A 54,877-nucleotide genomic window follows, 5' to 3' on the forward strand; every position below is an offset into this window, starting at 1 on the left:
ATCGCTACCAGCTCCTTTACGCAGCCGGGCAAGGCGTCGAGCTCACGTACCAGCATGCTGCGCTCCCGGATCGCCCAGGGTTCCTTCAGGTGCACCGTGACCAGTTCCATCGTGCGGCGATGACGCTCCGCGGCCGATTCGGGAATGATGCCAATGCCCACACCAGCCTCGATCATCCTGCAGATCGCCTCGTAGCTGGACACTTGAATACGTAACGGTAGCGTGCCGCCGAGCCGTTCAACCTGTGCGCTGACAAAGCTGAAAAGCGTGCTGCCTTCGTGAAGGCCGATATGTTGGTACGCGAGAGTCTGACTCAGCGTGACCTCGGATTCCTTGGCCAGCGGGTGGTTTTTGGGCAGCGCCAGCAGCAGCCGGTCCGTGCTGTAGTGCAGAACCTCCAATCCGCTGGCTTCCACCGGGCCGGCAATGAACCCCAGATCCGCCGAACCATCGAGTACCCCACGGACGATATCTCGCGATAACCGCTCCTGAAGATCAACGGTAACGCCTGGATGTTGGGTGAGAAACCCGACGAGCACTTCCGGAAGAAACTCCGTCACAGCCGTTGTGTTGGCAAAGATGCGTATGTGCCCGAAGGAGCCCGTCCCGTACTCGGCGAACTCAGCCTTGACGTAATCCACCTGCCGCATGATCAGCCTGGCGTGCTGCAAGAGCTTCGTACCCGCCGGCGTCAATGTGACCCCGCGGGTATCGCGATAGAGCAACCGTGTGCCGAGCTGATTTTCAAGCGCCTTTATCCTCGCACTGGTCGCGGCGGGCGACAGGTGGGCGCGACGCGCACCCTGCGTCAGGCTGGGTGATTCGGCTACGTGAATAAAGAGGCGCATATCGGCGATTTCAAAATGCATGTCGCTGTTTCTCCTGGCCGAGCGTTGATGGGTTTTTGCTCCCCGTTGATGGCAGGCGCACTTGAGCGCGTTCTGCGCGGCCGAACACCGGTCTCCGTAATTACAAATTCCCAGAATGCGATTGGGATTGCAAGGTACACCCCACAACAACGCGGTAGGCCAAGGCTTCCCTAGCCATTCCGCTATTCCCAAGCCTGACTTGAGCAAGAAGTTATGGACGTGAATGACAACGAAGAACTCAACGCCATCCGCGAAGGCGTGCGCGCCCTCTGCGCCGAGTTTCCCGCCGAATGCAGCGCCAATCTCGAACAACCTGATCCTGTCGTACGTGGCTGAGCATTCATTGGAGCCGCGCAGCTTCTGAGCGGGTCCGCCCGCAGTTTTCGGAACGAAAACGCGGCCAAGGCAATAGGGAAAGCTGCGTAGGTGTAACAACAAGAATTCATTGACGTGAAGACGACTCGCTCCGGGACATCGTGTCCTTGTTCGATGCGAGTAAGAACTGTGAGAGAGGTGAGGAATGAGCAATCCCCGCATGAAAATCATCGATTCGGATGTGCACCCCTGGGTGAATGGCGATATCGAAGGGCTTAAGCCTTACATGAGCCAGAGCTGGCAAAAGCGCTTTGAAGGCAAACGCGCGATCCTGCCGGACCATCCGCTGCGTCCGCCGTTGGCTGGTGCTACGTCGATTCGCCGAGACGCCACGCCGCCGAGCGGTGGTGCTGGCGGTTCCGATCCGTATTTCATGCGGGAGGACCACTTGGATCCGCACGGAATCGAGTACGCGATCCTTTCGTCGATCCAGGCGGGCAAGCTGGTCTCGCTGCCCAATACCGGCGAGGCCGTTACCTTGGCTCGTGCCTTTAACGATTATTTCCGGGACAAGTGGCTCGACGTCGATTCGCGCTATCGCCTGGCGATGTGCGTTGCTGTGCATGATCCGATCGAGGCGGCCAAGGAGATACGGCGTATCGGCGGCGAAGAGGGCATCGTCGCGGTATACATGCCGCTGATCAATGTGCTCATGGGGAACCGTCACTATTACCCCATTTACGAGGCCGCCGAAGAGCTCGGCCTGCCTATCCTGATTCACCCGACCGGTACCGAAGGGGCGTTTCAGACAAGCGTAGCTTTCGCTGGCGGGGTGCCGAGCACTTACATCGAGCGCCATTCCTGCTTCCCCCAGATCGCCATGGGCAACATTGCCAGCCTGCTGTTCGAGGGCGTGTTCGTGCGTTTCCCTAAGCTCAAGTTCCTGGCGGCAGAATTCGGCTTCAGCTGGGTCCCGCACATGCTCTGGCGCGTCGACCAGAACTGGAGACAGTTCCGCTGTGAAGTGCCGTGGCTTGAATACGAGCCGAGCCGCTACGTACTCGATCACGTTCGTTTCACCAGTCAACCGCTTGAAGAGCCGGAGAAGGATGAGTACCTGATCCAGATTCTGGAAATGGTGCATGCCGAGCGCACCATTCTTTTCAGCACCGACTATCCGCATTGGGACACCGATTATCCCCAGACCACTTTCCAGCGTCTGCCTCAAGCAATGAAGCAGCGCATCTTCTATGACAACGCAGCCGAACTGTTTGGATTGAACGCCGCGGTATAAGCCGGCTAAAGGAGAAAACCCGTGGAGCACAATGTAGGTCACCTGGACGATATACCAGATACCGATGCACTGATCGTCGACATTGAAGGAAGGCCAATCGGTGTGTTCAAGCGAGGCGATAAAGTTTACGCCGTCAAGAATCTCTGCCCCCACAAACGAGCGCCTCTAGCGAGGGGTACGGTCGAAGGCACGATGTTGCCTACTGCGTGCGCAGGCGAATTCAACTACGGAATGGAGAACCAGGTAGTTAGGTGCCCGTGGCACGGCTGGGAATTCGATCTGGAGACCGGAAAGTGCCTGTTTGGCGTGAGTGACAGCAAAATCAAAATCTATCCGGTTTCGGTCAGGGAGGGGCAGGTCTACGTTGACGTGTAACAGACCGAATGCCTCCGACGGCCTGCGCCATATGCCCATGGCGCATCAAACATGACCGATCGTGCCCACCAGCAAGCGGGCCTGTCCCAAGTAGGGTTTAACGCCAAATCTGCCTTTATATAAAGATCGAGGTGAACGATGAACGAAGAGAAATTTTCCGAGAAGTTTAAAAAAGGGCTGCAAACTCGCCGTGATGTATTAGGCGACGAGTACGTCGATGCGGCAGTCAACAAGGCGACTGATTACAACTGGCCGATGCAGGAGTTCGTTACAGAGTACTGCTGGGATGAAATCTGGAACCGCCCTGGGCTCAGCCGCAAGGATCGCTCGATGCTCAACCTGGGCATGATCTCTGCGCTTGGCAGGACGCAAGAACTGAAGATGCATGTTCGCGGCGCCATCAACAACGGCTGGACTAAAGAAGAACTGCGCGAAGTTTTCCTGCAAGTCGCGGTGTACTGCGGTGTGCCGGCCGCCATCGACAGCTTCCGTACGGCGCAGGAAGTGTTCAACGAAATGGGCATCTGATCACCCCCTCTTCATTGAGAACTCACCGTTCATGCGACCGGCACAGGCAGCGTGGGATGGACGATGCGTCCTGCGCACGCCGTGAGTGAAACCCTTCGGGGCGACCTAGCTATCGCAGGCTGCACGTGGGACAGCAAGCGGTGGTTCGAATGGGCCTCGCGTGCAATTCGACCAGTCGAAACGGGCGCGAGTAGCTGTCCTGATCTTGCATTGCGCACGTTTCGCTTTCTGTACTACAAGCTCAAGGGGTGCCATGAAAACAATATTAATTAACGGGCAATGGCTTGCCGCTCATGACGAACGCCTGATTGACGTCGACGAGCCGTCAACAGGAAAAGTCTTCACCCAGGTAAGTCGCGGCGGCGAGTGGGAAGTCAACGCGGCAGTCCAATCGGCGCGCCAGGCACTGAATTCCAATTGGGGGCGGTTCACCGCAGCAGAGCGGGGGAGACTGCTGCTCAGAATTGGCAACCGGATACTCCAACAAGCCAAGGAAATCGCGCAAATCGAATCACGCGACACCGGCAAGCCGCTGCATCTGGCGGAGCGAGACATTGTCGTGCTGGCACGTTACTTCGAATATTACGGCGCGGCGGCTGACAAGCATCATGGCGAAGTCATTCCGTACCTGAACGGTTACACCGTCAATGTCGTGCATGAACCGCTTGGGGTCACCGGGCACATCATTCCTTGGAATTACCCTTCCCAGATGTTTGGTCGCACGGCCTGTCCAGCGTTGGCGGCCGGCAATGCGATCGTGCTGAAACCGTCCGAAGAGGCGTGCCAGTCGGTGCTTTACATCGCGACGTTGATGATGGAAGAAGGCCTGCCCGACGGTGCGCTCAATATTGTCACTGGATTTGGCCATGAGGCTGGCGCGGCCCTGACCGGACACCCGGACATCAACCTGGTCACCTTTACCGGCTCGCCTGGCGTAGGCGCACTCGTGCAGCAGGCGACCGCAGCCAACCATGTCCCCTGTGTGCTTGAACTGGGCGGCAAGTCCCCGCAAATCGTTTTCGCCGACGCCGATCTCGACAAGGCGGTGCCCGCTATTGTCAGCGCCCTGGTACAAAACACCGGCCAAACCTGTTCGGCAGGCACCCGTTTGCTAATTCAGCGCGAAATCTACGATGAGGTGGTGTCGCGTGTTGCGGCGCGGTTCGAGAGTATTCGCGCCGGCATGCCGGACTCCGGTGCCGATTGCGGCCCGATCATCACCCGTGCGCAGTTCGAGCGTGTGCAGGCATTTATCCACCGCCTCCACGAATCCGGTTTGCCGTTGCTTGCAGCCGGCAAACTCGACGGCATCGAGCCGGGCGGATTCTTCGTTCCCCCGATGCTGTTCGGACCTGTCCCTCGTGACCACGAGCTGGCTACTGCCGAAGTGTTCGGTCCGGTGCTTGCAGCCATGCCTTTCGAAGACGAGGCGGACGCCATCGAGCTTGCCAACGCGACGGAATACGGTCTGGTAGCCGCAGTATGGACCGAGAACGGTGCGCGTCAGCAGCGGATGGCGCGCTCGGTGGTCGCGGGCCAGGTGTATATCAACTGCTATGGCGCCGGCGGTGGGGTCGAGCTGCCCTTCGGCGGCCGAAAGAAAAGTGGCTACGGGCGCGAGAAAGGCTTTATCGCCCTGGATGAGTTCACCACCACCAAAACCATAGTGAATTGTTTCGAGTGATGCTCGGGCCGTACGCCCATGCGTCGCTGTAGAGCCTTGGCGTCTTGCACACGTTGCGAAGTCGGGCCTCGCATTCGGTCAGCGCGAATGCGGGTGTCGGGAAAACTAGCTTCAAAACGACTTCGCTGCGGAGCAACCTGTAAGAAAGAGCGCTAGAGAAGATCCGCCGCTCGGGAGGCGAGCATGAGCGGTCACGATGGTTCGCCAGCGTGGCGCCAATGGCGGAATGACTTGGAGGGCAGCCAGTGAATCGCGGCTAGTCGTACTCCATAAAGCTGAGTCGAAACGGATCCCGAAGCATGACCAAGAGAATAATAATCGTCGGCACCGGACAATCAGGCGTTTCGCTGGCGTTCAAGCTGCGGATGCTGGGGTGCCAGGACGAAATCACCCTCATCGGTGAAGAGCCTGACCTTCCGTATCACCGCCCACCGTTGTCGAAGAAATACGTGACCAACCTGGCGGAAGCCGACGGGCTTTATCTGAAGCCCAAGCAACTCTATGAGAGTGAGCGTATCGAGCTGCGGCTGGGCTGTCGGATCACGACGCTAGATCGCACGGCAAAAAGCGTCACCTTGGATGACGGGACGACGCTGCGCTATGACTGGCTTGCGCTGGCTACTGGTGCGAATGCACGGCGCCTGCCGGCTTCGATAGGCGGCGATGCTCGTAATGTCTACACCCTCAGGACACTGGCCGACGCCAGGGCGCTGCGCGACGAGTTCGGCAAAGGACGCCAGCTGTTGGTGGTCGGTGGGGGCTACATCGGACTCGAGACCGCGGCGGTGGCGCGAAGCCTCGGCATGCACGTCACCCTGATTGAACAGGCCGACCGGATTCTCAATCGTGTGGCCTCGGCCGAGACCGCGTCCTACTTCAATGCACTGCATCTGCAAAACGGTGTGGTGATCCGAGAGGGCGTCGGCCTCGATGGTCTTGAACAGCACGAAGGTCAGGCGGTGCGTGCGCGTCTCAGCGACGGTTCAGAAATGGACGTCGATGTGGTCGTCGCCGGCATCGGCGTGAACCCCGCCACGGAACTGGCAGAACGCGCCGGGCTGGTTGTAGTGAACGGCATCGTCGTCGATAGCTGTGGGCGTACCTCCGATCCGTCTATCTATGCTTCGGGCGACTGCGCCTCCTTCCCGTATCGGGGGGTGCACATGCGGCTCGAATCTATCCAGAACGCCGTGGATATGGCGGATGTGGTGGCGCGCTCGATGCTTGGCGAAGAGCCCCACTATCTGCCGATTCCGTGGTTCTGGTCCGATCAGTACGCCACCAAACTGCAGATCGCCGGCCTGCACCTTGGCTACAACCGCGTCGCGGTGAGAGAGGCGCCCCGCTCAGGCCTTTCGGTTTGGTATTTCGATGACGACCGCTTCCTCGCAGTCGACGCGATTAACGATCCGAAAGCCTTTATGACCGCGAAGCGCTGGTTAACGGCTGGCTTCAACCCAAGTTTTGACGCTCTGGCGGACCCGTCGGTCGAGCTGAGCGCCATACCGGAGTTCGTCCTAACACGTACGAATACAACGCAGGAGATCTGATGTGCCTACGATCATTTTCATTGAGCCAGACGGTACCGAGAAGCAGGTGGGTGCCCGGATTGGCCAAACCGTGATGGAAGCTGCTGTACAGAACGGCGTGAAAGGCATTGATGCCGATTGCGGAGGTTCCTGTTCATGCGCGACGTGCCATGGATATGTCGACGAGGCATGGCAAGAAAAACTTGAACCAGCCGACTCGATGGAGTTGGACATGCTCGACTTTGCATATCAACGGTCAGATGGATCTCGCCTGACTTGCCAGCTCGTCGTGGGTGAAGAGATGGATGGGTTAATGATCAAACTTCCCGTCTCTCAAGCCTGACGATGTGAAAAGAGTTTGCCCGGCACGTGTTTATATGCCGAGCAGCAACCGGTGATAGAGCCAATAAGTTCGATGTTTGAACAGTTCGTGTAAATAAAACAAATATAAAAAATAGAGGAACAGCAAATGCTCCGTAAAAAAATAGCTTGCCTTGGTGTTGCATTGTCGTTGTCCACGGGTCTCGCATATGCAGAGTCCATGACGCTGAAGTTGGCGCATCAGTGGCCTCAAAATGAAAAAGACTATGTTGTTGCAGCGGGGGTGCAGTTCGCTGAAGAAGTTGAAAAGCGCAGCGGCGGAGATATTAAAATACGCTTCTTCCCCGCTCAGTCCATCGTCAAGGCGGCTGATACACATACAGCCTTGAAATCCGGGGCCATCGACCTGGCAATCTATCCGTATATATATTCCGCTGGGGCCATTCCCGAGATGAACCTTGTGTTGCTACCGGGTCTTTGGAAAAGCCACAACGAAGTCTTCGATTTCAAAAGTACCGAGGCCTGGAAAGAGCTGGAAGCGAAGGCCAATGACTACGGCTTCAAGACACTTGCTTGGATTCAGATCGCAGGGGGGTTTGCCTCGACCGATGGCCCTATTCGTGTCCCGGCGGATCTGCAGAACAAGAAAGTCCGTGCTGCGGGTAAGTACATGGAGGGTGCGCTCGTAAAAGCTGGCGCGAGCACATCGACAATGCCGTCCTCGGAAACTTATGGAGCCATGCAGAGCGGATTGCTCGACGGTTTATTGACCTCCTCGAGTTCGCTGGGTGCGTATCGGGTGTACGAAGTATCCGAGCATTACGTGTCGCCTGAAGATTATTCGGTCTATTTCACGATCGAGCCGATCGCCATCAGCATGAAAACCTGGAAGGAGCTCAGTCCAGAACAGCAGAAGATACTCGCCGAGGCGGGTAAGAGTGTTGAAGCGAAAGCGCTCGAAGGTGCTATGGCAGAGGACAAGCGCGTCGCGCACGAATTTGCTGCCAACGGCGTAGCTGTGGAAAAGCTGACCGAAGGCGACTGGGATAAATGGCACGATCTTTTTGCCACCCATGCTTTCGCTGCTTTTAAAGAAGGAGTTCCTGGCGGAGCGGCGCTTCTGGAAAAGGCAATTTCAGGACAGCACTGAAACGACCCGTCTACGGACCGGCACGGCTCGCCGCACCGGTCCGTTGAAGTTAGGAGCGAAAGAATGTCCAGTAAAGTTAGATGCTTCGATGGCCTAATCATGTTGAGCGGCATAGTTGCCGGGATTGCGGCTTTTTTTATCGGTATCTCGGTTACTTACGATGTGGTTGCTCGCAGTGTTTTCGGTGCGACAACTAATTGGGTTACCGACGTAAATACCTATATTGTCGCCTTTATCACCTTCGTCGGTGCTGCGTACGCGCAGCGGGAAGGCGCGCATGTGGGAGTAGATATTGTAACGACCCGCTTGCCCCCGAAACTTCGCGGCTTGGCACTGTCGGTGTCGAATGTCATTGTCGTGTTGGTGGTCGGGCTGCTCTTATGGCTCGGCTGCGAACAGTGGCTCGAGATGTGGGTTTCGGGCGAACAATCTGCCGGTATGTTTACCGTGCCTCTCTGGATTCCCTTCAGTTCGCTTCCCATAGGGATGCTGCTGCTATTGGCTGTTCAGTTGCGCAGTACTTTTCGCTGCTGGCTCGCGCCGAGCGGACAGAACTAATCTTAATTTCATGAGATAACTACAATGCCCGTAGAAATTTGGATTGGCGCAGCAATGTTCGGTGCATTGTTGTTGCTTTTAGCGATCGGTATTCCGGTTGCGTTTTCTCTGTTAACGGTCGCCCTTGGCTCCTTGTTCATATTAGAAGGCGGAATTTCGGCTTTCAGTCTGGTGGCCCCAACCCTCAATAGCAGCGTGATGGAGTTTGCGCTGACGGCCGTGCCCCTGTTTATTCTGATGGGCGCAATTATTTCCGCTTCAGGGATGGGCGGACGCCTATATAACGCTCTGGCAATCCTGATGCACGGCGTGCCAGGTGCGCTATTGGTCGCGACGACTCTCGCCTCAACCATCATGGCGGCCGTGTCGGGCTCAAGCGTTGCTACCGCTGGTGCCATCGGGGGGCTGTCAATCAAGGAGATGCGGCGCCTGGGATATAGCGACAACGACTCCTGTGGCGCCGTTGCCGCCGGCGGAACCTTGGGCATTCTGATCCCGCCGAGCATTCCGCTAATCATCTACGGAATCATTTCCGAACAATCGATCAACAAGTTGTTCATCGCATGCATCGTGCCGGGCCTGATCATGGCCGCGTCCTTCATCGGCTATCAGGTGTGGCTCGACTGGCGCCGTGGGAATCTGAAAGTGGTCGACCCTACCGCCAATGTTCGGAAGGTCACGCTGACAATGCGGTTGCGCGCCTTGCTGGATTTATTACCGATGGCGTTGCTCATCTGGATCATCCTGGGCTCCATTTACCAGGGAATCGCCACGCCCACCGAGGCGGCGGCACTGGGGGCGATCACCAGCCTGCTGTTAGCTGGCCTGCTTTACCGCGAGATCGATGGCAAGACGCTGGTCAAGATTCTGCTCGAGTCGGCACGTAGCAGCGCGATGGTGCTGATGATCGTCGCAGCCGCAATGCTGTTCGGCTATGTGATGACCACCACGGCCGTCGCGCCGATCCTCGCCAATGCCGTCGCCAGCATGGACGTGGCCCCATGGGTCGTCCTGGCTGCAATCATGTTGTTCCTGCTGTTTCTCGGCTGCTTCATGGAGACGATTTCCATCATCGTCATCACCACGCCCATCCTGGTTCCGATCATCGATTCGTTCGGTTGGGACCTGATCTGGTTTGGCGTACTGCTGGTCATCAACATGGAAATGGCGCTGATTACGCCGCCGGTGGGTTTGAACCTCTTTGTAGTTCAGGGGGTTGTCCGGGACGTATCCATCGAAAGAATCATTGCTGGCGCTGTGCCTTACGTCGGAATCATGCTGCTGGTGTTGTGCCTGGTAGCGATGGTGCCCTCGATCACGACGCTCTTGTTGAACTAGCGAATGGTCTTCTAGTTGCCGGCTTGGGTGCGAGACCCAGGTTCGAGCGACAACCTCGGTGCGGGCTTTTTGATGTGGGGGTTTTACTTTGAAAATCGCAGTAGTGGGTCTGGGAAACATGGGTGGGCGGGTCGCCAAGCGGCTCATGGAACAGGGGCATGAGGTTGGTATTTATGACACTGATGCCGCGGCCGTCGCACGGTTCGTCGAGCTCGGCGCCACGGGCTACCAAAACCTGAAGGCTCTCGGCGCGGAGCACCCGTTCGTTATTACCGTGCTCCCGAACGGCGATATAGTCAAAAAAGTTGTGTTTGGCGAGCAGGGACTGGCGGCTGGCATGCGGGAGGGCAGCACGCTCATCGACATGACTAGTTCGGTTCCGGCGATCACCACTGAAGTTGGCCAGGCTTTGTCGAAGCAAGGTATTCATTTGCTTGATGCTCCCGTCAGCGGCGGGGTAAAAAAGGCTGAAACTGGCCAATTGACCATCATGGTGGGTGGTGATGCCGCTGTGCTGGCCGATGCCGATGCCATTCTCCGGGACGTGGGCGAGCACGTGATTCACGTTGGCGACCTAGGGGCCGGCCATACCGTCAAGGCTCTGAACAACCTCATCACGGCAACCACGCTGGCCATCACTTCAGAAGCCATGGCGCTGGGCGTCAAGATGGGCGTCGATGCGCAAAAAATGCTCGACGTGATCAACGTCGGTAGCGGCAAGAGCGTGTCGAGCGAGATGAAGTTCCCGCAACAGGTCATGTCGCGCAAGTTCGACGTTGGGTTCACCGTCGGGCTGATGTGCAAGGACGTTGGTATTGCCTTGGATATGGCCCATCAGGCTGGGGTACCGACATTCGTCTCCTCAGCCGCGTACGAATTATGGAAATTCGGCGTAGCTAAAGGCTGCGGTGCCATGGACCACACGGCCATCGCGTTGGTAGTCGAGGAAATGGCAGGTGTCGAAATCAAGGGTTGATTGACGTAGGCCGGGGCGCGGCTGCATACGCAGCAGTGCCCTTGGCAGAGGTGTGCCGCCCGGCCTAAGAATCCCGCTCAGTCGCGCTCCGGCACGAGCCCGTTGTTCAGGTCCGTGCCGGCGCTCTGTTCACCAGTAAAAACAACGAACATTTTTATCAACGTGCATTGGCGCGCTGCTTTTTTGAGCCGCCTACACGAAGCAAAGTAGCTAAGGCCGAGTCATGTTTCAAAAGAATCCATGTGGTGCGCTGCTGGCTACCGTTACCAACAAAGCGAGTCTTAACAGACTGGTTTTCCTCTGCCTGCTGGCGGCGCTTATTAGCATCGCTGGGTTAGTGATGGTCATGGCTGGATTCGTAGCGAATGGACACGAACCCGATGCGGCGCGCTACGCATTCATTGGCGGTGGCGCCGGGTTCGTCGCCACGGCGCTGGGCGCTACGTTTGCAATAACATTGCGGAGGTTGAGCGACGAAATCCAATCAAACATGCTCAGCTTCGCATCCGGAATGATGCTGGCGGCCAGTTTTCTGTCTCTTATATTGCCCGGATTCGATGCGGCCAATTCGATTCTCGAGAACAAATTCATGGCGGCAGGCACGGTAGTGCTCGGCTTGGCGCTGGGTGCCACGCTGATCAGTTGCTTGGACCGATTCCTCCCTCACGATCAGGTGTTCGCATTGTCTTATGGAACGGGCACCGGGCCAGCAGGTGCTAGCCGGGTATGGCTGTTCGTCATGGCGATAGCGATTCACAACTTTCCTGAGGGCATGGCGGTAGGTGTGGGATTTGGCGGTGATCCGGAGCTCGGTGTGTCGCTCGCTACGGCGATCGCTATTCAGGATGTACCCGAAGGCTTGGCTGTCGCCATGGCACTTCGTGCGATTGGTCTTTCCATTCCTGTCTCCTGCCTGGTCGCTGCTGCCACCGGGGTGATGGAGCCCGTCGGGGCGATGTTCGGCCTTGCCGTTACGTCCGGTTTCGCGATTTCTTTTCCCCTTAGCCTGGGGTTCGCCGCCGGCGCCATGTTGTTCGTGGTGTGCAATAACATCATCCCAGAGACCTGTGGGCGCGGCGGCAAGGGCCGCCCCGGACTCTCCCTGATGTCTGGCCTGTGCGTGATGGTTTTTCTCGATGCAGCGTTAGGGTAAGCACGCAGATGACGCCAGATCTGGTGTTAGGAGTCCAAATGATATGAGACAGGGTCTGCCTTCCGTGCTGTCCGGTGGACAATCGCGCTACCTCGTTCTCGCCCAGGGAGAGGCCTGATGGGCGGAGGCTTTCTCCCGCTGGTGGTGACGCTGGCGATCCAGGCGCTCGCCTCGATGGCCTCGTTCACCGTGCCGGTCCTGGCACCGGCCGCTGCTCGCGACCTGGCCGGGCCGGTCGCGCTGGTCGGTGTCTACGTCGCGCTGATCTACCTCAGTGCGATGGTGACCAGTCTGCTCAGTGGGGGTTGGGTGGTCCGTTATGGCGCCATCCGTATCAGTCAGGTCTGCCTGCTGCTGTGCACTGCCGGCCTGCTTTGCGCCGCCAGCGGCACGCTGACGGGGATGGCCTTGAGTGCCTTGCTCATCGGCGCCGGCTACGGGCCGGTGACGCCGGCCAGCTCGCATATCCTGGCGCGCACCACGCCGCCGCATCTGATGGGTTTCATGTTTTCGCTGAAGCAGACCGGTGTGCCGCTGGGCGGCGTGCTCGCCGGGGCGCTGGTGCCGAGTCTGGTCGCCACGGTGAGCTGGCAGGGCGCTGCGGTCGCGGTGGCGCTGGCATGTGCCACGATGGTGCTGGTCGCACAACCGTTCCGCGCCGCTCTGGACAACGATCGCCAGCCGGGCCACGCCGGCCCGCGCGATCCGTTTCGGCCGCTGGTGCGGGTGTTTCAGCACCGGCCGATCCGTGACCTGGCCCTGTGCTCGTTCTGCTTCAGTGCCATGCAGCTGTGCCTGACTACTTATCTGGTTACCTATCTGACCCATGAATACGGCTTGCCGCTGACCACCGCCGGGCTGGTGCTGGCCATCACCCAGGGTGCCGGGATGGTGGGGCGGCTGTTCTGGGGCTGGATCGCCGATCGCTGGCTGCCGCCTCGTCGGCTGTTGCCGCTGCTGGCGCTGGCAATGGCGCTGGCGGCCGGCCTGACCGCCGCGTTCGACCCGGATTGGCCGCTGCTTGCGATGATGCTGGTCAGCGCACTGTTCGGCGCCACGGCGATCGGCTGGAACGGCGTTTACCTGTCCGAAGTCGCCCGTCTGGCGCCGCCGGGTACGGCCGGCCTGTACACCGGCGGCACGCTGTTCTTCACCTATTTCGGGGTGGTCGCCGGCCCGCCTTTGTTCGCCCTGATCGCCGAGGCGAGTGGTTCGATGGCCAGCGGCTACGCCACCTTCGGTGCGTTGCTGCTGGCCATCGGCCTGCTGCTCGGGCACTTCGCCCGGCGCCCGGCACCTGCTACCGGCTCGGTCTGAGACCGACTCGTCCCACGGAGGAAACATGTCCGCACAGTCCTATCTTGATCTCGCGGGGCTCGAGGCCGATGTGCTCGATGCGCGACGCACGAGCTTTGGCGGCAAGCTCTGCGTACACCCGCGTCAGGTCCAGCCGATCAACAAATCGACCGCGGCTGAGCCGCGCGACCAGCTCAAGCAGGCGGCCGAGCGGTTATTCGCCGAACGCGGCTTTCACCGTCTCAGTCTGCGTCAGCTGGCGGCCGCGGTTGGCTTGCAGCCAGGCTCGCTGTACGCCCACTTCGAGAGCAAGGACAGCCTGCTTCAAGAACTCATCGAGGATGGCTACGACGCCTTGCTTGAGAGCGCCCGTGCCAGCCTGCAACGAGCGCCGCGCGATGGTGCGCTCGAAGCCCTGGTTCGCAATCACTTGGAATTCCGGAGCGCCCATCCGTGCTGGTTCTTCCTTGCGGCGGTGGAGCGACGCCATCTTCCGGCGCCGCGGCAGGCCGAGATCCTTTGCTCTGAGCGTGATTATGAGGGGCTGTTCGCAGGTGTTCTGAGCACCTATACAGATTCCGATGGTCACCGCACCCACGCCGCGGTACGCCAGTTGCTACGCCTGCTCGATGCTTTATTACCCCACGACGAAGCGTCTGGGGCTCCTTCGCAACCCAACGACTGGGCGAGCGATCTGGCCTGGCTGGCTGTGCAGCGATTGTCGTCCGGAGCGCTTGCCGGGCCGGGATCGGCGTGCGCTCGCTAGGCGGTCACGCGTCGCCCAGCGCCGCACCCACAAACTCCAGCCGATCCTGACCAAAGAACAATTCACCGTCGACAAAGAAGCTCGGCGCGCCAAACACGCCGCGTTGCACGGCTTCGTCCGTGTTTGCCTTGAGCGTCGTCTTGATCTCCTCGTTCTGCAGCATCGCTTCGAACTGCTTGGGATTCAGGCCGGCCTGCTGTAGCACTTCGGCGATGACGGCCGGGTCCGCCAGGTTGCGGTTTTCAATCCATAGCGCGCGGAACATGGCGTCGAGGTAGCGAGGGAAAGCGTCTGGCTGTATCGCCAGGTAGCCCATGGCTCCGCGCATCAGACTCAACGTATTGATCGGGAAGTGCTGGTTGAAGACGAAGGGCACGCCGTAGCGACGGGCGTGGCGCTGCAGGTCGGTGAGCATGTAGCGGCCTTTCGCCGGGACGGTCGCTGGCGAGGCATTGCCGGTGGCCTGGAACACACCGCCGAGCAGCATCGGGCGATAGTGCAATTGGGCCCCGGTGCGCTCGCATAACGCTGGCAACTGGGTCCAGGCGAGATAGGTCGCCGGGCTGCCGAGATCGAAGAAGAACTCCACGGTCTTGTTCATTGTTCATTTCTCCATTGATGGGTGGCTTACCAGCGCTCGATCCAGGGGCGCAGGTCGAGTTCGAAAGTCCAGGCATCGCGTGGCTGGCTGTGCAGATGCCAATAGTTGTCGGCGATGTGCTCGGGGTTGAGGATGCCGTCCTGATCCTTTAGCGCGTAGCGTTCGGGGAAGCTGTCGCGGATGAAGTCGGTATCGATGGCGCCATCGACCACCACGTGGGCGACGTGAATGTTCATCGGGCCCAATTCGCGCGCCATGCTCTGCGCCAACGCGCGAATGCCGTGCTTGGCGCCCGCGAACGCGGCGAAACCGGCGGAACCGCGAAGCCCGGCCGTGGCGCCGGTAAAAAGGATGGTGCCGCGCCCGTGCGCGACCATTCGCTTGGCCACCGCCTGGCTAGTGAGAAAGCCGGCGAAGCAGGCCATTTCCCAAATCTTGAAATACTTGCGGGCAGTCTCTTCGAGAATGCTGCAGGGCACGTTCGCACCGATGTTGAACACCATCACCTCGATCGCGCCGATATCGCGCTCGATGGTCTCGATCAACTGGGCGACATCGTCCTCCTTGCGTGCATCGGAGGCGAAGCCGTGAGCGCGACCGCCTTCGGTGATTATCTGATCGACCAGCGGTTGCAGCTTGTCGGCGCTGCGTCGGGTGACGCAGGCGATGTATCCCTCACGGGCAAAACGCCGCGCAATGGCACCGCCGGTGGAATCTCCGGCACCGATAACCAGGGCGACGCGATTGTTGTTATCCATGGGCTCGCTCTCTTGCTAAACGATCGTTAGGTAAACGAACGTTATGTTACGCTCGGCTCATCGTCAAGCGACACTCACGAGGTTGTGCTGCATGCGTTATTCCTCCAGCCACAAGCAAGAGACCCGACAGCGTTTGGTCGAAAGCAGCGGCGCCATCGCCAAGCGCGGCGGCTTCGCTACCACCGGTGTGGATGGCCTGATGAAAGCCATCGGCCTGACCGGGGGCGCTTTCTACAGCCACTTCCCCTCCAAGAACGATCTGTTTACCGAAGTGGTGCGCCGTGAGCTGTCGCAAAGCCCAATCCTTGCCCGCGAAGGCGGCTTGACCCGGCAGACGCTAGAGCGCTGTCTGGACAGCTACCTGAGCCTGGCCCATCTGCATAACCCGGAGGCTGGCTGCGCGATCCCGGCGCTCGGCGCGGAGATTGCCCGTGCCGATATTCAAGTGCGGGAGGAGGCCGAGCACTGGCTGTCTACGTTGCAACAGGCCTGGGCAAGCGCCCTGGGGGATGGCCAATTGGCCTGGGCGCTGATTGCGCAATGCGTTGGCGCATTGGTCGTGGCGCGCATGCTGGCCAGCGAAGAGACCCAGCGTGAGGTGCTCGACGCGAGTCGCAGCGTGCTGCATACGGCGCTGGAGCGTGCGGAATAGACGCGCTAGGGCGGGAGGCAATTTACTGCACCGCGTACGAGATCTCTGAGCCTATAAGGCATTGTCATGATGCTCAGCCTCAGATGCGATCCTTCCCATCAAACCGCGGAATGGCCCGGCTCTCGGCCCTCTCGGCTCTGGCTTCGATTAAACGGAATGGCACCTTCGGATAATACGAACACCGATTGGCCGATTATTTGTAATGGATAGGCGCTCGATGCCGATAGCGTTACTCCCAAGTCGGCAGGTGCCGTTGGGCTGATCCAGACAAATAGAGGGTTTCCCCATGTTGATAAGACGCCTGAAGGTCGGCCCTCGCGCTGTGCTCGGCTTTTCTGCAGTGGCATTGCTCGTAATCATTCTTGGGCTATTCGCCCAGAGCCAGATGAAAAGCATCCGCGCGACTACGGTCGAGGTCATGGACAACACGCTGCCCAGCTTCGTGTCGCTAGGTTCGATCAGCGAAGCCATGCTACGTCTGCGGATCATTTCCTTCCGCATTCTGGTCGATCGCGAGGCCGAGCAGTTGCGCAGCACCATCGCCCGCGGCGATGAGCTGGTAGCGGAGCTCGACACGTTGGTAAAGGCGTATTCCAAGCTCGTTGTCACCGATGCCGAGAAGTCTCAGTTCAATCTCTTCGAGCAGGCCCTGCAAGACTACATCGGCATCCACAAGCGGCTGGTCGAAGTCTCCGGCTCTGGCGATGTCGAAAGCGTGCGGTCACTGTTAGGCGGTGAATACACAGAGCTCTCTATCAAACTGGGCGCGCAGCTCAAGACGTTGGTGAAGATCAACAATGCCAATGCCGAAGCGTTCGCTGCGCTGTCCCAATCCCAATACGAACACTCCAACATTGGTGTGTTTGCGTCGATGGGCGTAGCCGTTGCACTGACCATTCTGCTGGCGTACCTGTTCACGCGCAGCATCGTTGCGCCGCTGAGCGAGGCTGTGAAGGCGGCTGAGGCGGTTGCCCAAGGTGACCTCACTTATCCAATCCAGGTCAACGGTGATGATGAGCCGGCCCGTCTGCTCGGTGCACTGCATGGCATGCAGCAAAGCCTCAAAGGCACTATCCAGCGCATCGTCGATTCGTCGATGCAGCTCGCCTCGGCCGCTGAAGAGCTCAACGCAGTGACCGAGAATTCAACCAAAGTGCTTTTGCAGCAGAATCAGGAAATCGAGCAGGCCGCGACGGCCGTGAACGAGATGACCGCGGCGGTGGACGAAGTGGCTGGAAATGCCACCGCGACATCTGAGGCTTCACGCGACGCCGACCGCACGGCAGGGCACGGGCGTCAGCAAGTCGACCAGACCATCACCTCTATCAATGACGTGGCAAACAGCGCCGGCGAAACCGTTGAGCAGGTTACTCAGTTGGCCGAGCGGGTGCGTGGCATCAGCTCGGTGCTCGACGTGATCCGCGCCATTGCCGATCAAACGAATCTGCTGGCGCTCAATGCCGCCATTGAAGCGGCGCGGGCGGGTGAAGCCGGTCGCGGATTCGCCGTAGTGGCCGATGAAGTTCGGGCGCTGGCGCACCGGACCCAGCAATCTACCCAAGAGATCGAGCAGATGATCGTCGGCACCCAACAGGGCACCGACCAAGCCATGTCGTCCATGCAGATCAGCAACCGGCGTGCTCAGGAAACCCTGACTATCGCGCGCGCCGCTGGCGAAGCGCTGCAGCAGATTACAGAAGCCTTCAGCCAGATCACCGAGCGCAACCTGGTCATTGCAAGTGCGTCGGAGGAACAAGCTCAGGTTGCCCGCGAAGTCGACCGAAACTTGGTGAACATCCGCGACTTGGCCATGCAGACGTCGGCCGGTGCCCACCAGACCAGTACTGCCAGCCAAGAACTTGCGCGACTGGCGGTCGACCTGAACGGGCTGGTCACACGCTTCAAACTGGCATGACGCCGCGCTGCATGCCTAGGCAGTGACGCTTAGTTGGCGTCAGCTTGCGGCTTGAGGCTAGACCGGTAAGCAGAGCGCCGGCGATCAGCGCCGCAGTGGAACCCACAATGACAACGCGATCGCCGGTGGTCGCGTTGCGCACGATAGGCGTGAGTCAGGAACCAAGCTTTACCTCGCCATCTCTCCCCACGCTCAACCGGAGGAAGTCCTCCGCCAAAAACAGCGTTCCTTCATAGAACCTCGCCGCCTCCGTCCGGATATCCTCGATCGACAAACCTCGATCTGGATCGCTCTGATACCGCGCGCTGAAGTGTGTGAGCACCAGATTGGGAACCCCGACTGCCTGCGCGAAGGTCGCTACCTGCGCAGCGGTGCTATGGCCGAAATCGGTTTTGCCGGCTTCGGCGATGGTCTGGGTGTAGGTCGCTTCGTGAACCAGGAGCTGGGCGTTCTGGCAGGCTTCACGGAGCAGCTCGGGGCGGTCATTGTCGCCGCCGATGACGATGCGCCGCGGTGCACGCGAGAACAGCAGGTAGTCCTCGCTGCGTAGCGTGCAATCATCATGTTCGACATCGAAACCGCGAGCCAATCGGCCCCAGAGCGGGCCGCGGGGAATCCCGTCGCGGTCGAGTTTGTCGATGTCCAGGCGTGGATCAGGGCGGGCTTCGGTGAAGCTATAACCCCAGCTCGGCACGCGATGGGAGAGGGCGGTGGCCTCGACGCGTACCTGTGGATTGCGCCACTCCTTAAGGGTTTCGGTGGCATGGAAGCGCAATTCGTAGGGAAGCCAGGTCTGGCTCATCTCAAGGGTGGCGCGCACCCAGCCTTCAATAGCGGTCGGGGCGATGATGTCGAGTGGTTCCTGCCGGCGTGCCATGCCGGCGCTGGCGAGCAGGCCAGGCAGCCCGAAGCAATGGTCGCCGTGCACATGAGTGATGAATATCGCACGCAGCCCGTGCAGCGTCAGTGGTGTGCGCAGCAGTTGATGCTGTGTGCCTTCGCCGCAATCGATCAGGTACCAGCCCTTGCCGCTGTCTTCGAGCAGTGCCAGCCCGCTGACATTGCGGGCCTTGGTGGGCGTGCCGGATGAGGTGCCGAGAAATAGCAGATCCACGTGCAGGCTCCATCGTTTTTCGTGCCGTCGAGTATGGCGAATCGGATCGTTGTAGATAAGCGCTTCATTCTTCACGTATCGCCGCAGTACGTCGACATATGCTTTTTAGCTACTAAGAAAGCACGAACTTATATTAAGGATTGCTAACGGACCCCGTTATGCTGGCCGCTATCGACACGGCCCCGCTGGGCCCACTTTGGGATTGGATGATGGAATTCGGTGTTCTCGGTTTCGTAGTAGCCGGCCTGTTAGTTGGATTTATCGTTGGCATGACAGGTGTCGGCGGCGGCTCGTTGATGACGCCCATTCTATTGTGGTTCGGCGTTAACCCGGCGGCGGCAGTGGGCACCGACCTGCTCTACGCGGCTATCACCAAAGCGGGTGGTGTCTGGGTCCATCAGAAAAACCGCAACATCGACTGGGGCATCACTGGCTGGCTCGCGCTGGGCAGCGTACCTGCGGCGGCGCTCATGCTCTGGATATTGAAAGGGCTACATGCCGATCAGGACGCGCTCAACGCGGTGATCAAGCAATCCTTGGGCATCGTATTGGTGCTCACCGCGTTGGCGGTACTGTTCAAGAAGCGATTACTTGCGTTCGCGTCCCGCCTCTCCGGTCCGACACCGCGATTATCGTCACGCGGCCTCAATGTGCTGACCGTGGTGGTGGGGGTTGTGCTCGGCGCAATGGTCACGTTGACCTCGATCGGCGCAGGTGCATTGGGCACCGTGGCGTTATTTTTTCTCTACCCGTTGCTGGCCACACGCCGCTTGGTGGGAACGGAGATCGCCCACGCCGTACCGCTGACGCTGGTCGCCGGCCTAGGGCACGCCAGCATGGGCAATATGGATTGGACGATCCTGGCTTACCTCCTGGTGGGTTCGTTACCGGGCATCTATCTGGGCAGCAACCTGTCTGGCCGAGTACCCGAAACCGTTTTGCGCCCGTGCCTGGCGGTGATGCTGGCGGCCATCGGCTATAAGTTGATCTGACCGCAGCCACTTTCGAGGGCGCGACGCACGCGCTTCGTACGGAGACAATCGCGGCTGGCGTTGCCAAACAAGCATGACCACCGCCACCTTTCGCTTCTATGCCAGGCTCAACGAATTTCTGCCCGCCGAGCGCCGCGGGCAGGCGTTCAGCTGTTCATGCGCGCGTGCCGCGACCACCAAGCACATGATCGAGGCCCTCGGCGTGCCGCACACCGAGGTGGCGTTGGTGCTGATCAACGGTCAGCCGGCCGGGTTCCAGCGGTCGATCGAGAACGGTGATCGGATCGTCGTGTATCCCAAGTTCGAGCGCCTGGACATCAGCACTCTGGCGCCTTTGCAGCCGCTGCCGAACGGCCGTCCACGCTTCGTCGCCGATGCTCACCTGGGTGGTTTGGCACGGCTGCTGCGCCTGGCCGGGTTCGACACACTCTATGACAACGGCTATGAAGACGCGGCGATGGCCGAACTGGCAAACCGCGAAGGTCGCGTGCTGCTGACCCGTGATCGTGCACTGCTCATGCACCGAGTGGTGACGCACGGCTGCTACGTGTATGCCCTCAAGCCGGCGATACAGCTGAAAGAATTGTACGACCGGCTGGACCTCGCAGCCCACGCGCGGCCCTTCAGTCTGTGCATGAGCTGCAACGCGCCCCTGCGTGCAGTCGACAAACAGACCGTATTTGAGCGCTTGCCGCCACGCGTGCAAGAACGCCATGAGCGCTTTCTGACCTGCGACTGCTGCGCTCGGATCTACTGGGAGGGCTCGCATTGGCAGGATATGCGCGCCTTGCTCGATTCCATGAATGTCAGCGATTGACAGCGCATCCGCTGCTGCCAATCGCCTATCTGTATTCCGCCATTGCCATGCTGACCACTGGCGTCGCCTGCATGGCGATCGGCCTTCTCCGAGGCGAAGACCGGATGACGCCCGGCTTTATCGCGCCGGGGCTGGTCCTGGCTCTGCTCGCCATGCGTCGACGGGTCTGCTGATCACCCGCTCTACCTCGACGACATAACTTGCCCAAGTGGCTAAGGCTGTTCGCAATTGACCATCCAGGACACCCCGAAGCGGTCTGTCAGCATGCCGAAGCGCTCGGCCCAGAAGGTTTTCTCCAGCGGCATCACGACCTGTCCGCCTTCGGCCAGCCCTTCGAACACGCGTTCACCCTCGGCCACACTGGCAGGATGCAGCGAGATGGAACAACCCTTGATGCCTTCGTATGAGCCGCCGCCACAAGCCTGGTCGCCGGGCATGGTGTCAGACGCCATCAACTGGTAATCGCCCAGATTCAGGCAAACATGCATGATTCGCTCTCGGTGTTCGGCTGGGAAATGCTCAGCCTCCGGTGCCTGGGCGAAGGTGATCATTTCCAGCGTGCCGCCCAGCACTTTCTGGTAAAGCGTGAAGGCATCGCGTGCTTGGCCGTCGAAGGTGAGGTACGGGGTAATTTTCATGTGTTATCTCCTGTTCCGATTACTGGGCTATCTGTGTGCGAAGGCGTTCTTCCTGCTCGCGCAATTCGGGCGTGAATTCGGCGCCGAAGTCCTCGGCTTCGAATACCTGACGGATCTCGATTTCCGATTCGCCAATAGCTGATGCCGGGCAGCGCTTTACCCAATCGATGGCTTCTTGCAGCGACGCGGTCTGGAACAGCCAATAGCCGGCGATGAGCTCCCGCGTTTCAGCGAACGGGCCATCGACGACCGAGCATTGGCCTTCGTTGAAGCGCACCCGCGCACCCCGGCGACTCGGATGCAAGCCTTCTCCGCCCAGCAGTACACCGGCATTTGCCAATTCTTCGTTGTATTGGCCCATGGCTGCGAGAATCTCCTCGGTAGGCATCACGCCTGCTTCGGTATCGCTGTTGGCCTTGATCATCACCATGAATCGCATCGTCTGACTCCTTTATCGGATGGGAGAAAACAGCCTAGACGGATCTGCACGAATTTCCGCCGGCTCTGATCATTGGTCGAGTGGAAAAGACCAAAATCGACACGACGACGAAGTTTTCTTTGCCATCGCAATAAACGGGTGCCAAACCCTTCGGTTAATTAGGGCGGTTGGAGACTCCGAAAATATTTCTGCAAGGCCTGCATCCGATTCGATTTCTCGCGGGTAGTACAGGTAGCGGCCAGATTTGCCGCCCACCTGATCACTACCGGAGATTCAAAAATGGACGCGAAAAAGATCCTTTGCCTGACCGGACTTTCCCTGGCGCTCGGCTGCTCGGCCAATGCCTTCGCCAAAATGGACGTACCCGACGCCGTCAAGGTCCCGGATGGCCACACCGTCAGCATGGAAACCCGCGGCGTCGGCAAGATCACCTACGAATGCCAAGCCAAAGCCGATATGCCCGAAAAAATGGAGTGGGTGTTCATCGGCCCCAAAGCCGCGCTCAATGATCGCAGCGGCAAGCAGGTCGGCAGCTATTACGGCCCGCCTGCTACCTGGGAAGCGGCGGATGGGTCCGCGATAACCGGCACCCAGGTTGCGGTGGCTCCGGCTGGCGAAGGCAACATCCCGTATCAGTTGGTCAAGGCCAACCCTGCCAAAGGCAACGGCGCGATGAAGGGCGTCAGCTATATTCAGCGCGTAGCGACCAAGGGCGGCGTAGCGCCGGCGGCAACCTGCGATGCAGCCAGCAAGGGCGAGCGTCAGGTCGTGGATTATCAGGCCGACTACCTGTTTTGGACCAGCAAGTGAGTCCAGAACAGCGGGCAAGTCGCTCGATATGAGCGTTAAACGCCTCTATGCTCCACAGACGCCCCGGCCTGCGCGCCGGGGCAACCACAATCAGCCAGTGGCGGGTCAATTGTCAGCAGCGTCCTCATCCCCGTTCGACTACGAAGCAGCCCTGCGCGCTTGCGCTCGCGGCGAGCGCTCGGCATTACAGAAGCTGTATGAACAGGAAAGTCCGCGCCTGCTCGGCGTGGTTCAGCGCATCGTGCGGGACGCTGCGCTGGCGGAGGACATCGTGCATGACGCCTTCATCCGCATCTGGAACAAAGCGGCAACGTATGACCAGACGCGCGGCTCGGCCCGTGGTTGGATCTTCAGCGTGACCCGCCACCTCGCCCTCAACGCGGTGCGCAACGATGCCCGGCAGACGCAGTTGGACCCAGACGAGGACGGCGAAACCAGCCACGCAGCCATCGACGGTTGGCAGGAACAGACCGACGCCTTCGATTGGCGAGTCAATCCCGGCCGGATCGAAGCCTGTCTCGAACAACTGGAACCGGTGCGCCGCAACTGTGTGTTTCACGCTTATGTCGACGGCTATTCCCATCAGGAGATTGCCCAGCGCCTGGGCGCTCCGCTGGGCACGGTAAAGGCCTGGATTCGCCGCAGCCTGACCGCCCTTCGCGAGTGCATCGGATGAATACCGAACTCAACGACAGCGGCGAAAGCCTGCATGAATTGGCCGGCGAATACGTTCTCGGCACCTTGTCTGCGTCGCAGCGAGAGGACGTCGAGCGGCGTTTGCCGGTCGAGCCCGAACTGCAAGCCGCCGTGGATTATTGGGAAGCACGCCTGTTGCATCTGACCGATCTGGTGGAGCCGCAAACGCCGTCGCCGCGCCTGTGGAATCGCATACAACGGAGCGTGGATGAGTCCGCTCGACAGACCGCACCGATGCCGCGCCAGTCGAAGTGGTGGGGCAGTCTGTCGCTTTGGCGAGGTTTCGCCGCCGCTGGCATGGCCGCGACACTGGTGTTGGGCACGTTGCTGCTTACGCGCACCATGCCGGATTCATCGCCGACCTGGCTGGTGGTGCTCGCCACGCCACAGAACCTCGCCCCCGGTTGGGTAATGCAGGCCAGCAACCAATCGCGAGAAATCGAACTGATCCCCCTCGGCGTTACCGAGCTGCCGCCGGACAAGGCGTTGCAGCTCTGGACCAAGGCCGAAGGCTGGCAGGCGCCGGTCTCGCTCGGATTGGTCAAGCCCGGCGAGCCGGTGAAGATTCGCCTCGACGAACTGCCGCCGCTGCAGCCCAATCAGCTGTTCGAACTCACGCTCGAACAACCAACTGGCTCGCCAACCGGCAAGCCGACTGGGCCGATCCAGTTCATCGGGCGCGCGGCGAAGGTGATCTGACAGCTCTCACCCGCGCGGCGGAATATTCAGCCCTTTGGCGACAGCAGGTCGCTCGACAAAAGCATCCAGCACGCGCTGCACATTGCTGAAACGCTCGAACTCCACCAGCTCGCGCGCCTCGTAAAAGCCCACCAGATTGCGCACCCAGGGAAAGGTAGCGATATCGGCGATGCTGTAGCGGCCGCCCATGAGCCATTCCCGGCCTTCGAGGCGCTTGTCGAGCACGCCCAGCAACCGCTGGGTTTCCGCGAGGTAACGGTCGCGCGGACGCTTGTCCTCGTAGTCCTTGCCAGCGAATTTGTGGAAGAAGCCGAGCTGGCCGAACATTGGCCCGATGCCGCCCATTTGGAACATCAGCCATTGAATCGTCTCGTAGCGGGCCGCCGTGTCCTCCGGCATGAGCTGACCAGTCTTGTCTGCTAGGTACAGCAGAATCGCCCCGGATTCGAACAGTGTCAGCGGCTTACCGTCCGGTCCGTTCGGGTCGAGGATCGCCGGGATCTTGTTGTTCGGGTTCAGTGAAAGAAATTCCTGCGACAGCTGATCGTTAGTCTCGAAGCTGACCAGATGTGCCTCGTAGGGCAGGCCGGTCTCCTCCAGCATGATCGACGCCTTTACCCCGTTGGGCGTGGGCAGTGAATAGAGCTGCAGGCGCTCCGGGTAGCTGGCAGGCCATTTCTGGGTGATGGGGAAGGCGGATAAATCGGACATAGCGAGCATGCTCTCCATACGATGGGGAATTGAGAATAGCTCACCCTTTGGCGCAGTTGGTCGAGTGGGGAACGAGGGGCGCGGCTCTCAGTTGGTCGGGCCAGCCATTGCGCAGGCGCCTCGATGGCTTCGGGCGTCTCCGACAAGCTGCACTATGCTCAACGCAGCGCAGGCGTCGGCGCCTGTCGCGTTCCGGACCATTACACGAGGCGTTCGACCATGGTGCTGATCCTCATTCTGTTGTTGCTGATTGCCTTCATCGTGTATTCCACGGTGAGCTGGAAGCTGCATCCCTTTCTGGCACTGCTGGCAGCGGCAATTCTTGCCGGCTTCGCCTATCAAGTCCCGACTGCGGAGATCCTCAAAACGGTCGCGACCGGCTTCGGTGGCATCCTCGGCTACATCGGTATCGTCATTGCTTTAGGCACCATCATTGGCATCATCCTCGAACGCTCCGGCGCGGCGATCACCATGGCCGAAAGCGTGATCCGCCTGCTCGGCGAGCGCTTTCCTACGCTGACGCTATCGATCATCGGCTATCTGGTGTCGATCCCGGTGTTTTGCGACTCCGGCTACGTCATCCTTAACTCGCTGAAGAATGCACTGGCGGCGCGAATGAAGGTCTCGGTGGTGGCGATGAGTGTGGCGCTGGCCACCGGCTTGTACGCCACCCACACCTTCGTGCCGCCGACGCCGGGCCCGATTGCCGCAGCAGGCAACCTGGGGTTGGAAGATTCGCTGGGGCTGGTGATTGCCGTCGGCCTTCTGGTCTCGGCAATCGCTGCGCTGGCCGGGCTGTTCTGGGCCAACCGCTTTCTCAAGCAGGACGATCGCGAGCTGCTGGACGAAGCGCCCAGCGAGCTGCTCGCCGAAGACGTGGACTTCGACAGCCTGCGCGCCCGCTACGGCACCTTGCCTACCGCCTGGCAGGCCTTCGCGCCCATCTTCATACCTATCGCGCTGATCTGTATTGGCTCGGTCGTTGCGCTGCCGGGCAGACCGCTGGGCGAAGGCTTGGTGTTTTCGGTGCTGAGCTTTCTCGGCCAGCCGGTCGCTGCTTTGCTGATCGGCCTGGGCTTCGCCTGCACGCTGCTCAAGGGCGAGAACAAGCGTCAGCAGTTCCATGATCAGGTCGCTGCGGGCATCGTCGCCGCGGCGCCGATTCTACTCATTACCGGTGCCGGCGGTGCCTTTGGCGCAATGCTGAAGATCACCCCACTGGGCGACTACCTGGGCCAGAGCCTGTCGGCGCTGGGGATCGGCCTGTTCATGCCCTTCATCGTTTCCGCCGCGCTGAAGACCGCGCAGGGCTCTACCACCGTTGCGCTGGTCACCACATCGGCCATGGTCGCGCCGCTGCTCGGCAGCCTCGGTCTGGATAGTGAAATGGGCCGAGTGCTCACGGTCATGGCCATCGGCGCGGGCGGCATGACCGTGTCCCATGCCAACGACAGCTTCTTCTGGGTGGTCTCGCAGTTCAGCCGGATGAAGGTGTCCACAGCCTACCGCGCGCAAACGATGGCGACGCTGGTTCAAGGCGTGGTGGGTATGGCGGTAGTCTGGCTGTTGGGGTTGGTGCTGCTCTGATGCCTCTTTGATCGGTCAGGACGAACCACACCGGAGGCGGGCAGCGACCCCGGTGTGGCACGTATCGACTATTGACTCTCGCCAGACAATGTTTTGATCATCGCCACCGTCAGATACAGGCGAGGCGCGATGCTGGCGAGTTCCAGGTATTCCTCATCCGAATGCAGGCCGGCACCGACCACACCCATGGTTTCCAGTACGGCAGGCTTGTCGCTGTCCGGCACATAGGCGTAGCCGGCATCGGTGCCGAAACGCATGGCGATGGGTTCGATGTTCTTACCGATTTCTCCGTAGAGCTCTTTCGCAGTCTCGGCCAGATGCGCCGAACCTGCATTCTTCGCCAGCGGCGGCCGGCCTTTATCGATGCGCAGTTCAACCGTCGTGGCCTCAATCAGCTGGTCTTTGACAATTCGCTGAGCATCGGCCAGGACGCGGTCGTACTCACTCAGATCGGAATAGCGCATGTCGGCCTCGGCGGCGGCGCTGTCAGGAATGATGTTGCGCTTCTCGCCACCCTTGATCATCGTCCAGTTCACCGTGGTGCCCTTGTCCGGGTCGCCCAAATCCCTGAGCTGCACCAGTTGGTGGGCGAGCTCCATGACAGCGTTGCGGCCTTCTTCTGGCGCCGATCCGGCGTGTGAGGATTTGCCCTTTACCTCGAGCATCACGGCATTGATGCCGTTGGTTGCGGTGGTCACTGCATCCTTGTCTGGCGGCTCGTAGGAAAAGACGTAATCGTGCTTGCGGGCGAGCTCGCCGATGATTTTCTTCGAGCCCGACGAACCCATTTCCTCGTCGGGGTTGAACAGCACGGTGATAGTCCCGAAGCCATCGAAGTTCTGCTCCTTCAGCAACTTGAGTGAATGCAGGATCATCGCGACACCGCCTTTGGCATCAGCGACGCCCGGCCCATACGCGCGCTGCTCGTCCATGCGGAACGGCCGCTCGGCGGCGGTGCCTTCTGCGAATACCGTGTCGTAGTGAACCATCAACAGGAAATCCTTTGTGCCCGAGCCTTTCAGCGTGCCAACGATATTGTCGCCAGCCGAGGGCGTGGCGGGCGTGGTCGTGACTGTCGCACCCAGCGCTTCGAGGCGCTTGACCAGCATCTGGCTGACCGTGGCAAGCCCTTTTTCCTGGCCCGTACCGGTGTCGACGGCGACCAGTTCTTTCACCGTTTCGAGATAGGGCTTTCGCTCGGCTTCGGCCTGTTCGAGCAGCTCGGCGGGCTTGAGATCGGCGGCAAGGCCGTTCAGGGAAAAGAAGCACAGGGCAATAGCAGCAGCGAGCGGGGAGGGACGGACGTGCATTGGGGGAACCTCAGATCACGTGGGGTGGTGAGGTTGAGAGGGTTCCCTGAAGTGCATCGTTCCGGCGGGTCAGACGATTTAAGCGCGCGCTTTAGCAGAAGTTAAATGCAACGGCCGCGGGCGCATCGCTTTTCGGCTCATCGAGGCCTGTGCTTTAGCATCGCACCGTATATGGTTCATAGATGATTCCCTGACGGAGACCTTTATGAGCCTCACCACCGCCTACGATCCTCAAAACATCTTCGCCCAGATCATTCGTGGCGATGCGCCCTGCTACCAGCTCTACGAGGACGACGATGTGCTTGCCTTCCTCGATCTCTTCCCGCAGTCCTACGGGCATACATTAGTGATTCCGAAGCGCTCCGCTGCCTGCAATATCCTCGATGTGGACACCGAGGCGCTGGGCAAAGTGATGGCGGTGGTGCAGAAGCTCACTCGTGTAATCGTCGACGAACTGCAGCCCGATGGCGTACAGGTCGCGCAGTTCAATGGCGCGCCGGCGGGGCAGACGGTATTTCATATTCATGTGCATATCGTGCCGCGCTATTCAGGCGAGGGGCTGGGCATCCATGCGGCGGGCAAGGCCGAGCCTGCGGAGTTGAAGAAGTTGCAGACGCGGTTGGTGCAGCGGCTGGCACAGCGAGGGTAGGGAGGGCCGGGAAGCCTCCGCTTTAGGCGCCATTTCGACCGAGGGGCTTGTTTGGTGGGCTGAAGCCCACCCTACGGCCTACCTGGCCCGACGCACCTAACCGGCCGCCGGTCGGTAGGGTGGGCTTCAGCCCACCAGTGCCACCAGCCTCGTTGGTGGGCTAAAGCCACCTACGGCCACCTGGCCCGACGCACCTAACCGGCCGTCAGTCGGTAGGGTGGGCTTCAGCCCACCAGCGTCGCCAGCCTCGATGGTGGGCTAAAGCGGAGCGCCGCCCGGCCCACCCTACGGCCGATTACCGAGAGATCAAGCCTCGCCGGCCGCACCTAGCCGGCCGCCAGCTGTGTCAGCGCGTGCAGCACCAGCCCGACCAGCCCACCAACCAGGGTGCCGTTGATGCGGATGTATTGCAGGTCTTTACCGACGCTCTGTTCCATTTGCTCGACCAGTTCGCGGCTCTCCCAGTTCTCCACGCGCTGGGCGATGTATTTGCCGATCTGCCCGCGGTAGCGCTCAAGCATCGCCGGTGCGGCAGTCATCAGCTGTTCGTTGATCCAGTTGCGCATTGAGGTATCGGCGGCAAGGGAATCGCCCAAGCCTCGCGTCAGCTTGACGATGCGCTGACCGATGCGTGAGTCGGGGCTTTCCAGGTCCGCTTGCAACCAAACGGTCAACTCTTGCCAAAGCGTCTGGATGTACTCGGTGGTGGCCGGATGTTCAAGCAGCTGGGCGACGAGGCGCTCGATTTCCAGGCGATAGGCCGGGTCATGCTTGAGACGCTCCACATACTCAGCGACGTGCTCGTCGAAGCGCTCGCGCAACGGATGATTCGGGTCGCCTGCGACTTCGGCAATGACTGCCGAAACGCCATCGACGAATTTATTCGCCGACCAGCCGCCCACCGCTTTGCCGAGGCCCAAATAGCGCAAGGTACGGACCTCGGCGGTGATGGCCTCGGCGACCAGCGCGCGGGTGTCGTCGTCCTGCAGAAGGGCATCGATCTTGATCAGCGCTTCATCGAGCATCGCCTGGTGCTTGCCCTGGCGAGTGAGCATTTCAAGTACCTGACCACATACAGGCGCCAGATCGACCTTGCGAACACGATTGATCAGCTTGCCTTGAATGAAGTCCCGCACACGCTCGTCGCGTAGCGAATCGACGCCGAAGCGGGCCATGCCGGTGAGTTGCCGACCGACCGCTTCGGCATTGGCCGGGTGGCGCAGCCAGTTGGCCAGGCGGCCGCCAAGATCGAGCGCTTCGAGTTTGGCCAGCACCAGTGGTGTCGCGAGAAAATGGGTGGTGATGAAACTCGACAGATTGCGACCGATGCGCGCCTTGCTGCGCGGGATGATCGCCGTGTGCGGAATGGGCAAGCCGAGCGGATGGCGGAACAGTGCGGTGACGGCGAACCAGTCGGCAATTGCACCGACCATCGCGGCTTCGGCGAAGGAGGCGAGATAGCCCCACGCGGCGTGGCGTGGTTCCAGGGCGGTGGCGATGACGTAGAGCAGGGCGGCGAGCAGTAGCAGAAGGCCGGCGACCCACTTCATGCGTGTAACCGGGGTTTGCCAGCGTTGTTGCAGAGGGCTCATGCGATGCCTCTTGTGCGGCGAATGGAGGGCGGCGCTCAGGCGTATCGGGAAGGGGCCGACGGGTCCGCCTATACAGGACAGACCCGGTTAGCGAGGTGAGGGTTCGACATTTGCAGGCGTGCGGCTTACTCCTCGTCGTCTTCCTCGCGCAGCAGGACGTAGCTGTCGTCTTCCAGGCGCTCGCAGACGTAGAACATGCTGATGGTGCCGTCCTGCTCGGTCACAGCGGCGTAGTCATCGGCCTCGACCGTGAAGAAACCCTTGGAGTCGGAACCGGATTCGCTGGCGAACACGGCGGTGAAAAAAGCGTCTTCCGGCATGCCGTCGAAGTAGTCGGCGCGCGCCTTGGCATCCCATTCCTGTGGCGGTTGGAATTGCCCGGTGATGATGACGCGGGCGTCGCCCATGTCCTGTTCTTCGCCGTCAGGATCGCTTTCATGGGCGCGGTAGATGGTGCAGCTCAGGGCATTCGGGTCGGCCAGAATGCTGTCGCGCGAAGGTGTTTGGGTGGCAGGCATGGCAGGCAGCTCCGGTCAAAGATGGGATTGCCGGCAGTGTGGTGGAGTCCTGGGGTCGCTGCAATCTCAAGTTGGGCGAGGCGGCGCATCTTTTCATCGCCGCGGGACGATCGGACCGCCGGCAAGCGGGCAGGCGAACGCGATTAGCCGGCTGTTGCTCCAATCGGTAGACCCTATCGAACCACTGCAACGAGGTAGCCATGAGCCAGAGCGATCAGACTCAGCGTGAGCAAGACAAGCAGGCCGACGACCTGCCGGACGTCACCATGACCGACGCCGGCGATAAGGAAGCCGGTGAGGATCCGGATTTCGACGACACCGAAATCGAAGGCGGCGACGACAGCCGGGGCTAGCCCGCTAATGCTCGATTGCCGCCGATGGCTGCACGTCGAGTCCATACGTTTAGTCACGGAAACAGGAGCGCAGCATGGACAAATACCACGTGAACCCCACCCCGATGGGTTGGGAGCTGACCGACCCGCAATCCCAGGAAACGCTGCTGCGTACCCTGACCAAGGATGAAATGTTCACCGAACTGGACAGGCTCATGGTCGACAAAACCGCCTCGGTCGAGATCTATCGGCGCGACGGAGGGCTCGAGGAAGAGCGGCCATATCCCGGAAGCAATCATCCGGTGTCGACCCGCTAGATTCATAGCAGCGCATCTTTTCCGCACGGCGAGCGAACAAACCTGTCATACCATTACCGCTTCGCTGATCGACCGGAGAGTCCCCGCATGCGCTTGATCCTTGTACTTATCCCTCTGCTGGCGCTGGCTGGCTGTTCGTCCTGGCAGGCTGACCCCGAGGACATCAAGCCAGTGCCGGACGAGCGCTTGCGCGGATATCAGACGCCCATAGCAAACGGTGGCGAGGTGGTAGTGACGCGCGACTTCGGCCTGCGCGGCGGCGGTTGCTACGTAGCGGTGATGGTCGATCGCAAGATCGCCGCGCGCATTCACGTGGGCGAGCAGGTTCGGCTGCAGGTGCCGGCGGGTATGCGCATCGTCAGCATCGAATCCGACCCCGAAGACGACACCCTGTGCGGCATGGGTAACCTGCTACGTGAGAAGGCTGCGCGGGTGGAAACTGGCGAGACGCTGTACTTTCGCATCAGCGTCGACAACCGCATCGCTTTCGATATCCAGCAGGTCGAGGCCCCGTAATCGGCGTGTACACGGCCGCGCGGTGACCGCAACGTTGCCGCGTTTCATTGAATAACCGCGAAACATTCCTCGCCGAACGCTTGTGGGGCTTTTGTGCTCCCATAGGTCAGAACCGTTGTGCTTGAGCCTCTGGTGCCCAGCCGGAGGGTTGTGTCTGGCTGCCGCCACGACATGCAGCGGCGATTCTTACCACCTCGCGGCCACGCTGCCGTTACAAGGAGTCGATGCGTGAAGAAAGCCATATCCTCGATGATGTTTACCGCCGGTCTCGCGCTGGTCCCCTCGCTGCATGCCGAGCAACGGCCGGTCTATGGACCGCAGCTGGAAGGCTTCAGCTATCCGCATCCCATCGAGCGCTACGAGTTCTCATCGCAGGAGAAGGCGCTGTCCATGGCCTATATGGATGTTGAGCCCGAGGGAAAGGCCAATGGCCGCACCGTTGTGCTGCTACATGGCAAGAATTTCTGCGCCGCGACCTGGCAAGAGACCATCGCGGTGCTTTCGCAAAATGGCTACCGGGTGATTGCGCCGGACCAGATCGGTTTTTGCAGCTCCAGCAAACCGCAGGGTTATCAATTCAGCTTCGCTCAGCTGGCGCATAACACCCAGGCGCTGCTGCAATCGCTGGACGTGGATCGGGTCACCGTCATTGGCCATTCCATGGGCGGCATGCTGGCGGCTCGCTTTGCGTTGAATTACCCCCGAATGGTTGAGCAACTGGTGCTGGTCAACCCCATCGGTCTGGAAGACTGGCAGGCGGAGGGCGTGCCGTACGCACCGATCGACCAGTTGTACCAGGGCGAGCTGAAAACCGACTTCGACAAGATCAAGGCCTATCAACAGAAGTTCTACTACAACGGCAACTGGAAGCCCGAGTACGACCGTTGGGTGAACATGCTGGCGGGCATGTATGCCGGGGAAGGCAAGGAGGTCGTCGCTTGGAACCAGGCACAGACGTCGGAAATGCTCTTCACCCAGCCAGTGATCCATGAGTTCGAGAAGATCAGCATGCCGACGCTGTTGCTTATTGGTGGCAAGGACCGCACCGCGCCCGGCGCCAACCGCGCGCCCGACGAGGTGGCGCAACGCCTTGGCAATTATCCGGAGCTGGGTCGGCAGGCCGCCGCACTGATCCCCGAGGCCACGCTGGTGCCATTCCCCGAGCTTGGCCATTCGCCGCAGGTCGAGGCGCCGCAGGTGTTTCACAAGGCGTTGCTGAATGGGCTCAGGTCGCGCTGAGCAGTGGTTGCGCCGGCGGTAGCGATGCCGCCGGCGCCGGCTGCAAATCATCTGACTAGAGCGGCCAGACCCAGAGAATGGTCGGTACGGCCACCAGCACCACGAGAATCGACAACGGCAGACCCAGGCGCCAATAGTCACCGAAGCGGTAACCGCCTGGCGCCATCACCAATGTGTTCGATTGATGTCCGATAGGCGTGAGGAAAGCGCACGACGAGCCGATCGCAACCGCCATCAGCAGCGGATCGGCTGAGGCATTCATACCTTGCGCCAGGCTGATCGCGACCGGCGCAGCGAGCACGGCGGCGGCCGCGTTGTTGACGACATTGGTCAGTAGCATTACGCCGGCCATGAGTATCGCGATGGTCGCTGCCGGCGGTGCGGCCTGACCGACCTCAAGCAGGGCATCGGCGATCAGCTGCGAACCGCCCGTGCTTTCCAGCGCCTCGCCGATCGGCATCATCGCGGCGATCAGGACGATGATCGACATGTCGATGCTTTTGTAAATGTCTCCGGTGGGCACCAGCCCGGTCAGAATCATAAGCAGTGCCGCGCCCACGAGCGCTATCGATGCTGGCATCAGGCCTGCCGAGACCAGTACCAGCGCGCCGGCAAAGATGCCGCTGGCCAGCCATACCTGGCGCGGCGTGGTGATGCGCAGGCCGCGTGAGGCCAGGGGCAGACAGCCAAGACCGTTCAATGTCGACTGCAATTGGTCCTCGCGTGCCTGCACCAGCAGGATGTCGCCAGCGGCAAAACGGATCTTGCTCAGCCTCTGTTGCAAGCGCTGCCCCTGGCGCGCTACAGCGAGGATGTTCACACCGTGACGCTCGCGCAGCGCCAGGCCGGTCGCGGTAGTGCCGACCAGCGATGATTGAGGCGTGACGATGGCTTCTGCCAGTGCACGTTCGCTGTGACGATCCTTCCGGGCTGCTTCGGCTTCTGTCTGCTTGTCCTCGTCGCCGTTTTTTTCGGCCTGCTTGTCCTGTTCGGCTTTTTCGCGCGCTTCCGCTTCGCTGTCGGCGTGGGCGGCCAGTTCCATTTTCGTCGCGTCGAGAAAGGCCTTGAGGCTGTCCGGGTCGCACTCGACCAGCAGAATGTCATCGTCGCGCAAGACCTCGTACATCGAGGGCATTCGCAGTTGCTGATCACCACGTATCAGCGCTGTGATCATCACATCGTCTTCGCCGCCAGCCACCATCAGCTCGTGCAGCGTTCGGCCGGCGTATTTGCTTTCTTCCGGTAATTTCAGCTCGGTCAGGTATGCGCTGATTTCGAATAATTGTTGATCCCCGTTAGGGTTCTCGCGGCGGGGCGTCAGACGCCAAAGCAAGGCTATGAGCAGCACGCCGGTGACAGTGATCGCCAGACCCACCGGGAGGAAGTCGAACATGCCGAACGGCGCTTCGCCGACCTGACGCCGGTAGCCGGCGATGATGATGTTGGGTGGCGTGCCGATGAGCGTCAGGGTGCCGCCGAGCAATGAGCCGAACGCTAGCGGCATCAAAAGATAAGACGGTGAGCGGCCATTCTGACGAGACATCCAAATCGCTACCGGCATGAACAACGCCAGGGCGCCGACGTTGTTCATGAAGCCCGAGCACAGTGCGACGATGCCGGTGAGCGTCAGCACCTGAACCCAGGGCCGGTCGCCGACTTTGGTCAGATGACGCGCCATCGAGTCCACCACACCGCCGTTAAGCAGCCCGCGACTGAGTACCAGCACGGCGGCGACAGTGATGACCGCTGGATGCCCAAGGCCCATGAATGCCTTCTCCGGCGGCACGATGCCTGCCAGCGTGACAACCAACAGGGCGCCGAGCGCGACGATGTCGTAACGCCAGCGATTCCACGCGAACAACCCCAGGGTCACAGCCAGCACGGCGAATACGGTCAGCTGATCGCTCTGCATGAATCACTCCGGATTGCCGGTACGGCTATCGCCGCCTTGGCGGAGGCAGCTACGAGCAGATGGGAGGAATGGAACCGGTCGTCTCGGCCAATGCCGCCGTGACGCGCACGTCGTTCGAAGATTGACCGCTGGGGTCCCGCTCCGTTCGCTGTCGGCGTCCTGCACTGAAAGCTGTTGCGTTACGTTGTGGACTTGGTTGGCGTGCTCCGTCGCAGGCACGCTTCTTCGGCAGATAAAGAAGGGGAGGGTCAGCTTCAGGTATTTCTAATCCGCCAGTCGGCAGCGCCATGATCTCGTGCAGCTGTGCTGGCCAAATATCGTCCGAGCGGGCAAGGTTGCATGAGGTCCACGGAGCGACGATCAGCTATGCCCAAGCACATCTTTCTACCGTGCCGCGATGGTTATCAGCTCGCCGCGCAACTCTGGTTACCCCACGACGGTACACCGCGCGGCTCGGTGGTCGTCAGTAGCGCGACCGGCGTGCTGGCGCGCTACTACGCGCGGTACGCGAGCTTTCTGCGCGAGCAGGGCTACGCGGTGCTGACGTACGACTACCGTGGTATCGGTGGCTCGCGGCCGACGAGCTTGCGCGGCACGGGCATCCGCTGGCGCGACTGGGGCGCTTACGACTTCGATGCGGCCGTGAGCTGGATGCGTCAGCGCGACCCTGATGGTCTGCTCGTGGCGGTGGGGCACAGCATTGGCGGCTTTCTACCGGGATTCGCCGCTGCGGCGACACAGGTGGATCGCTTTCTCAGCGTCGGTGCGCAGTATGCCTACTGGCGGGACTACGACGCTGCGCAGCGCTGGCAGATGTTCGCCAAATGGCATCTATTCATGCCCGCGGTGACCGTGCTGTGCGGTTACTTTCCAGGACGACGGCTGGGCTGGCTGGAAGATCTGCCTTCGGGCGTAGCGTTGGAATGGGCATTTCGCCGGTCGCGGCTTGAGGCCAGCTACCCATTACACGAGCGCGATGAGGTGCTGCAGCGCTTTGCGGCGATTCGTGCGCCGATTCTAGCGATCAGCATGAGTGACGACGAGTACGGAACCCCACCGGCGATTCGCCGTGGCCTGGATTACTACCGCAACAGCCACAGGCAGCACGTCCAGCTCAGCCCCGCGGCGTTGGGCATGCAGGAAGTTGGGCACTTCGACCTGTTTCGTGAGCGCCACCGCGAGGGCTTCTGGCAATCCACGCTGGAATGGATCGGCACGGGCCACAATCCCTGGCCGCTGTACGAAGCCCTTGTGCCTGAAGCGCCTGTCACCGTCGAGCTCGCTGCTGATCCCAGTTGACGATGCTGTTTTACCCCGCCGCGCCTTGCGCGCGCATCGTCGCGTCGCCTAGCTGCTTGCCGCCTTCATCGAGCAGATCGTCCAAAGCGTTGCGATAGGCCTGCCGGCCGACCCGCATGCTGTTGTTGTGGGAGCCGCCTTCGATCAACAGCAGGCGTTTGGGCTGCTGGGCGGCGGCGTAGAGCTCTTCGCTGAAGCGTGCCGGCACGTATCGGTCCGCAGTGCCGTGCACCACCAGCAGCGGCATGCCGACTTGATCGATCTTGTCGATGGAATCGAACTTTTGTGAGACGAGCCAGCGGATTGGCCAGGGCGTGTCGGCCACTTCCGTGGCGATATCGGCAAGATTGGTAAAGGTGGACTCGATGATCAATGCGCGCGCCTCCGGTGACTCGCCGCGACGTTCGGCCTCGCGGCCAAGCTCGGCGGCCAGGTCCACCGCTACCGCTCCGCCTAACGAATGGCCATAGATCAGGCGCTTGTCAGCGTCGGGCTGGAGCTTCTTCAGATGATCCCAGGCGATGCGCGCATCCTGGTAAACGCTGGCTTCAGACGGTAGCTCGCCAGCGCTCTTGCCGAACCCGCGATAGTCGATGGCCAGCACTGAAAAGCCCAGCGAGCGAACCTGCTCGAGGCGGAACAGATGGCCGGTGAGGTTCCAGCGCGAGCCATGCAGATAGAGCATCGCAGGTGCGTCAGCCCTTTCGGCAGGCCACCACCAAGCATGGATATTCTGATCGTCACCGAATGCCGGCGCGGTCAATTCCAGCTCCTCGACACCACTCGGCAATCCGCGATACCAACTGGCCGTGCCGTGCTCGATGCGGAACACCAACTCGCGTTCCTTCTGTTCGAGCATCGAGCAGCCGACAGGTAGGCTGGCGAGCAGGATGCTGCCAAGCAGCAGGCACAGCAGCCTGAATCTGGATTGGCGAAGAGAGGGGTTCGGCATGGCGCTCACTAACGGCTAAGCAGGAGCGCTAATTGGGACTCGTGACCGCCTCCGTCCGCAAGAGCCGCCGACGGCTGATTGGTTACTTGATGTTGGTCGGCGGGCTGCCGACCTTTCGGCGGCCCGCTAAGTGTTATGACAGTTTCGCTGGATAGCCTGATCGTGGCCCGCCACTGCGGGCCACGATCGGGTCGCTGGCTGTCAGATCCGGAACTGCTTGACCAGCGCGCCCAGGCGATTGCCCAGTTGCTCCAGGTTGCGTGCAGTCTGCGCGCCTTGCTGGGTCTCGTCGGCGACCTGATCGACTGACATGGCGATCTGATGAACGCTGCGGTTGATCTCTTCGGCAACCGAGGTCTGTTCTTCGGCAGCGCTGGCTATTTGCGCGTTCATGGCGTTGATGGTGCCGATCAGTTGGGCGATGGCGTCCAGCGAAACGCCAGCACGATTGGCCTGTTCGCTGCTGCTCTCACCCGCTTCGCTGGAGCGGGTCATGGCGTTGACGGCGCTCTGCGTGCCTTGCTCCAGGCGGTCGATCATGCCTTGGATTTCCTGGGTGCTCTGCTGAGTCCGGCTGGCCAGCGCACGAACTTCGTCCGCCACCACGGCAAAGCCGCGACCGGCCTCACCGGCACGTGCCGCCTCGATGGCCGCATTGAGCGCCAGCAGATTGGTCTGGTCGGCAATCGAGCGGATCACGCCCAGCACATTGACGATCGAGTCCACGTCCTCGCGCAAATTGTCGATGGATGCGCCGCTCTCGCGGATGTCCTGCACCAGGGCATGAATACGCTGAACGCTGATGTCGACGACGCGTTTGGCGTCCTGGCCTTCCTGATCGGTCTGCTGCGCCGCGCTGGCGGCATTCTGCGCGCTCTGCGCCACTTCCTGCGCAGCGGCGGACATTTCATGAATGGCGGTCGCGACCTGATCGGTTTCCTGACGCTGCTGCGCCATGGCAGCTTCGGAGCGCCGCGCCTGCTCCGCCACCTCGCCAACCAGCTGAGTCAGTTGAGTGGTCACCTCGACCATCTGACTGACCATGCCGTGAATCTTTTCGACGAAGCGGTTGAACGAAGACGCCAGTTCGCCTACTTCGTCCTGGCTGGTGATCTGCAACCGGTGGGTCAGGTCGCCTTCGCCGGCAGCGATATCGTCGAGGTTGTCCTTGATGCGCTGAATCGGTCGCACGATCGAGTTGCTCAGTGCCAACCCCACGAGGCCAAGCACCGCCAGCATGATGACAGCCAGAATTAGCGTGCTGGTCACGATGGCCTCGATTCGCTCATCGATCTGCGTCTGAATCTGCTCCAGCTCGGCGTCGATACTGTCGATGTTGATCGAGGTGCCGATGGCCAGATCCCACTTCGGCAGATAGTAGTTGTAAGACAGCTTCGGCAGCAGCACGCTGTCTTTGCCTGGCATCGATGAAAAGTACCGCAGGTAATGACTGCCGTCCTTCGCGGCTCGCACTAGCTCGGTATTGATCAGCATGCCTTGCTGATCGCGACGATCCTTCATGCTGGTACCGACACCGTCCGGGTTGGTGCCACGAAATAGCCGAATGATGTTCGAGTCGTGACCGTAGAAGTAGCCGTTCTCATCGAACTTGATGCGTGACAGGCGCTCGATGGCTTGTGCGCGTGAGGCCATGTCGCCGCTGGGCGAGTTTTCATAGAGGTCAGCGATGGCCGTGAGCGCTACCTCAACGTAGCCTTTGAGCTCCTTTTTACTCTGTGCCATCAAGCTTTCACGCCTGTCGGCGATCTCGGCTTCGGCACGGTCGGCGAGGATTTTCGCCGTCCCGCCACACAACACCAGCGCGAGCAGCAACACAGGCAGCAGCGCCAGAAGAATCATTTTCTGTTTCAGGGAGAGATGCATCAGCAAGGGCCGGTCTGGAAAACAAGGTCCAGTACAGCGGCCGGGGTCTGGAAAAATTAAGCGCTGCGTTAAAAATATTTCGCGGGAACGGATAGGCCGTCTTGGCAGTAAGCTATCCGTCACATTTCTTCGGCATCGGTCAATCGCAGGCGCCAGCCGGTGTGCTGGCACTCGCACGGTCGTCTTGCGCTGTCCACGCCCACCAGAACACCAGCAGGCCGACTGCGCCAGTGGCGGCACCGATGTAGCCGGTGGAGGTCCAGCCGAGGCCGGCGGTGATCGCCAGGCCGCCAAGCCACGGACCCAGCGCGTTGGCGATATTGAAGGCGGCGTGGTTGGACGCTGCTGCCAGCGTCTGCGCATCGGCGGCGACATCCATCAGATGCGTCTGCAGCGCAGGCGACAGCGAGACCATGGTGCCGACGGCAAAGGCGGCCGGCAGGATGGCCCACAGCGAGTGGGCAGCGAAGGGGAACACCAGCAGCACTGCGATGCTCCAGAGCAGCAACAAGGGAATCGCCTTGAAGCGCAACCGGTCGAACAGCCAGCCGCCAAACAGGTTGCCGATGATGCCGCCCAGGCCGAAAGCCGCCAGCCCTACCGGGATCCAGTTTTCGCTGACGCCGGTGACCTCTAGCAGCGTCGGTGCCAGATAGGCGAACACGCAGAACATGCCGGCAAATCCGACAGAGCTGATCGCCAGTGCCAGCCACACCTGCTTGCGGTTGAAGTCACGCAACTCGCGCATCGGGTTGTTGCGTGGTTCGTCGCGGTTGAGCGGCAGGAAGATCGCCACCAGCAGCACCGTCAACAGGGCGATCAGACCCACCAGGCCGAACGCCCAGCGCCAGCTCAGCCACTGCCCCAGCCAGGTCGCGGTGGGGTTGCCGATCAGCATGGCGATGGTCAGCCCGGCCAGTACGCGGCTAACTGCCTTGGCGCGCTGATCCGGCGCCACCATCGAGGCGGCCACCAGCATCGCCACACCGAAATAGGCGCCGTGCGGCAGGCCGGCAATGAAGCGGAACAGCATCAGCGAGTGGTAATCCGGTGCCAAGGCGCTGGCGAAGTTGCCCAGCGCGAAAAAAGTCATCAGCAGCAACAGCAGATGCCGCCGAAACATGCGCGCCCCGAGGATCGCCAGCAATGGTGCGCCAACCACCACGCCCAGCGCGTAGGTGCTGATCACGTTGCCGACCTGCGGCTCGCTGATCCCCAGGCCTAGGGCAACATTGGGCATCAATCCCATGATGGCGAACTCGCCGGTACCAATGGCGAATCCACCCATGGCCAGTGCCAGTTCGATCAGCAGAATGGCGCGCGGCGAAAAGCGCTGCGTTGGCGGGTTGGCATACGCCGTCATGATCGACCTCGGAGGTTGCAGAAGAAAGCGCGGGATTATCCCGTTCAGACGGCCGGAAGGGGAGAGCTACCTGCTGTCGGGGCAGTCACAAAGATCGGAGTATGGCGCGATGGTTCAACGCCGCCGCGGGTTATTGTTCTGCGTGACCCGCGGCAAATATGGTAATCCGTGTGGGTCAGCTGCCGATGCTGTTCAACAGCGCATGCGTATCGGCAGCACCCATCATTGCTGCGGCGGCCAGCGGCGTGGCGCCGTTGATATCTGTCGCATGCGGATCGGCACCGTGGGCGATCAGGTATTCGACTATTTCGGTGCGGTTGAACATGGCGGCAATCATCAACGCGGTCTTGCCATCGGGCGAGGCGCCCTCGACATCTGCACCCTGTTCAATCAGCAGCTTGACCATGTCCAGGCTGCCCTTGAAGGCGGCGCCAGCCAGCGGTGTCTGGCCTTTGTCATTTCGCAACTGGGGGTCGGCGCCGTTTTCGATCAATACACGTGAAGCGTCTAGATGGCCGTGGTAGCTGGCGAGCATTAGCAGGCTGTCGCCATTGTGGTTGCGGATGTTGGCGGGCAGCCCGCGGCTGAGTAGTTCGCCAAGACGCTGGGCATCGCCGGCGCGGGCGCTGTCGAAGACCTGCTCGGCAAATGCCAGCGCGGCGTCGTCCAGTTCGGGCGTGGGTTTGGCTTGTGTCATCTAGCACTCCTTGATCAAGGCGGGATCGCCCGGCGGCGATCACGAAAATGTCTTTAGTGTGACAAGCGATTTGGCGACTGGCGCCATCGCATTATCTATCCCACGCATAGCCGAGCTGTATCACGTCTCTCCAGGCGGGCTCTGAAGCTTCAAAGCGTACGCAAGAACGCGAGCGGACACAGACACAGTGCGGGCTCGATCCGTTGATGTGCCAAAAATGCATGATCGGTGTGAGGCTGTTTATGACGAACGGCCAGACATGTTCTGGCTAATGGCGGCTGCCGAAGTGGGTGTGCTGTGGCAGTATCTGCGGCCTTATCTCAACGACCCTGCGATTCATGAAACCGGAAGACCTTCAACGCCTGGTGACCCAGACGATGCCTTATGGAAAGTACAAGGGCCGTCTGATTGCCGATCTGCCGGGCAATTATCTGAACTGGTTCGCCCGAGTCGGCTTCCCGCCAGGGGATATCGGCCAGTTGCTGGCGCTCATGCAGGAGATCGACCACAACGGTTTGTCGTCTTTGTTGGAACCGCTGCGCCAGCGCTGAGCTTATTCGCCCAGCTCCGCCTGCAAAGCCGCCAGTGCCGGAGCCGCATAGATGCCCACATCGACTGCCAGCGCCATCACGCGCTCCACATCGCTGGTGTAAACCAGTACGGCTTGCAGTTCATCGTCCAGCGGCTCGCTGAAGTCCACCAGCACGTAGCCGCCTTTTTCCGGGTACAGGCTGCTGAGCTGCGTCTGGATGCGGTTGAGCGCTTTCAATGGCTCGGTTTTGGCCAGCTGTTTGGGTTTGAGCACGAAGGCAACGTCCGGGCCGAACGAGTCGATGATCTGCTCGAATAACATCTGATAATCGTCGGCTTGGAACAGCACTGTGTCAGGCAGGCTGCCAACCACTACCCATTCGCCCAGCGGTATGGGGAAGTCATCGTCGTAGTTGATATCCGGATTGGCCTGCAAAAAGGCCTGAGGATCTGCATAGGCCTGAGCGGCTTCGTCGGCGACGCGGTTGATCGCCTCGTCGCTCATGCAGCCCGAGCTGATCAGGCGAATCAATTCGGCGAGTTGGTATTTCATGGGGCAGCAGTCCTGCAGCGCGGGGGAGCGCAAGAATAACCGAAAGCTTGTCGGTACCGTGCCTCGTCAAGCCCTTACATGCGTGGCGATAGGCCGCTGCGCCTCGCCAACATTTGTCTGCTTTTACGCGCTGAGCTGCAGATTCTGTTACGTTTTCGTGCACAATAGCCGCCATATCAACAGGCGCTAGATGAACGACCGCAATCGGCTTCAGGCCGACTTCGTTCTGTTCCGAACGTCAGATAACGATCAGCCAATATTCGAGGAACGACTGTGCATAACGTCGTCATCAGCGGTACCGGTCTTTATACCCCTGCCCAGAGCATCTCCAACGACGAGCTGGTTGAGTCCTTCAACACTTACGCCCACCGCTTCAATAACGAGCATGCTGCCGCCATTGAAGCTGGCGAGGTGCAGCCAGCGCCCGAATCCAGCTCCGCCTTTATTGAAAAAGCCTCGGGCATCAAGAGCCGCTTCGTCACCGACAAGGCCGGTATTCTCGATCCGGATCGCATGGTTCCGCGCATCCCCGAGCGCAGCAATGATGAATGGTCGATCCTTTGCGAGATGTCGGTGAAGGCTGCCGAGCAGGCGCTGGAGCGTGCAGGCAAGACCGCAGCTGACATTGATGGAGTGATCGTCGCCTGTTCCAATCTGCAGCGCGCTTATCCGGCGGTTGCCATCGAAGTACAGGCGGCACTGGGCATCAAGGGTTTTGGCTTCGACATGAACGTGGCCTGTTCCTCGGCGACCTTCGGTATCCAGAACGCGGCCAACTCGGTGCAGCTGGGACAAGCGCGGGCCATCCTGATGGTCAACCCGGAGATCTGCACCGGGCACATGAATTTCCGTGATCGGGACAGCCATTTCATCTTCGGTGACGCCTGCACGGCAGTAATCGTCGAGCGCGCCGATCAGGCCACTTCGCCGTATCAGTGGGACGTGATCAGCACCAAGCTAGTGACCGAATATTCCAACAACATCCGCAATAACTTCGGTTTCCTCAACCGCACGGCCGAGGAATACATGACCAACCCGGACAAACTGTTCGTCCAGGAAGGTCGCAAGGTGTTCAAGGAAGTCTGCCCGATGGTGGCCGAGCTGATCGGCGAGCACCTGAAGGAAAACGATATTGAGGTGGGTTCGGTCAAACGCTTCTGGCTGCATCAGGCGAACCTGAACATGAACCACTTGATCGTGCGCAAGCTGCTGGGTCGCGACGCCAGCCCGGAAGAGGCGCCAGTGATTCTCGATACCTACGCCAACACCAGTTCAGCCGGTTCGGTAATCGCCTTCCACAAGCATCAGGACGACCTGCCCAGCGGCAGTCTCGGGGTGCTCAGTTCGTTCGGCGCGGGCTATTCAATCGGTAGCGTGATTCTGCGCAGGCGCTGATTACTACGCTGCCAAAAATCTCATCAAGGGTGGACTTCGGTCCGCCCTTTTTTTTTGCATCGCGTTTGGGTTACCGACCCGTATCTTGTTTGTTCCCAAAAGCGATAAACAGAATCGTATTAAGTTCCTCTTGTCATAAAACCTTTACGGAACGGCAATTTAGCTGACACACCGGCTCGCCAAGATTCCCGCAGCACAAAGAGCCACTACCAGTGTGTTTTTCCAACGCTAAACAAAGGGGAATTTTCGATGATCCGTAAGCACTTCGCCGGTTTCGCCGCCAGCGCACTCGCTCTGGCCGTTTCCGCCCAGGCTTTCGCCGGCACCGTCACCACAGACGGCGCTGACATCGTAGTCAAGACCAAGGGTGGCCTGGAAGTCGCCACGACGGACAAGCAGTTCAGCTTCAAGATTGGCGGTCGTCTGCAGGCCGACTACAGCACCTTTGACGGTTTCTACACCGACAGTGGCGACGCTGCCGATGCCGCCTATTTCCGTCGCGCCTTCCTTGAGATTTCGGGCGTTGCGTACAGCGACTGGGAGTACAAGTTCAGCTACGACTTCGCCCACAATGCCGGCAGCTCCGAAGACGGTTATTGGGACGAAGCCTCCATCACTTACACCGGCTTCGATCCGATCAACGTCAAGATGGGCCGTTTCGACCCTGACTTCGGTCTGGAGAAAGCCACCAGCTCCAAGTGGGTCACCGCTCAAGAGCGTAACGCCGCCTATGATCTGGTTGACTGGGCCAACGGTCACCAGAACGGCATGGGCATTCAGCTCAACGGCACCGCTGGCGACTCCTTCTACGCGTCGGCCGGCCTGCATGCCAAGGACCAGAACGACGAAGACGGCAACAGCGTCAAGCAGTTCAACCTGCGCGGCGTCTTCGCGCCGATGCACGAGTCGGGCAACGTCCTCCACCTGGGGCTGAACTTCGCCCAGCGCGACCTGGACGACACCGCGGTCGACACTCGTATTCGCAGCCGTCTGGGCATGCGTGGCGTGAGCACCGCTGGCGGCAACGATGCTGGCGACGAGGGCAACCGTCTGCAGCTGGCTGGCGACGACGGCCTACCAGCCGGTTCCTACGGCGAAGACAAGGCCTTCGGCGTGGAAGCCGCCTGGGCGATGGGCCCGCTGTCGGTACAGGGCGAATACATCAAGCGCGACCTGCAAGCCGATGACGCCGCCTACGAAGACATCGAAGCCACTGGCTACTACGCCCAGGTCGCCTACACCCTGACCGGTGAAGCTCGTACCTACAAACTCGGCCGCTTCGACTCCATCAAGCCGCAGAACAAGCAGATTGGCGCCTGGGAAGTGTTCTATCGCTACGACAACATCGAGGCTGAGGATGACACCGTGGGCATCGATCCCACCGCCGATGTCGAAGGCAAGGTGCACAACATTGGCCTGAACTGGTACGCCAACGAGAACGTCAAGCTCAGTGGTTACTACGTGAAAGCCAAGGTCGACAACTCCGAGAACGCTAACGGCGATGACGACGGCGACGGCATGGTGTTCCGCGCGCAGTACGTGTTCTAACGCAACACCGTTACATCCGTAATGCTCCTCTTCTAGCCCCGCTTCGGTGGGGCTTTTTTTCGTACGGCTTACGCGCCAGACTGACGCATATGCCTATCCAAACCATTTCCCGCCTCGCCGACCTCGATCCTGTTCGTTGGGATGCCATGCTCGGTAGCAATCCCCAACCGTTCCTACGACACGCCTTTCTGTCCTCGCTGGAAGACAGCGGTAGTGTCGGTGGTCGCAGCGGGTGGCGACCGCAGCATCAGTTGCTCAGCGACGCGCAGGGTGAAGTTATCGCCGCGCTGCCGCTGTATCGCAAAACCAACTCCAACGGCGAATACGTGTTCGACTGGGCCTGGGCTGACGCCTGTCACCGAGCCGGGATCGAGTACTACCCCAAGCTGCTCTGCGCGGTGCCGTTCTCACCGGTGACCGGGGCGCGCCTGCTGGGCGATCGCAGCGCCGCTGGGCAACTGCTCGATCAACTCTGTTCCGGACTTGTCGAGCACGGGCAATCGAGCCTGCACGTGAATTTCACCGAGGCGGATGCTGACGCCGTATTTCACGGGCGTGACGGTTGGTTGGAACGCATCGGCTGTCAATTCCACTGGCACAACCGTGGCTACCGGGACTTTCAAGACTTCCTCGACGGCCTCACTTCGCGCAAACGCAAGCAACTGCGCAAGGAGCGCGAGCAGGTGGCGGGACAGGGGATCGAGTTCGATTGGCGCGACGGCCATCAGGTCAGCGAGGCCGAGTGGGATTTCGTCTATGCCTGCTACGCCAACACTTACTACTTGCGCGGTCAGGCGCCTTATCTGACGCGTAGCTTCTTCAGCCTGCTAGCCGAGCGCATGCCGGAGGCGATTCGTTTGGTACTGGCGAAGCAGGGCGGACGGCCGGTGGCCATGGCCTTCAGCCTGATCGATACGCAGGGGCTTTACGGTCGTTATTGGGGCTGTTTGGCCGAGTTCGACCGGCTGCATTTCGAGACGTGTTTCTATCAGGGCATCGACCAGGCCATTGCTGCCAAGCTGCCCCGTTTCGATGCTGGGGCGCAGGGTGAGCACAAATTGATTCGTGGATTCGAGCCGGTAATCACCCGATCCTGGCATTACCTGGCGCATCCGGGGCTGCGCGCGGCGGTAAGCGAATTTCTGGAGCAAGAGCGCCTCGGCGTACTGCGTTATGCCGAGTCGGCGCGCGATGCGCTGCCTTACCGCCAGCCGGACTGAGCGCTTATCTTGCCTTTGGCGCCGCGCTGACACCTTCGAGGGTGGCGAAAGAGGTGTCCTTGGCCGTCAGCAGGAAATCACGCATGAATGGCGAATCCAGCATGTCGGCGCGAATGCCTGCGAATAGCGTGGCGAACAGGCCCTTCTCGCCCAGACGCTTGGCGGTGACGTAGCCACGCGCGCTGTATTCATGCAACGCCCAGTTCGGCACGCAGCAGACGCCGCGGCCCGAGGCGACCAGCTGCATCATCATCACCGTGAGTTCCGAGGTGCGGACCTGCGCCGGCTCGACGTCGGCCGGCTCCAGGAATCGGGTGAAAATATCCAATCGGTCGCGCTCCACCGGGTAGGTGATCAGCGTTTCGCTGGCCAAATCTTCGGCGCGTACATAGGGCCGGGCCGCCAGCGGATGTTGATTGGCGACCGCGAGCAGCGCTTCATAGGTGAACAGCGGGACATAAGTAATGCCTGGCAGCTCGATGGGGTCGGACGTCACCACCAGATCCAGATCGCCACGCGCCAGCGCAGGTAACGGGGCGAAGGAAAAGCCCGAAGCCAGATCAAGCTCGACTTCCGGCCAGGCATCGCGGAATTGATCGATCGTTGGCATCAGCCATTGGAAGCAGCTATGACACTCAATAGCCATATGCAGACGTCCAGCGGTGCCGCCGGCCAGTCTTGCCAGGTCACGCTCTGCGCTGCGTAGTTGCGGCAGCAGGCTGTCGGCCAGCTGCAACAGACGCAAGCCGGCGCTGGTGAAGCGTACGGGCCGAGTTTTGCGCACGAACAACTGCAGGCCCAGACGTTCTTCCAATTCCTTGAACTGATGCGAGAGCGCTGACTGGGTCAGGTGCAGGCGTTCCGCCGCTTCGACGAGACTGTCTGTCTCGCGTAGTGCATGAAGGGTTTTCAGGTGACGAATTTCCAGCATGCCCGGCTTCCTGCGATTACGTGCGATCAAGCCCCCTGAAGAAAGAAGGGCGTTCAATCAGAATAGGCTAGCGACTTGAGTGCAGCTCATTGTGAATGGCGAAGTGTGTCTTAGCGCGCTCATGATTGTCGAGCCGGGAAAAGCGGCTTGGATGGGAATCCGTAGATCTAGCCGCGACGTCGCTTAAGATGAGCATATCTAAAGATGAAAGATAATAACCTGAGTTTGTCTCATCACGGGCGCGCCGCCCACAATTCGCCATCGAATCGAAATGATGGAGATTGTTATGGCTGTTGCTCACTCCTTGGGCTTCCCGCGCATCGGCGCCGACCGTGAACTGAAAAAAGCGCTCGAGGCATATTGGAAAGGTGATCTGGACGAGCACGGGTTACGCCAAGCCGGCCGCGATCTGCGTGCCGCTCACTGGCAATTGCAGGCCGACGCCGGTATCGAATTGCTGCCGGTCGGCGATTTCGCCTGGTACGACCAAGTGCTGACGCATTCTTTGATGTTTGGCGTAGTACCGGAGCGCTTTCGACCGCTCGATGGCCAGCCGACTCTGGATACGTTGTTCACCATGGCGCGCGGCGTGATCAGGAGCTGCTGTGGCGGTGCGCAGGCGCAGGAAATGACCAAGTGGTTCGATACCAACTACCACTACCTGGTCCCGGAATTCACTATCGATCAACAATTCCAGCTGTACTGGACGCAATTGTTCGAAGAGGTCGAAGAAGCCCAGGCGCTGGGGCACGCCGTCAAGCCAGTGCTGATCGGCCCGCTAACCTACCTTTGGCTGGGCAAGGCTAAAGGGGATGCGTTCGACAAGCTGGAGCTGCTCGACAGGCTGCTACCAATTTATGGCGAAGTGCTTGATCGGCTGGCGGCACAAGGTGTCGAGTGGGTGCAGATCGATGAGCCGGTTCTGGTGTTGGATCTGCCGCAGGATTGGAAAAACGCGTTCGAACGTGCCTACAACCTGTTGCAACGCGCACCGCTGAAGAAGCTGGTCGCGACCTACTTCGGCGGTCTGGAAGACAATCTGGGGCTAGCCGCCACGCTGCCTGTGGATGGTCTGCATATCGACCTGGTGCGCGCGCCAGATCAGTACCCGGTAATCCTGGATCGCCTACCGACTTACAAAATTCTTTCTCTCGGCCTCGTCAACGGGCGCAACGTCTGGCGATGTGATCTGGACCAAGCGCTGAATGTGCTACAGCATGCCGCCGAACGCCTGGGCGAGCGGCTGTGGGTCGCGCCGTCCTGTTCGTTGCTGCATACGCCAGTGGATCTGGCGCGAGAGAATCAACTGGATGCCGAGCTCAAGAGCTGGCTGGCCTTCGCGGTGCAGAAATGCGCCGAGGTCGCGGTTCTGGCGCGTGCGGTCGACCAACCGAAAGATGCCGAGGTGCAGGCAGCGCTGCAGCACAGCCGCGCGGTCCTGGCCAGTCGAGCGCAATCGCCGCGGATTCATAAGCCCGAAGTACAAGCGCGGCTGGCGGCAATCAAGCCGCGGCACAGTCAGCGGCAGTCCAGTTTCGCCGAGCGTATCGAGAAGCAGCGTGTACGCCTGAATCTGCCGTCGTTTCCGACCACGACCATCGGATCGTTTCCGCAAACTCCGGCGATTCGTCTGGCGCGGCAGGCATTCAAGCAGGGCAAGCTGACGCAAACTGATTACACCGAGGCGATGCAGGCTGAAATTCGTCATGCAGTGGCGGTGCAAGAGCAGCTGGGGTTGGATGTGCTGGTACATGGCGAGGCGGAGCGCAACGACATGGTCGAGTATTTCGCCGAACAGCTGGACGGCTATGCCTTTACCCGTTTCGGATGGGTGCAGAGCTACGGCTCACGCTGCGTTAAACCTGCAGTGATCTATGGCGATCTGAGCCGCCCAGCGCCAATGACGGTGGAGTGGATTCGCTACGCACAGCGGCAGACCAGCAAAACCATGAAAGGCATGCTGACTGGGCCGGTGACCATGCTGATGTGGTCGTTCACTCGCGACGATATCAGCCGCGAGCAGCAGGCACAGCAACTGGCGCTGGCGATCCGTGACGAGGTCTGTGACCTCGAAGCGGCGGGAATCAAGATCGTGCAGATCGATGAAGCGGCGTTCCGCGAAGGCCTGCCGCTGCGCCGTGCCCAATGGCGTGGTTACCTCGACTGGGCAGTGGAAGCGTTCCGTCTGTGCGCCAGCGGCGTACGGGATGAAACGCAGATCCATACGCATATGTGCTACAGCGAATTCAACGATGTGATCGAGTCGATCGCCGCGATGGATGCCGATGTCATCACCATCGAGACCTCGCGCTCGCAAATGGAACTGCTCGAGGCATTCCGCGCGTTCGACTATCCCAACGATATCGGCCCTGGTGTTTATGACATCCATTCGCCACGGGTGCCGGATACCCATGAGATGGTGCAGTTACTGGAAAAAGCCCGCGAGCGAATCCCTGCCGAGCGGCTCTGGGTCAACCCTGACTGCGGCCTGAAGACTCGCGGCTGGGCGGAAACCGAAGCGGCGCTGGTGAATATGGTTGCGGCGGCACGGCAGCTGCGCGCGACGCACGAGAACGGGGTGGCCTGACGCTGATGCGTCTCCCCAGATGTGCACCGCCTCGTTCTCACGGGTAAGGCCCGCTCCTTACAAAAGCATGCGCTGGCCGCTTTTTGTAGGAGCGAGCTTGCTCGCGAATGTGCTTCGCTGCGCTGAGCCGCCAGGCACCGCTGCACCTACGCCGCCTGGGAAGCGGTCAGATCGCCGCGTTCGTTTCATGGTGTTTTCGGCTAATGTATCCATCATTTGTTAACCGACCGCCATCGCCGCCATGACCCCCGCCATCGATTTGTTGAAAAAAGCCAAGGCCGAACACCGCATTCACAGCTACGAGCATGACCCGAAATCCGCTTCCTACGGGCTTGAAGCTGCGGAAAAGCTCGGCCTGGAGCCCGCACGCGTGTTCAAGACACTGTTGGCCTGCAGCGAAAAGCATGAGCTACTGGTCGCCGTGGTGCCCGTCGGCGGCAGCCTTGATTTAAAGGCGCTGGCGCAGGCCGCTAAGGTGAAGAAGGTCGACATGGCCGATCCGATGGCAGCGCAAAGGGCGACGGGTTATCTGGTTGGCGGCATCAGCCCGTTGGGCCAGAAGAAACGCCTGCGTACCTTTATCGACAATTCGGCGCAGGCACAGCCGAGCATCTATGTCAGTGCTGGTCGACGTGGTCTGGAAGTGGAGCTGGCAGCGCAGGTACTGGCCGAGCACACTGCAGGCAGCTTTGCACCGATCGGCAGGCCTTGAGCCGTCGCGCTATAACGGCGGGAGGATTTCACCGAGGTCGGTGGAGTTGATGCCGGGGATGTGAATCTCGCTGTGCACCAGCTGCTGGCCTTCCATCTGCGGCTGGGTCACCCAGGTCAGAATGTCGTAATAGCGACGGATGTTGGCCACGAAATGCACCGGCTCGCCGCCCCGTGCGTAGCCATAGCGGGTTTTGCTGTACCACTGCTTCTCCGCCAGACGCGGCAGCATCTGCTTCACGTCCAGCCACTTGTTAGGGTCCAGCCCCTCGGCCTCGGTCAGCTTGCGCGCATCTTCCAGATGCCCGCCACCAACGTTGTAGGCGGCTAGTGCGAACCAGGTGCGATCGGGCTCCTTGATGCTGTCCGGCAGATTGGCATGCACCTGCGCGATGTACTTGCCTCCACCCTGAATGCTCTGCACCGGATCGACTCGATTGGTGACGCCCATGGCCTTGGCGGTATTGAGGGTCAGCATCATCAGGCCGCGCACGCCGGTTTTCGACGTGGCTTCAGGTCGCCAATGGGATTCCTGATAGCCGATCGCGGCGAGCAGACGCCAGTCGACGCCATGAGCTTTGGCGGTTTCGCGAAAGGTTTTCTCGTAACGCGGCAGGCGTTGTTGCAGATGTTTGGCAAAGGCGTAGGCGCCGACATAGCCGAGTACATCGACGTGGCCATAGTAGCGTTCGCGCAGGCGCTGTAGCGTGCCGTTTTCCCGAGCCTGATCGAGGAACTGGTTGGCGGCCTCAAGCACGCTATTGTCCTCGCCCTTGCCGAAAATCCAGGACAGGCTGTTCTGCTCGCCCAGGTCGAAGGCCACGCGCGCATTAGTGAAGTACACCTGGTTGAGCGCGAGCTCGTTCGACTCGACCAGCGTCAGGTCGACCTGGCCTTCATCGACCATGCGCAGCAGGTCGACCACTTCCACCGCGTCGGATTCCTCATAGCGCAACTCTGGCAGCTCGACCTGCAACGCCTTGAGCTTTTCCGCCTGGCTGCTGCCCTTGAGGACCAGGATACGCTTGCCGACCAGATCTTCGGGCTGGGTCGGACGGCGCTGCCCCCTGCGGTAAACGACCTGAGTGGTGACATCCAGATAGGGCTTGGTGAAGCGTGCGATATCCTTGCGCCCTTCGCTGGCAACCAGGCCGGCCGCCGCCAGGGTAGGGCCGCCAGGACGGTTGAGGCGGGTGAAGATTTCTTCGATATTGTCAGCGGTTTCGATTTGCAGCTTGACGCCGAGGTGGCTGGCGAAGCGCTTGACAAGCTCGTACTCGAAGCCGGCTTCGCCGTTGCGATCCTGGAAATAGGTGGACGGGCTGTTGCGGGTGATCACGCGCAGTACACCTTCCTCCTTAATACGCTCGAGCGCGCTGGGCGGTTCGGCGCAGCTACTGAGCATCAGGAAGAGTCCGGTCGCCAGCAACCAGGAGGTGCAGCGCTTGCGGAACGCAGTTTGGGCAAACATCGGCGCAGTATACGCAAAGGCGAACCGCCACCATATCTGGACAGGATCGATGGACTTTGCTAAGCGAAGCGGCAAATCCTCTCCGATCCAGTGCCGCTCGGGTCTTGGCTGATGCCGCGACAGCGACAGCAAATGTGTCCGAAAGTTACTGCTGCGTTGAGCCCTATGCCTGTCGCATGACGGGTTCGGCTGTTCGTATTCATCCTTGCCGCCCGCGGGCGACCTTGCTCTGGCTGGCGCGGACCGGGAAAATTCTTCGCCGCGGTGCCGGTGGAACGGTATCTGCTTTCCCTTCACTCTGAGAGACCACACTGGATGAGCCTCGCTGCTGCCAAACCCTGGTTCGTCTATCTGGTACGGGCCGCCAATGGTTCGCTGTACTGCGGTATCAGCGACGATGCCAATCGGCGCTTCGCCGTCCACCAGAGCGGGCGGGGCGCGCGCTTCTTTCATTCGAGCCCGGCGGTGGAGCTGGTCTTTGTCGAGGCGTGCAGCAATAAGGGTGACGCGCTGCGTCGCGAGCGCGCCATCAAGCGGTTAAAGAAATCTGCCAAGGAGGCATTGGTCATCGCGTACAGCAGCGGCTCGGTGAATATCCCGGTAATCAGCTGAACGGGTAGGCTGCCTCGGCCGGGCCGAGTAAGCTGCCGGTCTACCTACAAGACTGGCGGAGCCTGCAATGCATGAACTGATTCTGCACCACTATCCCACTTCTCCCTTCGCGGAAAAGGCGCGTCTGATGCTGGGTTTCAAGCAGCTTTCCTGGCGTTCGGTACAGATACCACCGGTGATGCCCAAGCCTGATCTGACCGCGCTGACCGGTGGTTATCGGCGTACGCCAGTGCTCCAGATTGGTGCCGATGTGTATTGCGATACCGCGCTGATGGCCCGCCGCCTCGAAGCCGAGAAAAGCACGCCGGCCTTGTTCCCCGAAGGGCACGAATTCGTAGCTGCGACGCTGGCACAGTGGGCTGACTCGGTGTTGTTCCTGCATGCTGTGAGTCTGGTTTTCCAGCCCGAATCCATGGCCCTGCGCTTCGCTCAGGTACCCAAGGAGTTTATTCAGGTCTTCAGTAAGGACCGCGCCGCATTGTTCGGCAGTGGTCCGGTGTCACGCATTCCGCTGGAGCAGGCCAAGAGCCACTGGCCAGTATTGATGGCTCGCCTGCAACAACAGCTGGCGCGCGAGAACGGAGAGTTTCTGCTGGGCAGCGTGCCTTGCGTAGCCGATTTCGCCGTCGCCCATTGCCTTTGGTTCCTTAAGGGCACACCGGTTACCGCGCCGCTGGTAGATGACTATCCGGACGTTGCCGCCTGGCTTGGCAAAGTATTGGCTGTCGGCCATGGCTCGCTTTCCGAGCTGTCTGCCGAAGAGGCCGTGGCAATCGCCCGCAGTTCCACTCCAGCTGCCTTGCCGGACGAGGCGTTCTTCGAGCCCAACGGTTTCCAGGCCGGCCAGCAGGTGACGATTTCCGCCGTGGATTACGGCACCGATCCTGTCGAGGGTGAGCTGGTGTTTGCCGGCGTCGAGGAGTTGATCCTGCGCCGCGAAGATGAGCGTGCCGGGGTGGTACACGTGCACTTCCCGCGTATCGGTTATCGCATCGACGCCCGTTGATGCGCAGGATCCGCGGATCGGTCATTGCCGGTCCGCGGGTCGCTTTGCTGTGGCCTGTCGCTACAGTGCGATGAACCGCAGGTGGCGGATCAGTCCTTGCGGCGCTTGAGCTGGTCGGCCAGCTGCGTTGGCAGCTGGCGGATGATCAGCATGTTGCGAGCTTCGTCGTATTCGATTTTCGAGCCGAGCAGATGCGATTCAAAGCTGATCGACAGTCCCTCGGCGCGTCCGGTGAAACGCTGAAACTGGTTTAGGGTGCGCTTGTCGGCCGGAATTTCCGGCGAGAGACCGTAGTCCTTGTTGCGGATGTGCTCATAGAAGGCGCGCGGTCGCTCTTCGTCGATCACACCGGACAGTTCCTCCAGCGACATCGGCTCGCCGATCTTCGCCTGGCTGCTGGCATAACCCACTAGTGCGCTGGTTTTCTCGCGGGCTTTTTCTTCCGGCAGGTCTTCGCTCTCGACGTAGTCGCTGAAGGCCTTGAGCAGCGTGCGGGTCTCGCCGGGGCCATCGACGCCTTCCTGGCAGCCGATGAAGTCGCGGAAGTATTCCGAGACCTTCTTGCCGTTCTTGCCCTTGATGAACGAGATGTATTGTTTCGATTGCTGGTTGTTCTTCCACTCGGACAGGTTTATCCGCGTCGCCAGGTGCAGCTGACCGAGATCTAGGTGCTTGGCTGGTGCGACATCCAGCGAATCGGTGACCGTGACGCCGTTGCTGTGGTGCAGCAGGGCGATCGCCAGGTAATCAGTCATGCCCTGCTGGTAATGGGCGAAGAGCACGTGGCCACCGGTTGAGAGGTTCGACTCTTCCATCAGTTTTTGCAGATGTTCCACCGCCTGCCGGCTGAATGCGGTGAAGTCCTGGTTGCTTTCCATGTACTGGCTGAGCCAGCCGCTGAACGGATAAGCGCCGGATTCGTCGTGGAAGTAGCCCCAGGCCTTGCCTTGCTTGGCGTTATAGCTCTCGTTGAGATCGGCCAGAAGATTTTCGATGGCCTGGGACTCGCTCAGCTCCGAGTCTCGAGCATGAAGTACGGCAGGGCTACCGTCCGGCTTTTTCTCGATCAGATGAACAATGCAGTGGCGAATGGGCATGAGGTACTCGCGTCGGGTGAGGCAAATAGGCGGCAGTTTAACCGAGCAGTCGTG

The 54,877-nt window shown here is 60.5% G+C and carries 55 protein-coding genes and 1 pseudogene (1 of these 56 running past the window's edge); 37 read left to right on the forward strand and 19 right to left on the reverse strand.

Translation table 11 applies throughout. The annotated features are described in order from the left end of the window. On the reverse strand, positions 1-869 hold the 5' portion of the coding sequence (locus D7241_RS02090; protein WP_408100112.1) for a LysR family transcriptional regulator. Its footprint begins 40 nt before the window's first position; 869 of the gene's 909 nt are visible here — the first part of the coding sequence; its start codon is at positions 867-869; the stop codon falls past the left edge of the window. Between the two features lie 219 nt (positions 870-1,088). On the opposite strand from D7241_RS02090, the pseudogene D7241_RS02095 reads away from it, so the two are divergent. From D7241_RS02095 to D7241_RS02160, 14 genes and pseudogenes are all read left to right on the forward strand, one after another. Beyond that, a pseudogene (locus D7241_RS02095) lies at positions 1,089-1,157 on the forward strand (hypothetical protein); the annotation flags it as partial. 232 nt (positions 1,158-1,389) lie between these two features. Next, positions 1,390-2,478 (forward strand): amidohydrolase family protein, encoded by a 1,089-nt coding sequence (locus tag D7241_RS02100; protein WP_255983631.1) that lies wholly within the window; start codon positions 1,390-1,392, stop codon positions 2,476-2,478. Between the two features lie 21 nt (positions 2,479-2,499). Further along, positions 2,500-2,853, forward strand: a complete 354-nt coding sequence (locus D7241_RS02105) for a Rieske (2Fe-2S) protein (RefSeq protein ID WP_255983633.1) — start codon at positions 2,500-2,502, stop codon at positions 2,851-2,853. 138 nt (positions 2,854-2,991) lie between these two features. Further along, on the forward strand, positions 2,992-3,381 hold the full coding sequence (locus D7241_RS02110) for a carboxymuconolactone decarboxylase family protein (RefSeq protein ID WP_408100113.1): 390 nt from the start codon (positions 2,992-2,994) through the stop codon (positions 3,379-3,381). A 253-nt stretch (positions 3,382-3,634) separates the two neighbouring features. Further along, positions 3,635-5,065, forward strand: coding sequence for an aldehyde dehydrogenase family protein (locus D7241_RS02115; RefSeq protein ID WP_408100114.1), 1,431 nt, complete (start codon positions 3,635-3,637; stop codon positions 5,063-5,065). 299 nt (positions 5,066-5,364) lie between these two features. Next, positions 5,365-6,615, forward strand: coding sequence for an NAD(P)/FAD-dependent oxidoreductase (locus D7241_RS02120; protein WP_408100115.1), 1,251 nt, complete (start codon positions 5,365-5,367; stop codon positions 6,613-6,615). 1 nt (position 6,616) lies between these two features. Continuing rightward, the gene (locus D7241_RS02125; protein ID WP_408100116.1) at positions 6,617-6,937 is read left to right on the forward strand and encodes a 2Fe-2S iron-sulfur cluster-binding protein; all 321 of its coding nucleotides are present in this window, start codon (positions 6,617-6,619) and stop codon (positions 6,935-6,937) included. Between the two features lie 126 nt (positions 6,938-7,063). Next, a complete protein-coding gene (gene dctP, locus D7241_RS02130; RefSeq protein ID WP_408100117.1) occupies positions 7,064-8,065 on the forward strand; it encodes a TRAP transporter substrate-binding protein DctP in 1,002 nt (333 codons plus the stop codon). Positions 8,066-8,128: 63 nt separating this feature from the next. Further along, the gene (locus D7241_RS02135; protein WP_408100118.1) at positions 8,129-8,623 is read left to right on the forward strand and encodes a TRAP transporter small permease; all 495 of its coding nucleotides are present in this window, start codon (positions 8,129-8,131) and stop codon (positions 8,621-8,623) included. Between the two features lie 24 nt (positions 8,624-8,647). Then, positions 8,648-9,961, forward strand: a complete 1,314-nt coding sequence (locus tag D7241_RS02140; protein ID WP_408100119.1) for a TRAP transporter large permease — start codon at positions 8,648-8,650, stop codon at positions 9,959-9,961. A 103-nt stretch (positions 9,962-10,064) separates the two neighbouring features. Next, positions 10,065-10,937 carry an NAD(P)-dependent oxidoreductase gene (locus tag D7241_RS02145; RefSeq protein WP_408101172.1) on the forward strand — a complete coding sequence of 291 codons (873 nt, stop codon included), beginning with the start codon at positions 10,065-10,067 and terminating at the stop codon, positions 10,935-10,937. A gap of 223 nt (positions 10,938-11,160) precedes the next feature. Further along, positions 11,161-12,090 (forward strand): ZIP family metal transporter, encoded by a 930-nt coding sequence (locus D7241_RS02150; RefSeq protein WP_408100120.1) that lies wholly within the window; start codon positions 11,161-11,163, stop codon positions 12,088-12,090. 117 nt (positions 12,091-12,207) lie between these two features. Beyond that, positions 12,208-13,407 carry an MFS transporter gene (locus D7241_RS02155; RefSeq protein ID WP_408100121.1) on the forward strand — a complete coding sequence of 400 codons (1,200 nt, stop codon included), beginning with the start codon at positions 12,208-12,210 and terminating at the stop codon, positions 13,405-13,407. Between the two features lie 25 nt (positions 13,408-13,432). Next, a complete protein-coding gene (locus D7241_RS02160; RefSeq protein WP_408100122.1) occupies positions 13,433-14,152 on the forward strand; it encodes a TetR family transcriptional regulator in 720 nt (239 codons plus the stop codon). Between the two features lie 4 nt (positions 14,153-14,156). Here D7241_RS02160 and D7241_RS02165 read toward each other — a convergent pair whose 3' ends face one another. Continuing rightward, complete coding sequence (locus D7241_RS02165) at positions 14,157-14,753, reverse strand: 2-hydroxychromene-2-carboxylate isomerase (RefSeq protein ID WP_408100123.1); 597 nt, start codon at positions 14,751-14,753, stop codon at positions 14,157-14,159. A 26-nt stretch (positions 14,754-14,779) separates the two neighbouring features. Then, on the reverse strand, positions 14,780-15,511 hold the full coding sequence (locus D7241_RS02170; RefSeq protein WP_408100124.1) for an SDR family oxidoreductase: 732 nt from the start codon (positions 15,509-15,511) through the stop codon (positions 14,780-14,782). Between the two features lie 91 nt (positions 15,512-15,602). On the opposite strand from D7241_RS02170, the gene D7241_RS02175 reads away from it, so the two are divergent. Then, the gene (locus D7241_RS02175) at positions 15,603-16,163 is read left to right on the forward strand and encodes a TetR/AcrR family transcriptional regulator (protein ID WP_408100125.1); all 561 of its coding nucleotides are present in this window, start codon (positions 15,603-15,605) and stop codon (positions 16,161-16,163) included. 286 nt (positions 16,164-16,449) lie between these two features. Next, positions 16,450-18,078, forward strand: a complete 1,629-nt coding sequence (locus D7241_RS02180; RefSeq protein WP_255981034.1) for a methyl-accepting chemotaxis protein — start codon at positions 16,450-16,452, stop codon at positions 18,076-18,078. 154 nt (positions 18,079-18,232) lie between these two features. Here the strand turns inward: D7241_RS02180 and D7241_RS02185 are convergent, their stop codons facing one another. Then, positions 18,233-19,192, reverse strand: a complete 960-nt coding sequence (locus tag D7241_RS02185; RefSeq protein WP_408100126.1) for a ribonuclease Z — start codon at positions 19,190-19,192, stop codon at positions 18,233-18,235. Between the two features lie 209 nt (positions 19,193-19,401). Here D7241_RS02185 and D7241_RS02190 point away from each other — a divergent pair, with 209 nt between their 5' ends. The 3 genes from D7241_RS02190 (at position 19,402) to D7241_RS02200 (ending at position 21,174) form a co-directional block, all read left to right on the forward strand. Beyond that, on the forward strand, positions 19,402-20,184 hold the full coding sequence (locus D7241_RS02190) for a sulfite exporter TauE/SafE family protein (protein ID WP_408101173.1): 783 nt from the start codon (positions 19,402-19,404) through the stop codon (positions 20,182-20,184). 73 nt (positions 20,185-20,257) lie between these two features. After that, positions 20,258-21,001 (forward strand): Mut7-C RNAse domain-containing protein, encoded by a 744-nt coding sequence (locus tag D7241_RS02195; RefSeq protein ID WP_408100127.1) that lies wholly within the window; start codon positions 20,258-20,260, stop codon positions 20,999-21,001. Continuing rightward, positions 20,998-21,174, forward strand: coding sequence for a hypothetical protein (locus D7241_RS02200; protein ID WP_408100128.1), 177 nt, complete (start codon positions 20,998-21,000; stop codon positions 21,172-21,174). The genes D7241_RS02195 and D7241_RS02200 overlap by 4 nt, the downstream gene beginning before the upstream one ends. Before the next feature lie 39 nt (positions 21,175-21,213). On the opposite strand, the gene D7241_RS02205 is transcribed toward D7241_RS02200, so the two are convergent. Together D7241_RS02205 and D7241_RS02210 are read right to left on the reverse strand one after the other, a co-directional pair. Continuing rightward, complete coding sequence (locus D7241_RS02205) at positions 21,214-21,639, reverse strand: VOC family protein (protein ID WP_408100129.1); 426 nt, start codon at positions 21,637-21,639, stop codon at positions 21,214-21,216. A gap of 19 nt (positions 21,640-21,658) precedes the next feature. Continuing rightward, complete coding sequence (locus D7241_RS02210; RefSeq protein ID WP_408100130.1) at positions 21,659-22,078, reverse strand: YciI family protein; 420 nt, start codon at positions 22,076-22,078, stop codon at positions 21,659-21,661. Between the two features lie 279 nt (positions 22,079-22,357). On the opposite strand from D7241_RS02210, the gene D7241_RS02215 reads away from it, so the two are divergent. The 3 genes from D7241_RS02215 (at position 22,358) to D7241_RS02225 (ending at position 24,283) form a co-directional block, all read left to right on the forward strand. Further along, entirely contained in the window at positions 22,358-22,888 is a 531-nt protein-coding gene (locus tag D7241_RS02215; RefSeq protein ID WP_408100131.1) for a DUF3455 domain-containing protein, read from the forward strand. A 109-nt stretch (positions 22,889-22,997) separates the two neighbouring features. Further along, the gene (locus tag D7241_RS02220) at positions 22,998-23,564 is read left to right on the forward strand and encodes a sigma-70 family RNA polymerase sigma factor (protein WP_408101174.1); all 567 of its coding nucleotides are present in this window, start codon (positions 22,998-23,000) and stop codon (positions 23,562-23,564) included. After that, entirely contained in the window at positions 23,561-24,283 is a 723-nt protein-coding gene (locus D7241_RS02225) for an anti-sigma factor domain-containing protein (protein ID WP_408100132.1), read from the forward strand. The genes D7241_RS02220 and D7241_RS02225 overlap by 4 nt, the downstream gene beginning before the upstream one ends. A gap of 6 nt (positions 24,284-24,289) precedes the next feature. Here the strand turns inward: D7241_RS02225 and D7241_RS02230 are convergent, their stop codons facing one another. Then, the gene (locus D7241_RS02230) at positions 24,290-24,994 is read right to left on the reverse strand and encodes a glutathione S-transferase N-terminal domain-containing protein (RefSeq protein WP_408100133.1); all 705 of its coding nucleotides are present in this window, start codon (positions 24,992-24,994) and stop codon (positions 24,290-24,292) included. 219 nt (positions 24,995-25,213) lie between these two features. On the opposite strand from D7241_RS02230, the gene D7241_RS02235 reads away from it, so the two are divergent. Continuing rightward, the gene (locus D7241_RS02235; protein ID WP_408101175.1) at positions 25,214-26,581 is read left to right on the forward strand and encodes a GntP family permease; all 1,368 of its coding nucleotides are present in this window, start codon (positions 25,214-25,216) and stop codon (positions 26,579-26,581) included. Between the two features lie 68 nt (positions 26,582-26,649). On the opposite strand, the gene D7241_RS02240 is transcribed toward D7241_RS02235, so the two are convergent. Then, positions 26,650-27,891, reverse strand: coding sequence for a M20/M25/M40 family metallo-hydrolase (locus D7241_RS02240; protein ID WP_408100134.1), 1,242 nt, complete (start codon positions 27,889-27,891; stop codon positions 26,650-26,652). 205 nt (positions 27,892-28,096) lie between these two features. Here D7241_RS02240 and D7241_RS02245 point away from each other — a divergent pair, with 205 nt between their 5' ends. Next, positions 28,097-28,540 (forward strand): HIT family protein, encoded by a 444-nt coding sequence (locus D7241_RS02245; RefSeq protein ID WP_408100135.1) that lies wholly within the window; start codon positions 28,097-28,099, stop codon positions 28,538-28,540. Between the two features lie 326 nt (positions 28,541-28,866). Here the strand turns inward: D7241_RS02245 and D7241_RS02250 are convergent, their stop codons facing one another. Continuing rightward, positions 28,867-30,132: a DUF445 domain-containing protein gene (locus D7241_RS02250; protein ID WP_408100136.1), complete on the reverse strand. Its 1,266-nt coding sequence runs from the start codon at positions 30,130-30,132 to the stop codon at positions 28,867-28,869. Positions 30,133-30,257: 125 nt separating this feature from the next. After that, the gene (locus D7241_RS02255; protein WP_255981013.1) at positions 30,258-30,650 is read right to left on the reverse strand and encodes a hypothetical protein; all 393 of its coding nucleotides are present in this window, start codon (positions 30,648-30,650) and stop codon (positions 30,258-30,260) included. A gap of 200 nt (positions 30,651-30,850) precedes the next feature. Between D7241_RS02255 and D7241_RS02260 the strand changes: the two genes are divergently transcribed. The 4 genes from D7241_RS02260 (at position 30,851) to D7241_RS02275 (ending at position 33,054) form a co-directional block, all read left to right on the forward strand. Continuing rightward, entirely contained in the window at positions 30,851-31,003 is a 153-nt protein-coding gene (locus D7241_RS02260; protein ID WP_408100137.1) for a hypothetical protein, read from the forward strand. A 74-nt stretch (positions 31,004-31,077) separates the two neighbouring features. After that, positions 31,078-31,299, forward strand: coding sequence for a hypothetical protein (locus D7241_RS02265; protein WP_408100138.1), 222 nt, complete (start codon positions 31,078-31,080; stop codon positions 31,297-31,299). 87 nt (positions 31,300-31,386) lie between these two features. Further along, positions 31,387-31,815 carry a 3-isopropylmalate dehydratase gene (locus D7241_RS02270; protein WP_408100139.1) on the forward strand — a complete coding sequence of 143 codons (429 nt, stop codon included), beginning with the start codon at positions 31,387-31,389 and terminating at the stop codon, positions 31,813-31,815. Between the two features lie 249 nt (positions 31,816-32,064). Beyond that, a complete protein-coding gene (locus D7241_RS02275; RefSeq protein ID WP_408101176.1) occupies positions 32,065-33,054 on the forward strand; it encodes an alpha/beta fold hydrolase in 990 nt (329 codons plus the stop codon). Positions 33,055-33,109: 55 nt separating this feature from the next. Here the strand turns inward: D7241_RS02275 and D7241_RS02280 are convergent, their stop codons facing one another. Continuing rightward, positions 33,110-34,966, reverse strand: coding sequence for an SLC13 family permease (locus tag D7241_RS02280; protein ID WP_408100140.1), 1,857 nt, complete (start codon positions 34,964-34,966; stop codon positions 33,110-33,112). A gap of 366 nt (positions 34,967-35,332) precedes the next feature. Between D7241_RS02280 and D7241_RS02285 the strand changes: the two genes are divergently transcribed. Then, positions 35,333-36,265 (forward strand): alpha/beta fold hydrolase, encoded by a 933-nt coding sequence (locus D7241_RS02285; protein WP_408100141.1) that lies wholly within the window; start codon positions 35,333-35,335, stop codon positions 36,263-36,265. 10 nt (positions 36,266-36,275) lie between these two features. Here the strand turns inward: D7241_RS02285 and D7241_RS02290 are convergent, their stop codons facing one another. The 4 genes from D7241_RS02290 to D7241_RS02305 all read right to left on the reverse strand — a co-directional run bounded on the left by D7241_RS02290 (position 36,276) and on the right by D7241_RS02305 (position 41,161). Further along, complete coding sequence (locus tag D7241_RS02290; protein ID WP_408100142.1) at positions 36,276-37,217, reverse strand: alpha/beta hydrolase; 942 nt, start codon at positions 37,215-37,217, stop codon at positions 36,276-36,278. A gap of 201 nt (positions 37,218-37,418) precedes the next feature. After that, on the reverse strand, positions 37,419-39,101 hold the full coding sequence (locus tag D7241_RS02295) for a methyl-accepting chemotaxis protein (RefSeq protein ID WP_408100143.1): 1,683 nt from the start codon (positions 39,099-39,101) through the stop codon (positions 37,419-37,421). A 139-nt stretch (positions 39,102-39,240) separates the two neighbouring features. Further along, positions 39,241-40,464: an MFS transporter gene (locus D7241_RS02300; protein ID WP_408100144.1), complete on the reverse strand. Its 1,224-nt coding sequence runs from the start codon at positions 40,462-40,464 to the stop codon at positions 39,241-39,243. Between the two features lie 175 nt (positions 40,465-40,639). Then, positions 40,640-41,161 carry an ankyrin repeat domain-containing protein gene (locus D7241_RS02305; RefSeq protein ID WP_255980994.1) on the reverse strand — a complete coding sequence of 174 codons (522 nt, stop codon included), beginning with the start codon at positions 41,159-41,161 and terminating at the stop codon, positions 40,640-40,642. Positions 41,162-41,499: 338 nt separating this feature from the next. Between D7241_RS02305 and D7241_RS02310 the strand changes: the two genes are divergently transcribed. Then, positions 41,500-41,712 carry a DUF3820 family protein gene (locus D7241_RS02310; RefSeq protein ID WP_255980992.1) on the forward strand — a complete coding sequence of 71 codons (213 nt, stop codon included), beginning with the start codon at positions 41,500-41,502 and terminating at the stop codon, positions 41,710-41,712. 2 nt (positions 41,713-41,714) lie between these two features. Here the strand turns inward: D7241_RS02310 and D7241_RS02315 are convergent, their stop codons facing one another. Beyond that, on the reverse strand, positions 41,715-42,245 hold the full coding sequence (locus tag D7241_RS02315; protein ID WP_408100145.1) for a hypothetical protein: 531 nt from the start codon (positions 42,243-42,245) through the stop codon (positions 41,715-41,717). 273 nt (positions 42,246-42,518) lie between these two features. Here D7241_RS02315 and D7241_RS02320 point away from each other — a divergent pair, with 273 nt between their 5' ends. The 3 genes from D7241_RS02320 to D7241_RS02330 all read left to right on the forward strand — a co-directional run bounded on the left by D7241_RS02320 (position 42,519) and on the right by D7241_RS02330 (position 46,408). Beyond that, on the forward strand, positions 42,519-43,640 hold the full coding sequence (locus tag D7241_RS02320; RefSeq protein WP_255980988.1) for a beta-ketoacyl-ACP synthase III: 1,122 nt from the start codon (positions 42,519-42,521) through the stop codon (positions 43,638-43,640). 249 nt (positions 43,641-43,889) lie between these two features. Then, positions 43,890-45,188, forward strand: coding sequence for an OprO/OprP family phosphate-selective porin (locus D7241_RS02325; protein WP_255980986.1), 1,299 nt, complete (start codon positions 43,890-43,892; stop codon positions 45,186-45,188). Positions 45,189-45,277: 89 nt separating this feature from the next. Next, entirely contained in the window at positions 45,278-46,408 is a 1,131-nt protein-coding gene (locus tag D7241_RS02330) for a GNAT family N-acetyltransferase (protein WP_408100146.1), read from the forward strand. A gap of 4 nt (positions 46,409-46,412) precedes the next feature. Here the strand turns inward: D7241_RS02330 and metR are convergent, their stop codons facing one another. Further along, a complete protein-coding gene (gene metR / locus D7241_RS02335) occupies positions 46,413-47,339 on the reverse strand; it encodes a transcriptional regulator MetR (RefSeq protein ID WP_255980982.1) in 927 nt (308 codons plus the stop codon). A 286-nt stretch (positions 47,340-47,625) separates the two neighbouring features. On the opposite strand from metR, the gene metE reads away from it, so the two are divergent. Next, positions 47,626-49,926 carry a 5-methyltetrahydropteroyltriglutamate--homocysteine S-methyltransferase gene (metE, locus tag D7241_RS02340; protein ID WP_408100147.1) on the forward strand — a complete coding sequence of 767 codons (2,301 nt, stop codon included), beginning with the start codon at positions 47,626-47,628 and terminating at the stop codon, positions 49,924-49,926. A gap of 241 nt (positions 49,927-50,167) precedes the next feature. Then, positions 50,168-50,638 (forward strand): Cys-tRNA(Pro) deacylase, encoded by a 471-nt coding sequence (gene ybaK / locus D7241_RS02345; protein WP_408100148.1) that lies wholly within the window; start codon positions 50,168-50,170, stop codon positions 50,636-50,638. 9 nt (positions 50,639-50,647) lie between these two features. Here the strand turns inward: ybaK and mltF are convergent, their stop codons facing one another. Continuing rightward, complete coding sequence (gene mltF, locus D7241_RS02350; RefSeq protein ID WP_408100149.1) at positions 50,648-52,108, reverse strand: membrane-bound lytic murein transglycosylase MltF; 1,461 nt, start codon at positions 52,106-52,108, stop codon at positions 50,648-50,650. 315 nt (positions 52,109-52,423) lie between these two features. On the opposite strand from mltF, the gene D7241_RS02355 reads away from it, so the two are divergent. Both D7241_RS02355 and D7241_RS02360 read left to right on the forward strand, forming a co-directional pair. After that, positions 52,424-52,720 (forward strand): GIY-YIG nuclease family protein, encoded by a 297-nt coding sequence (locus tag D7241_RS02355; RefSeq protein WP_255980974.1) that lies wholly within the window; start codon positions 52,424-52,426, stop codon positions 52,718-52,720. Between the two features lie 67 nt (positions 52,721-52,787). Continuing rightward, positions 52,788-53,726 (forward strand): glutathione S-transferase family protein, encoded by a 939-nt coding sequence (locus tag D7241_RS02360; protein WP_408100150.1) that lies wholly within the window; start codon positions 52,788-52,790, stop codon positions 53,724-53,726. Between the two features lie 89 nt (positions 53,727-53,815). On the opposite strand, the gene yejK is transcribed toward D7241_RS02360, so the two are convergent. Beyond that, positions 53,816-54,823 carry a nucleoid-associated protein YejK gene (gene yejK / locus D7241_RS02365; RefSeq protein WP_408100151.1) on the reverse strand — a complete coding sequence of 336 codons (1,008 nt, stop codon included), beginning with the start codon at positions 54,821-54,823 and terminating at the stop codon, positions 53,816-53,818. Positions 54,824-54,877 lie beyond the last annotated feature (54 nt).

This window comes from Stutzerimonas sp. VN223-3 (assembly GCF_045999685.1).
Classification (GTDB): domain Bacteria; phylum Pseudomonadota; class Gammaproteobacteria; order Pseudomonadales; family Pseudomonadaceae; genus Stutzerimonas; species Stutzerimonas stutzeri_AR.

What these genes read in the sequence shown, in the direction of transcription:
- D7241_RS02100 (WP_255983631.1), top strand. Translation starts at nt 1,390, where the DNA reads ATGAGCAATCCCCGCATGAAAATCATCGATTCGGATGTGCACCCCTGG.
- D7241_RS02110 (WP_408100113.1), top strand. Translation starts at nt 2,992, where the DNA reads ATGAACGAAGAGAAATTTTCCGAGAAGTTTAAAAAAGGGCTGCAAACT.
- D7241_RS02115 (WP_408100114.1), top strand. Translation starts at nt 3,635, where the DNA reads ATGAAAACAATATTAATTAACGGGCAATGGCTTGCCGCTCATGACGAA.
- D7241_RS02120 (WP_408100115.1), top strand. Translation starts at nt 5,365, where the DNA reads ATGACCAAGAGAATAATAATCGTCGGCACCGGACAATCAGGCGTTTCG.
- dctP (WP_408100117.1), top strand. Translation starts at nt 7,064, where the DNA reads ATGCTCCGTAAAAAAATAGCTTGCCTTGGTGTTGCATTGTCGTTGTCC.
- D7241_RS02135 (WP_408100118.1), top strand. Translation starts at nt 8,129, where the DNA reads ATGTCCAGTAAAGTTAGATGCTTCGATGGCCTAATCATGTTGAGCGGC.
- D7241_RS02140 (WP_408100119.1), top strand. Translation starts at nt 8,648, where the DNA reads ATGCCCGTAGAAATTTGGATTGGCGCAGCAATGTTCGGTGCATTGTTG.
- D7241_RS02150 (WP_408100120.1), top strand. Translation starts at nt 11,161, where the DNA reads ATGTTTCAAAAGAATCCATGTGGTGCGCTGCTGGCTACCGTTACCAAC.
- D7241_RS02155 (WP_408100121.1), top strand. Translation starts at nt 12,208, where the DNA reads ATGGGCGGAGGCTTTCTCCCGCTGGTGGTGACGCTGGCGATCCAGGCG.
- D7241_RS02160 (WP_408100122.1), top strand. Translation starts at nt 13,433, where the DNA reads ATGTCCGCACAGTCCTATCTTGATCTCGCGGGGCTCGAGGCCGATGTG.
- D7241_RS02165 (WP_408100123.1), bottom strand. Translation starts at nt 14,753, where the DNA reads ATGAACAAGACCGTGGAGTTCTTCTTCGATCTCGGCAGCCCGGCGACC.
- D7241_RS02170 (WP_408100124.1), bottom strand. Translation starts at nt 15,511, where the DNA reads ATGGATAACAACAATCGCGTCGCCCTGGTTATCGGTGCCGGAGATTCC.
- D7241_RS02175 (WP_408100125.1), top strand. Translation starts at nt 15,603, where the DNA reads ATGCGTTATTCCTCCAGCCACAAGCAAGAGACCCGACAGCGTTTGGTC.
- D7241_RS02180 (WP_255981034.1), top strand. Translation starts at nt 16,450, where the DNA reads ATGTTGATAAGACGCCTGAAGGTCGGCCCTCGCGCTGTGCTCGGCTTT.
- D7241_RS02190 (WP_408101173.1), top strand. Translation starts at nt 19,402, where the DNA reads ATGGAATTCGGTGTTCTCGGTTTCGTAGTAGCCGGCCTGTTAGTTGGA.
- D7241_RS02195 (WP_408100127.1), top strand. Translation starts at nt 20,258, where the DNA reads ATGACCACCGCCACCTTTCGCTTCTATGCCAGGCTCAACGAATTTCTG.
- D7241_RS02205 (WP_408100129.1), bottom strand. Translation starts at nt 21,639, where the DNA reads ATGAAAATTACCCCGTACCTCACCTTCGACGGCCAAGCACGCGATGCC.
- D7241_RS02210 (WP_408100130.1), bottom strand. Translation starts at nt 22,078, where the DNA reads ATGCGATTCATGGTGATGATCAAGGCCAACAGCGATACCGAAGCAGGC.
- D7241_RS02215 (WP_408100131.1), top strand. Translation starts at nt 22,358, where the DNA reads ATGGACGCGAAAAAGATCCTTTGCCTGACCGGACTTTCCCTGGCGCTC.
- D7241_RS02225 (WP_408100132.1), top strand. Translation starts at nt 23,561, where the DNA reads ATGAATACCGAACTCAACGACAGCGGCGAAAGCCTGCATGAATTGGCC.
- D7241_RS02230 (WP_408100133.1), bottom strand. Translation starts at nt 24,994, where the DNA reads ATGTCCGATTTATCCGCCTTCCCCATCACCCAGAAATGGCCTGCCAGC.
- D7241_RS02235 (WP_408101175.1), top strand. Translation starts at nt 25,214, where the DNA reads ATGGTGCTGATCCTCATTCTGTTGTTGCTGATTGCCTTCATCGTGTAT.
- D7241_RS02240 (WP_408100134.1), bottom strand. Translation starts at nt 27,891, where the DNA reads ATGCACGTCCGTCCCTCCCCGCTCGCTGCTGCTATTGCCCTGTGCTTC.
- D7241_RS02245 (WP_408100135.1), top strand. Translation starts at nt 28,097, where the DNA reads ATGAGCCTCACCACCGCCTACGATCCTCAAAACATCTTCGCCCAGATC.
- D7241_RS02250 (WP_408100136.1), bottom strand. Translation starts at nt 30,132, where the DNA reads ATGAGCCCTCTGCAACAACGCTGGCAAACCCCGGTTACACGCATGAAG.
- D7241_RS02255 (WP_255981013.1), bottom strand. Translation starts at nt 30,650, where the DNA reads ATGCCTGCCACCCAAACACCTTCGCGCGACAGCATTCTGGCCGACCCG.
- D7241_RS02260 (WP_408100137.1), top strand. Translation starts at nt 30,851, where the DNA reads ATGAGCCAGAGCGATCAGACTCAGCGTGAGCAAGACAAGCAGGCCGAC.
- D7241_RS02265 (WP_408100138.1), top strand. Translation starts at nt 31,078, where the DNA reads ATGGACAAATACCACGTGAACCCCACCCCGATGGGTTGGGAGCTGACC.
- D7241_RS02270 (WP_408100139.1), top strand. Translation starts at nt 31,387, where the DNA reads ATGCGCTTGATCCTTGTACTTATCCCTCTGCTGGCGCTGGCTGGCTGT.
- D7241_RS02275 (WP_408101176.1), top strand. Translation starts at nt 32,065, where the DNA reads ATGATGTTTACCGCCGGTCTCGCGCTGGTCCCCTCGCTGCATGCCGAG.
- D7241_RS02280 (WP_408100140.1), bottom strand. Translation starts at nt 34,966, where the DNA reads ATGCAGAGCGATCAGCTGACCGTATTCGCCGTGCTGGCTGTGACCCTG.
- D7241_RS02285 (WP_408100141.1), top strand. Translation starts at nt 35,333, where the DNA reads ATGCCCAAGCACATCTTTCTACCGTGCCGCGATGGTTATCAGCTCGCC.
- D7241_RS02290 (WP_408100142.1), bottom strand. Translation starts at nt 37,217, where the DNA reads ATGCCGAACCCCTCTCTTCGCCAATCCAGATTCAGGCTGCTGTGCCTG.
- D7241_RS02295 (WP_408100143.1), bottom strand. Translation starts at nt 39,101, where the DNA reads ATGCATCTCTCCCTGAAACAGAAAATGATTCTTCTGGCGCTGCTGCCT.
- D7241_RS02300 (WP_408100144.1), bottom strand. Translation starts at nt 40,464, where the DNA reads ATGACGGCGTATGCCAACCCGCCAACGCAGCGCTTTTCGCCGCGCGCC.
- D7241_RS02305 (WP_255980994.1), bottom strand. Translation starts at nt 41,161, where the DNA reads ATGACACAAGCCAAACCCACGCCCGAACTGGACGACGCCGCGCTGGCA.
- D7241_RS02310 (WP_255980992.1), top strand. Translation starts at nt 41,500, where the DNA reads ATGAAACCGGAAGACCTTCAACGCCTGGTGACCCAGACGATGCCTTAT.
- D7241_RS02315 (WP_408100145.1), bottom strand. Translation starts at nt 42,245, where the DNA reads ATGAAATACCAACTCGCCGAATTGATTCGCCTGATCAGCTCGGGCTGC.
- D7241_RS02325 (WP_255980986.1), top strand. Translation starts at nt 43,890, where the DNA reads ATGATCCGTAAGCACTTCGCCGGTTTCGCCGCCAGCGCACTCGCTCTG.
- D7241_RS02330 (WP_408100146.1), top strand. Translation starts at nt 45,278, where the DNA reads ATGCCTATCCAAACCATTTCCCGCCTCGCCGACCTCGATCCTGTTCGT.
- metR (WP_255980982.1), bottom strand. Translation starts at nt 47,339, where the DNA reads ATGCTGGAAATTCGTCACCTGAAAACCCTTCATGCACTACGCGAGACA.
- metE (WP_408100147.1), top strand. Translation starts at nt 47,626, where the DNA reads ATGGCTGTTGCTCACTCCTTGGGCTTCCCGCGCATCGGCGCCGACCGT.
- ybaK (WP_408100148.1), top strand. Translation starts at nt 50,168, where the DNA reads ATGACCCCCGCCATCGATTTGTTGAAAAAAGCCAAGGCCGAACACCGC.
- mltF (WP_408100149.1), bottom strand. Translation starts at nt 52,108, where the DNA reads ATGTTTGCCCAAACTGCGTTCCGCAAGCGCTGCACCTCCTGGTTGCTG.
- D7241_RS02355 (WP_255980974.1), top strand. Translation starts at nt 52,424, where the DNA reads ATGAGCCTCGCTGCTGCCAAACCCTGGTTCGTCTATCTGGTACGGGCC.
- D7241_RS02360 (WP_408100150.1), top strand. Translation starts at nt 52,788, where the DNA reads ATGCATGAACTGATTCTGCACCACTATCCCACTTCTCCCTTCGCGGAA.
- yejK (WP_408100151.1), bottom strand. Translation starts at nt 54,823, where the DNA reads ATGCCCATTCGCCACTGCATTGTTCATCTGATCGAGAAAAAGCCGGAC.